This is a genomic window from Leptolyngbya sp. GB1-A1 (assembly GCF_039962475.1).
GTDB lineage: Bacteria > Cyanobacteriota > Cyanobacteriia > Elainellales > Elainellaceae > Leptolyngbya_A.
Map to the genome: position 1 here is coordinate 1 of NZ_JAMPLI010000031.1, position 53,999 is coordinate 53,999.

Here is a 53,999-nt window from a genome sequence, read left to right on the forward strand (position 1 = left end):
CGCAGCAAAAGGAGGAGAATCGAGCCTTAAGTCAATCGCGAGTGGTCTGTGAAAATGCGTTTGCTGGAGTCAAGCGTTACAACGCGGTGAGCGCTATCTATCGCAATCGAAAAGCGGAGTTTGATGATCACCTTATGCTAACCGCAGCAGGATTATGGAACTTCTACCTGACTGCGGCATAGGAAGAACTTGAAAGGTCGCATTGGCTAGCTCTGTTCTTATTTCCCGACAACTCTGCTGAATAAATAGTTAATCCTTAAATTCCGGTGGTGAGTTACCTATTTCTTTAGAAGAACGGCTTGCAGCAGTAGAAAGGGCGATCGCTGAGTTGCAGAAACAGGCTGCAACTTCTTAAGCGAATAACTTTAATCGAATAACTGGCTCTAATCTATCACCGAGTCTTTTAAGGATGAACTTGCATTTAAGGAAGTGCTTGCCTGTGGGCGATCGATTGATAAGGCAATTCAGGGCGATGATTTGCCCCTCAAAGTGAAGGACGAGACATAAAACAGTTAACCACAAGTGGTTTATAGCATTCGAGCGGACAAATAGAGCTAGCTATACTAAAGAAATCTTCCTTAAAGAGTGGAATGCCAACGACTGTACAGTTGGGATGCTTGTATCGAATTAGCTACTATTTGACCTACTCGATGCTTTAACCCATTCGTCTTGTTTGTATCGACGATTGAACCCAAAATCTGTATGTTTTAGCAGGGCAAAACGAGGAAGTTGAGTTCGAAGTGGCTCCAACTGGGGAGGTGCTGTAATGAGTTCAGTGGATTATGCGGCAATGTCATACCAGGAGTTGAGGCGTTATTTTCCTGACTCATCGAGAAGATACTGCGGCTTTTCAAGCGTATTTGGCAAGGCCTAGGGAGCGTTCATGTCCTATCGTCACAACCATCAATGCCCCAGACTTTGACAGCAAAATAGGGGCTGCGATCCAGCAGCAAATAGCAAACTATTAAAATAGCAGCACAAGCTAACGATCCAAGACAATGCTGCAAGTCTTTGTGTACGGAAGCCTGAAGCCGGGAGAACAATACTTCGATCGCTACTGTGCTGCCTATCTCACGGCAATGCAGGAAGCGATCGTCTACGCTCAGCTTTATGATTTGCCGATGGGCTATCCGGCGATCGTTCCCGGCAATCATCCAGTTCGGGGATATGTGTTTACCTTTGAAGATCCAGAAGTGCTGAACTTGCTGGATCAACTCGAAGACTATATGCCCGATCGCCCGATCGAGCAAAACGAATATCAGCGCAAAGAAATCCAGACGTTTGACCTGCATCAGCAGCCGTTGGGCTGGGCGTGGGTCTATGAGATGACCCAGGAGCAGGCTGAACGTCTGGGAGGAGTGATTTTACCTGAAGGAAGCTGGCATCGAAACTCGATCGACCACTGTTCCTAATTCACTGCCCGTTTATTGCAGCGTACTTTGCTTCATTGCCGGATTAGGGCTAGAAACGGCTGCTTTGGGGATTTCAATCACCGGGCGATCGAGCGCGATCATCAAGCCATCTTGGGGAATTGCCCGCTCAGAATTTTGAGGGGCGTTTGCCATCTGGGGTGAGCCAAACTCGCGGGGCAGTGTGCCGACCACAGAACCCACAACCAGCGCGGCGAATGCCAGTCCGCCCCAAATAAGCCGCTTCGGAGTGCGGTGCAGCTTCGCAGAAACCTGCTGAACGACTTGTTCTACGGGCTGCTCGGAAGGGGGCATCGGCAGCGCGCGTAGACCCTGGCGCAGCTTCAGCAGGCGGGCGTACAACTGCTGTGTTTTGTAGTCAGTTTTCAGCCATGCTTCGATCTGACGGCGTTCTGTAGCAGTGACTTCTCCGTCCAGATAGGCACTTAACAGCTCAAATCGATCGCGCTTTGTCAGGTTATCGCTTATAACAGACGGCAGTGGCTCAGGGTTTTGTCCCTGTTTAGGGTGGGGATTTAAGCGATCGAATTCGTCAAAGTTAGACATTTTCAGCGTCTCAAGCAGTTAGTACGAGAACCAAGCTATTCAGCCTCAAATATTGCACCCATCAGCAGGATACTACGCTAAACAGCTACCTCTATTACAGGCTAGCGATCGGGTGAGTGACATCAATAAATAGACTGTAGCGAAACAGAATGTCATGCATCGTAAAGAGCATCACAGTTTCTTTACAGTTTCTTTAGACCGCTAGCTGAGGCAACTAGTCCTCCAAATAGCCCTGAAGCTGAGACTGGAGGCGTTGTCGCGCTCTGGCAATGCGAGATTTGACGGTTCCGAGGGTAACGCCTGTGATTTCGGCGATTTCCTCATATGCCATGCCTTCAATCTCACGCAGGACGATCGTAGTCCGAAAGACTTCCGGTAGGTCAGCAATTGCTGACCGGAGCTGATCGTAAAATTCCTGCGTTGCCAGTTGCTCTGCCGGGCCCGGATCGTCTGAGGCAATCTCCCAATCCATTTCTCCGTCTTCTACGCTAAGCGGTGCATCTAATGACAAAGGCGCATTAACCCGCTTCCGCTTTCGCAGCTCGTCGTAAAATAGATTGGTCGCGATCCGGCTCAGCCAGCCCCGAAACTTTCCGGGTTCCTGAAGCCGCTTAATATTCCGGTAGACCCGAATCCACACTTCCTGAGACAAGTCTGCCCGATCAGTCCAGTCAGGGGCAAGGTGATAAAGCACCTTTTCGACATGGGAGTGATAGCGACGAATCAGTTCAGCGAAGACAGCTTTTCCAGGACGTAGACCTTCCTGGCATTGCAAAATTAGGTCGAAGTTAGACAGTTTTTCAACTGGCATAGCAGCCTGGGGGGCAATTGCCTCAACCGCTGACCAGGACACAGGAAGAGATTCGCTACTCATGGACAGAACTCGGCTCTGTGGGATTCCAGTATGATGTGACGCTGTCATTTGTGAGATGTTCCCCAATGTTAATTGAAGGTGAATAAGCAATGCGTTCGCTCTGGGCTGGAGGTTCTTAGGTTCTTAAACTGTCTGAGCCTTGGTTGGCACGATTACTGAGATCCGCTTATTCTGAAGTTTTAGAAAACTTTGAACGTTGAAAGCCAACTAATTCTAAAGATTTAGAAGGGCTTGAACGTTGCTAGCAGTATGCTGCCCTGTTAGGATGCCGCCTTAAGGGGTTGACCCTGAAGAATTCTTGAATACTTCTTATCTAACCTTCTGAAGTTTCAGAAGTTTCTGAACATTCATTATATGGAAAACTCAGTGCGGGAACAAGGTCTCTCTATAGAAATTTGTAATTGAAGCGAAAGAATTAACTTGAAGAGAAAGGACGATTTTTCCCCCGTACCAAGTTCCCGAAACAGATACCTTTGGGCGGAATGCACCAAACCCTAAGAAATCCCTTGATCCCAACGATTCCTCAATCGATCGCCTCAGCATAGCGAGAGTGCCAATCAAAAAACTGTCTCACAAAGAAAACTGTCTCACAAAGATTAAGTTTCCCCCTTCCCTCCCCTGATCCCTCATCCCCAACTCACCCCTCTCTATGCACAGCCAAAACACCACGACAACTCAAATCACCTTCCACTACCTCAACGGTCACACCGAGTCGTTTAACTTGTTCGAGTCGATCGACAATACGACTCCGCAGGGGCTACAGCTCGAAGTGCGGCACTTGCTCCAGCGCGATTGGTGGATTTTGAACTTGCCAGAGCAAACGGTCATGATCAATATTGCAAACGTGACCAAAGTTGAAGTGAAGCCCACCCTTGCTCAGCTTCAGGGAGAAGGTATTTTCTCAGACGTGGAGCGAGTGACGGCTTTAAATCGATCGCGCTAGCAGGTCTTCTACAACCCACCCTTAGGAGCAATACGATGTCTAATCAGCAGCCTCACAAAGCAACCGTTAGTCTGGTTCGGGCAGCGTCCTACGATCGATCGCCATTAGAAGCGGCTCTGCGTGCCCTGCTAGAGCCATTAGGAGGAATGAGTGCATTCGTGAAACCCGGCGATCGAGTGCTGCTTAAGCCCAACTTGCTGACCGGGGCACGTCCGGGCAAGGAATGTACGACTCGACCAGAAGTGGTTTACTGGGTGGCAAAACTGGTGCAGGAAGCGGGGGGTGAGCCTTTTTTAGGGGACAGTCCGGCATTTGGCAGCGCGAAGGGAGTTGCTGTGGCAAATGGTTATGCACCAATTTTGGAGGAGCTAAATCTATCGATTATCGACTTTCAGGGTCAACGCTACGAAACGGTGAGCAAGGAGTTTAATCACCTGTTGTTGAGCAAAGAGGCGATCGAGGCAGATGTCGTCATCAATCTGCCAAAAATTAAATCTCATGTTCAGCTCACCCTGACCATGGGCGTAAAAAATCTGTTTGGCTGCGTTCCTGGCAAGATGAAAGCTTGGTGGCATATGGAAGCCGGAAAAGACAGGGTGCGGTTTAGCAATATGCTGGCAGAAACGGCAAGGGCAATTGCTCCTGATTTGACGATCGTGGACGGCATTATTGGGCACGAAGGCAACGGACCCAGCGGTGGCGAACCTCGACCGCTTGGAGTTTTAGCGGCATCGGCGAATGTGTTTGCAGTCGATCGGGCGTTAGTGGAAGTGCTGAGTGCTGATCCTGCCATGATTCCAACGGTGGCAGCTTCGATACGGCTGGGCTTTTGTCCAGATTTAGACCAAATTGAGTTTCCTGCGCTCACCCCTGCGGAACTGCGCGTCACAGACTGGAAGCTGCCCGAAAAACTGATGCCGATCGACTTCGGACTGCCGCGTGTACTGAAGTCTACGTTTCGCCATTTCTATATTCGGTTTATTAAGGAGCCGATCGCCGCTTACGGTGGACGCTAGAACTGTAAAAAAATGGATTAAATAAGCCCCGCTTACCTTCGGTGTGAAAGTGAGCGAGGCTAGCCTTGCAGTCAATTCAGCTCTAAGAGTAACGATCGCTAGGCGCGAACGGCAAGCCGGAAAATGCTGCTCAGAATATTAAACAAAATGGAATTGACAATGGTGAGGGCGATCGCTCCCAGAATTGCACTCCAAATTCCCAAACGCAAACGGAAGCCTTCAACGAGCTTTGCAGATAAACCAAAAACAATTGTGTTGACAACTAGCCAGAGAATGCCCAGCGTCAAAACATTTAGAATTGTGGAACCTGCAATCCAACCCAGCAGCCAGTTCAGCACGCCAAACACGACACCCGCAGTCAGAGCCTTGCCCACATTATCGACCTCGACCCCGATAAAGGGAATCTTTGAAATAATCAGCAAGCTAATGGCGGTGACGGCAACGCCAATCAGAAAGGGAATGAGGAAATTCATCGAGTTCTTATCTCCTATTTTGTTGATTGTTAATCAAGCGGAATCGATAAAGAAAAACCCGAACTGATACAGATTTTGCTCAAACTTCAGATTTTACTCAAACTTCAGATTTTGCTCAAACTTTGGGCAGGGGCTGAACGAAAAAACCCTTCAGCGCGACGGCTCCTCCGAAGCTTGTGAAGCAATCAATGACAGCAACCCAACGGATTGTCATGCCTTTATGAAAGGAAAAAAGTTTCAAGTTAAGTAAAGAATAGACATTAAAAGCTGTCAAGCGATCGGATACAAACTCCTTGTTACAACTAATTTCCTCTCGATACTCTGCCCCCACGATCGGGTACACACTGCGGTAAGCTGATTTAGGCGGAAAAAGCCCTGCCTTTATTAACATTTCGCAGTCTTTCGAGATAACCCTTTACAAAAATGGTTGCAAGTCTTCCCCGTTCCATTCGCATCGGCTCCCGCAAGAGTCAGCTCGCCCTTGTTCAAACCCACTGGGTTCAAGCAGAACTCCAGAGACTATTTAGTGATCGCAATTTTGAAGTTCATACCATGAGTACCCAGGGCGATAAAATCCTGGACGTGGCACTGTCCAAAATTGGCGATAAGGGACTGTTTACGAAAGAACTCGAAGTCGGAATGTTGAACGGAGACATCGACTTTGCTGTCCACTCGCTTAAAGATTTGCCGACTCGTCTACCCGAAGGCTTAATGCTGGGCTGCGTCACTGAACGGGAAGATCCGGCAGATGCCCTTGTGGTGCATGAAAAGTTTAAAGACAAACAGCTTGATACGCTGCCCGAAGGAACCGTCGTGGGAACGTCTTCCCTCCGGCGATTGGCACAGTTGCGCCATCACTACCCCCACCTGGCGTTCAAAGACATTCGCGGCAACCTGAATACCCGCTTGCAAAAGCTGGATTCGGGCGAATTTGATGCCATTATCCTGGCGGTTGCTGGACTGCGGCGCTTGGGCATGGGCGATCGGGTTCATCAGGTCATCTCTTCAGAAGTGTCGCTTCATGCGGTTGGCCAGGGTGCGCTAGGAATTGAGTGCCGTACCAACGATCCGGAAATTCTGAATCTGCTGAAGCTTCTGCAACACCAGCCCACAGCCTATCGCTGCTATGCGGAGCGGGCATTCCTACGCGAACTCGAAGGCGGGTGTCAGGTTCCGATCGGTGTCAACACCACTCTCAATGGCGATTCGCTGACATTAACAGGTATGGTTGCTAGCGTCGATGGACAACGCCTGATCAAAGACACCGTAACGGGTGCAGCCACAGACGCGGAGGCGATCGGGATTCAGCTTGCTCATCAGCTCCGGGATCAGGGCGCGACCGAAATTCTTCAGCAGATTTTTGCTGAGGTTCGTCCAGAAGCTTAACCCTAAACGGCAGAATTGAGATTCTCCTTAATCCCCCTCCAAAAGGGGGACTTTGAGTTTTTAAAGAACCTTTTGCTGCATAAGAGCTTTCAACAGGTTCGGTTCTCCTTTTTCAATTCTCCTTTTTCCCAAGGAGGTTAGGGGGAATCAAAGGCTTTATGAGTTCTCCTGCAAGACAGCCCCATAGAATCGATCGCGGTTTTGTCCCTGGATTGTTGTAGATTGATAAGGACTGTAAAACTCTCGGTTTTTAAGCGATGTAAAGCAGTTCCCCTTAGGGGAAATCGAGAGTCACAGGTTCTTTCATTGCAGGGGACACAAGGCGAGTATGCGGATTCTGTTTGTAGCGGCGGAAGCGGCTCCGATTGCCAAAGTGGGCGGCATGGGAGATGTCGTAGGCGCACTTCCTAAGGTGCTGCAAAAAATGGGGCACGATGTGCGAGTCTTCATGCCCTATTACGGCTTTGTCTCGGACAAAATCAAAGTTCCGAAGCAGCCCCTCTGGAAGGGAACTGCGATGTTTCAAGAATTTCAGGTCTTCGAGTCAAAGCTGCCCAACTCAGAGGTGCCGCTTTACCTGTTTTCCCATCCCTCCTTCGCTCCGCGCCAAGTCTATTTTGGTGAAGATGAAGACTGGCGGTTCACGCTGTTTGCCAATGGAGCGGCTGAGTTTTGCTGGAACTATTGGAAGCCTGACATCATCCACTGCCACGACTGGCACACAGGCATGATCCCAGTGTGGATGCATGAAACACCCGATATTAAAACTATCTTTACGATTCACAACCTGGCATATCAGGGTCCGTGGCGGTGGCGGCTGGAGCAGTTTGCCTGGTGTCCGTGGTATATGCAGGGACACAACACGATGGCAGCGGCAGTTCAGTTTGCTGATTTAGTAACAACTGTCTCTCCCACCTATGCTGATCAGATTAAAACCCCTGCCTACGGAGAACAGCTTGAGGGTTTACTATCTTTTGTTAGCGGTAAGCTTGTTGGCATTCTCAACGGCATCGATCGCGACCTGTTTAACCCCGAAACCGATCGCCGCATTCAGGAAAACTATTCTGCTGAAAAACTGGACGATAAGCTCTCCAACAAGATCGCGCTGCAAGAAGAACTGGGGCTGGAAGTCAATTCCAATGCGTTTCTCGTCGGCATGGTGTCCCGACTGGTCGAGCAAAAAGGCTTGGATCTGATTATTCAGGTAATGGATCGCTTCATCTCCTACACAGACGCACAGTTTGTGGTGCTGGGAACGGGCGATCGCTATTACGAAACTCAGCTCTGGCAGTTGGCTTCACGCTTTCCCGGACGGGTTGCCGCCTATTTGCTACACAACGACACTCTGGCACGGCGCGTTTATGCCGGAAGCGATGCCTTCCTGATGCCTTCTCGGTTTGAGCCTTGCGGCATTAGCCAGCTCATTGCCCTGCGTTATGGCTCTGTGCCGATCGTGCGGCGAACCGGTGGACTGGTTGATACGGTGACGCACAATAACTCGATGGAGCATGAAGGCACAGGCTACTGCTTCGATCGCTACGAGCCGCTAGATCTGTTTACCAGTATGGTGCGGGCTTACGAGGCATATCACTTTAAAGACCAGTGGCGAGAGCTACAGCAGCGCGGTATGGCGCAAAACTTTGGCTGGGAAAAGTCAGCGGTGGAATACGATCGGGCATATCGTCGAGTACTGGGATTGCCCGAAGCTGACCCGCTCCAGCCTGAACCCTCGCTCAATGGCGGAGCCGCAGACGCACCGGAAGATATGCAGCCTGAGTTAATTTCTTGAGCTAGTTTCAGGAGCTAATTTCTGGAGCTAATTTCTTAGGTCAGTTCGCGTCTGGATTGGGGCTGGCACGGGTTTCCCCAGCAAACCATTTGCTCTGGCATAGATTTGAAGACGGTACTTCTTGCCCCAATCACCGCATTTGCCCCGATCGTCACTCCAGGCGTGATAAAGCAATCTGCCGCAATCCAAGCCCCATCTTCGATCGCGATTGGAGCCGTTTTAAGGGCAAAAGCCCGATCGCGAATATCATGGCTACCGGTGCAAAGGTAGCTTTTTTGTGAGATGACGCAGTGGGAGCCAATGTGAACGCGATCGAGGCTGTAAATCACCACATCATCGCCAATCCAGCTCCAGTCGCCGATGCTGACTTTCCACGGATAGGTAAATCGTGCGGTCGGACGAATCATGACGCCTTCCCCGATCGCTGCACCAAATAACCTCAAGAGCCAGATCCTCGGTAGATGCAGCGAATGGGGCGTGATTGGAAAAACGATCGCCTGCAAAAACCACCACAGCAAAATTATCCAGCCCGATCGGCCGCGATCGAAGTGGGACTGATCGTAGTGGCGTAGATCAACCAACGATCGAGGCTCAGCAGCACGGAATTGAGGAACCATGAAGTAGGAACTCGGAAAAAGATAGGAAAGAAAACGAGACTGAGGCTAGCTTTCCCGAATGTACCGTGTCTCTACCTGCAAGTCTCACTTTGCGGGTCTCACTTTGCAGGTCTCACTTTAATGTGAAAGAGAACCTGAAAACGGGCGACTTACCGGAGGCGACAAATGCTTTATTCTGTAACGCAACGGCTGATGGTCATTGTGATTAGCACTATACTGCTTGGCATCGTGGGCGATTGGGCAGTACAGATTCCACAGCAGGCAACGGCTCAGCCACCTTCTCCCTCCCCTTCATCGATGCAAACTTCGACGGTGGATCCAGCATTTGTCGCAGCGAATACGCGCTTTGGTTTCAAGCTGTTTGCCCAGTTGCTAGAGCAAAACCAGGGTGAGAATGTTTTGATTTCGCCGAGCAGCGTATCGATCGCCCTCAGCATGACTTACAACGGCGCAAGTGCAGCGACTCAGGAAGCCATGCAAAACGCGCTGGAAATGCAGGGCATGAGTCTAGCGGAAATTAATCAGGCAAACCGTGCCTTGCTGGAAGCCTGGACAAGTTCTGACCCGGCAGTGCAGCTAACAGTGGCAAATTCCCTCTGGGGACGATCGGGCATCAATTTCAATCCGGTGTTTCTGAAGCGCAATCAGGAATTTTATGGTGCAGAAGTTACGGATCTGAACTTTAATGATCCGGGTGCAATCGATCGCATTAATCACTGGGTGAATCAGCAGACGCAAGGCAAGATCGACAAGATTTTGAATCAAATGAATCCCAACGATATTTTGTTTTTGATTAACGCAATTTATTTCAAAGGCAAATGGACAAATCCATTTAATCCTGATGAAACGCTCGATCGCCCTTTTCACCAGGGAGACGGCACGACGATCACGCAGCCTTTAATGACAAAGCGGGGAAAGTTTCACTATCTAGAAACTGAGCAGTTTCAGGCAGTGCGGCTACCCTACGGCAACGAACGCTGGCAGATGGCAATTTTTTTGCCGAAACCGACCAGCAGCCTGAACCAATTGACCCAAAGCTTGAGCCATAGCCACTGGGAAACCTGGATGAATCAATTTTCTTCGCGTCCTGGTACAGTACAGCTTCCGCGCTTTAAGGTGGAATATGGCACGAGTTTGGTCGAGTCTCTGAAGACGATTGGTATGGAACTCGTGTTTGACGATCGGCAAGCCAATTTTGGTGAAATGAGTTCTTTGCCTGCCTATATTAGCGATGTGCAGCACAAAACCCTGCTGGAAGTGAACGAAGAAGGAACCGAAGCCGCTGCTGCTACCTCAGTTGCCGTTGCCGTTCGTGCTGCTTTACCCCAGCCGCCCTTTCAAATGACGATCGATCGTCCTTTCCTTTGTGCAATCTGGGACGAGCAAACGGGCACGATTCTATTTATCGGCACGATTCAGTCATTAACCTAAGCAAAAGTAATCAAATGGGAGAAATCAGGATGGAGAACGATCGTTACGGTGAGGCAAACCTTCAACGTCTGCAAATGTTTCTCTGCCTCGTTCCGATCGTTGGTTTTTTCCCGGCACTCTGGACGCTCTATTGCAGAAACGGCACAAGGGAACAGCGTCAGACCAGTCAGCTTGCCGTAAAACTCGCGCTGGGCTGGCTAGTAGGAAATTTGCTGTTGCAAGTGGGAGTGCAGACTCATCAGGCGGCGATCGTGCCTTTGCTGATCCTGGCAAGCCTGCTAACTTCGGGCTATTTCTTGACCAATCTTTGGCTGATGGTTCGGCTCTGGCGACGGCAGCCGCTCGATTTGCTGAGAAGGAATTGATTAAAGAATCGATTAAATTCCAGCTCTAATGCAAAGTTTTTTCATCGCAATGCAAATCTTCTTCTAGAATTGGGTCAACTTGGTGATAATGCGCCTATAGTTACACCAGGTATAGCGATTCTGTGCTGATTGAAAAGTTGCTGAGTGTGAAAAACTTCCTGTCGCTGAATAATTCTGCTGCCAACGCTGCTGGCAATTCACCTGATTCTCTGCCCGCTGATTTCCAGAATCAAAAACAGTCTCGTGGTTCGTCTGTGGCTTCAACTCCTGCTGCCTCCAATCAGATGGGTGCTAAGTCGGACAAGGCGGATCATTTAGAGGATCATTTAGATTCGATGAATACTAATCCGGTCTGTGTGAACCCGATCGCTGCAAATTCGGCAACCAGTCCGGGGGCAGAGACTTCGGAGAGAGTTGAGCCAGCTTCAGCAGAGGAATTGCCGAAGAAAAACGGCTTCGGGTCGGGCAAATGGCGTTGGCTGGGGTTGACGGTGGGGCTGACGGTGGTGGCGGCAGTTTCGGCTTCGGCGGGTGCGCTGCTGGCAGTAGCAATTTCTGGCACACCGCTGATGCAGAGTAAGCTCAGTGCGGAAGACGCAAAAGCGTTTAATCAGGATGAGCCGATCGCCAGCGGGACGAATTTGCAGTTACCGCAGTTGACCCGTCCGGTGACTGTGCTGGTGCTGGGGATTAAGGTGCTGTCTTCCGAGATCTCGGATCCGCCGCCTGAGGTGCGCGATTTGCGGTATCACGCCGTCGTGAACTCGTTGGATGGCTTATCAGACTCGATGCTGCTGGTGCGGTTTGATCCTCAGACTCATCAGCTTACAGTGCTTTCTCTGCCGCGTGACACTCGCACGTGGATCGATGGTGCAGGCTTAACCAAGCTCAATGAAGCCAATGTTTACGGCGGTCCGGCACTTGCTGCCCGATCGGTGACAGACTTGCTGGGCGGCGTCAAAATCGATCGCTATGTGCGAATCAACGTGCAGGGGGTTGAAAAACTGATCGATGCACTGGGCGGTGTAAAGATCAACGTGCCGCAGGATATGTCGTACAAAGACGATTCACAGCATCTTTATATCAATCTCAAGCAGGGTGAGCAGCGGTTAAACGGTAATCAGGCAGTTCAGTTTCTCCGGTTTCGCTACGACCAGTTTGGTGATATTGGGCGGGTGCAGCGACAGCAAATGTTTCTGCGAGCACTGGTAGAACAGGCGATTAAACCTGTCACGCTTGCCAAAATGCCGCAGGTGCTTTCCGTGATTCAATCGAATCTGGATACTAATCTAAACGTTGAAGAACTGGTTGCTCTGGCAGGATTCACAGCTCAAACAAATCGTCCAAACGTGAAAATGCTGATGCTGCCGGGTGGCTTTAGCTCCAGTGCTGAGTTTGAGGCGAGCTACTGGCTGCCCAGCCAAGCCAAGATTGCTCAAATGATGCAGCAGTATTTTGGTCTCCCTGCTGCCAGCAGCACCATTGCCCACACGCCGACCACTGCCCAGATTGTGGTACAAAACAGCACCGGAAACGATCGGGCAATCGATCAGCTCATGACCACGCTAAAAACGGGCGGCTATGCGAATGTCTACCTTGATCAGCCCTGGAACGAACCCTTGACGATAACTCAAATTGTGGCGCAGGGGGGCGATGTTGCCAGTGCTGAGGCAGTCCGGCAAAGTCTGGGCTTTGGGGAGGTGCTGGTCGAAAGTACCGGAGATCTAGATTCCGATGTGACGATTCGACTGGGAACGGATGTGTTTCAGCCTACTCCTGCCCTGGTTGCCGATCCCACGCTGGAACCGAAAACCATTCCTGATCCGGCGGTCAACCCTTCCCCCTCAAGTCTCACAGGTCCGGCAGATCCTCAAACGATGAGTTCGCCGTAGGTTTTTGGGACGGAGAAGCAACATATTTTTCATACGGCTCTAGCTTGCAGTTTCTCAGCCGGGTCATCCATGCCCGTAAGCGCGACACATCAACGCGCCAGCCTCCCTGTCCGAACCCGATGCCACCAAGCTGAAAGGCGTATGGACGCGGAATTACCCAGAACCAGTAAGCCGGAAACTGCCCCGCCGGAATATCAGGACGGCTTGCCAGATCTGCATGGAAATCGAGCCATTTGTAAAACTTGAGAAATTGCAGCCGATTATCCCACCAACCAATTCGTCGTACAAATTCCTGGATATAAAGCTGCTGTAAGCGATCGCCTTTCAGCTTGCTTTGATGCTCGTCTTGCAGGTCTTTGATCACTTTCTTATAGACCTCTTGCTGAGCGAATAAGCCGTATCTGCCTTCGCTTGCAACACTCCATAGGCGATCGATTCGCTCCAGGGCATCGTTCTGCGTTATTGTTTCGATCGCCTGCATATTGAGCCAGTTCAGGGAGGGATTGGGGGAAAGCTTGAGCAAAATCTCGAAGGTTATCTGGTCTGCTTCCCACCAGTCGCGCTGTCCTTCCTTGCCTAAATGCTTTTCTAATTCCTGAAAAGCTTGCTCCAGCTCCGATTGAACGATAATTGTAGAACCAACTGTAGAACCTTCCTGAGAGCCTGAATTTTTCTCCTGGGTATTCGGTTTAGCATTCGCATTTGCGCTGACCTTGGACCCAGGTTGAGATTGATTCAACGAACTATCAGCGAAAAGGACATCCGCTTCTTCGGTCACTCGCGTTTCGGGCTTCAGGTGAGCGGTTGAAACTAAGGGGCGAGACGTGCTATGACCGGGTTCAGAATTTGTGGGGTTAAACAATTCATCTTTAATTTTGTCTTCGAGAGCCTGAATGCCTGCCGAGGCAAAGGAATCTTCGATCGGCGGAAAAGCCTCATGATGGCTATCGCGCCTTGCGTCCTGCATGACTTCCCGTTCTAGCCTCAGCACATCTTCACTCCGAAGTTTGAGCTTGCGCTGAAGCTCCCACAGCTCATCCTGCACTGACTCGCTATATAAAAAAGCTCTCGAACCCTCAAACTCTTCTCGATATTTCTCAAGGTTTGCTTTGTACTGCTGCTGCTCTGCGTCCAGTGCCTCAAGGCTGCGAATTTCGATCGCCTCTACATGCTGATCGGTCAGATTTAGCGTTTGCTGCAACGATCGCAAGCCTAACTTCAGCACTTCGTTCAGCGGAAACTGAAACCGAATTGCCTGGGCAAAAGCAGCTTGATAACGAGAAATGGCTTCTGGATTGGACAGCTCCTCAGGCGTGACCGCTGCTGGCTCTGGTTCTGGCGCAGTGTGAGTCTCTGAAGGACTAGCGTTCGCGGGTGCTGCCAAATTTTCTAGAGTAGGTGCAACTGGGCTGTTTTGATGGGTCGCTTGATCGAGGTTGTGTTCAGCAAGCAAAACTGGACTGGGATCGGGCTGTTGGGCAGACTGTGAATCTAATAGTGAATCTGTCTGCGAATCTGTCTGCGAATCCGTCTGCGAATCCGTCTGCGAATCTAACGGTAAATCCGTTTGTGAATCTAACGGTGAACTTGTCTGCAAGTCCTTCTGAAAGCTCGTCTGGAAATCCGCCTGTGAATCCGAGTTTGAATTCGCCTGCAAATCTGTCTGTGAATCCGCCTGAAAGTCTAACTGTAAAACCGATCGCTCGATCGCCTCAGCTTCCTGGCTTAATAGCTTTAGATAACGTTGTTGTCGCTCTAGAATTTGCCGGACATCAGGCGAGATTAGCCCGTTAGGAGCATAGTGCCGAACGATTTCCCGATACTGCTCTGATGCGGAAGTCATAACAGGATCTCGATTAACGATCTGAATCCTAATCTTACTCCCACTCTTCCGTTGCTTCGACTTCCCTCTGAAGGAGAGTTTCTTTCACCTCGTGCCAGTCAAGGCGATCGATCGGGGCATCAGCGGCTAATCGACCGCGATCGAGCAAGAGCATCCGGGTGCAAAACTGCTGCGCCAGCTCAAGCTGATGATTCACCATCAAAATTGCCGTGCCTTCTGTCTGTGAAAGATCGTTCAGCACCTCCAGCAAATTTTGGGCGCGTCCAGCATCAAGGGCAGAAGTCGGCTCGTCCAGCAAAAGCACCTTTGGCTGAGTCATTAATGCTCGAGCGATCGCTACAAGCTGTCGTTGTCCCACCGAAAGCTGAATCTCCGATCGCTCCAGCCACTCTTGCGGAATGTGCAGTCGTTCCAGCCAGAGCTGCATTCGTTGTTCAATCTCGCGCTGGGGCAATTTGCGAAGCTGGAGCGGATATTTCAAAGCGGCGCGTACCGTCATTCCAAGCAATTTTGATTCTTGAAGAACCAGCACCACCTGCTGCCGAAGCTCAACCGGGGGAATTTGCCGAATTTCTTGCTGCTGAAAAAACACCTGCCCCTGAGAAACTTCGCTTAGCCGATTCAGCACCCGCAGCAGCGTCGTTTTGCCCGCGCCCGACGCGCCCACGATCGCCACCCGATCGCCCGAAAATACCTGAAATGAAACGTCTTGCAGCAGGTAATGCGCCCCAATTCCCGTTTGCAGGCTCACCTGCTCTAATTGCAAAAGCGGATTGGTTTCAGCCGATCGCATTATGCTTGCCCTAGCGCAGTGGTGATCGTCCAGGCATCGATTGCCAGCAGCATTAGGGTCAACAGCAGCAAAATCAGATACATCCAGGGCTGTGCCAGAGGCTTGACATCTCGCGTATCAATTCCCGTTTTGGCTTCCACAATCCGAACGAGCTGAGCAAAGCCGACAATTCGCATCGGCAGCAGATACGCCCGCTTACCTTGATAGGGGAACTGCTCCGTATCACTGCTCCGGCTAAGAAAGTAATAAACAATACCGCCCTGTCCGGTCGATCGCGGCTTCAACGCCTGAATCTCTGACCACTGAAGCGACCATCCCCTGCGCCATAACCAAGAAATCCAGCCCGGATAGCTCACCCGAATGCCCTGCTCGTCCACCGTCACCCGCTCGGTTAGCGCGACATACAGCAGCCCCAACCCAACGACTAAACCGATCGCCAGCAGTCGGGGTGACACCGAAGCCTCGGTCACATCTGCCAGAAACGGTAGGGGCAGCGTCAGCGCAATGTAGAGCAACAGCAGTGTCAGCCGAATCAGGGGTGACAGGCGAAACACCTGCGGCTGGTTTAAATCCAGCTTAGGAGCAGTGAGGTCAGAAGCTTGAGACACGGGCGATTGAGAATGTAAAACGGTTTCAGTTTTAGTATTACAGGTTTTTCTGCATGGGTTGCTATTCTCACGATCGCCAAAAAAAGGGCAGGCAATTAGCCCACCCTGTTATTTCATTGGAGATGTAGCAATGAAACTGCTTTAGCCCAGCAGAGCTTTTGCTTTGCTCACCACGTTATCAACGGTGAAGCCAAACTTCTCCATACACACGCTACCCGGAGCCGATGCGCCAAAGCGATCGATGCTGACCGTATCGCCTTCGCTGCCGACATAGCGACACCAGCCAAAGCTGATTCCGGCTTCCACTGCCAACCGCTTCTTCACGTTCTTTGGCAGAACGGACTCTTTGTAGGCGGCATCCTGCTCTTCAAACACTTCCCACGACGGCATGGAGACGACGCGCACCTTCTTGCCTTCGCCCCGAAGCTGATCAGCCGCTTTAACGCAGAGGGAAACTTCGCTGCCCGTGCCGATCAGGATAATATCCGGTGTGCCTTCGCTGTCGGACAACACATACGCGCCCTTCGTCGCCTGCTCGATCGACCCACCCAAGTTGGGCAAACCCTGACGCGACATTGCCATCAACGTCGGGCGGTGCTGATTCGCGTACTCCACTGCTACTTTGTAGGCCGCAGAGGTTTCGTTACCGTCAGCCGGACGGAACACCGTCAGATTCGGAATGGTTCGCAGTGAGGCGATCGTCTCCACCGGCTGGTGCGTCGGGCCATCTTCGCCCAGGGCGATCGAATCGTGGGTCATGACCCAGATCACGCCGCAGCGTGACAGCGCAGACAAACGAATTGCCGCCCGCATATAGTCGGTAAACACCAGGAAGGTTGCGCCGTAAGGAATCAAACCCGATCCGTGCAGGGCCATGCCGTTGCAGATCGCGCCCATGCCGTGTTCCCGTACCCCAAAGCGGAGGTTGCGTCCGCCGAAGCTGCCTTTCTGGAAGTCGCCAAAACCCTTTAGATAGGTGAGATTGGAGTGGGTCAGGTCTGCCGAGCCGCCAACCAGTTCCGGCAGTGCTGGAGCCAGGGCATTCAGCGTTTTTTCTGAAGTTTGACGGGTTGCCAGTGCTTTGTCTTCCGGGCTGTAGACAGGCAGAGCTTTGTCCCAGCCTTCGGGCAACTTGCCGCTGATCATGCGCTCAAACTCAGCCGCTTCGTCTGCGTACTTGGTTTTGTACTGGGCAAAGGTTTCGTTCCACTCGGCTTCCAGGCTGGCTCCGCGATCGACTGCCTGACGGAAGTGGTTCAGCGCGTCTTCGGGCACTTCAAACGAGCCATAGGTCCAGCCCAGCTTGTCGCGGGTAAGTTGAATTTCGTCGCCGCCCAGCGGAGAACCGTGAACGCCTGCCGTATTTGCCTTGTTGGGCGATCCATAGCCGATCGTCGTTGTCACCTTGATCATCGTCGGTTTGTCGGTGACTTTCTTCGCTTCTTCGATCGCCGCCGCAATCGCCTTCAGGTCGGTATTGCCGTTTTCAACGTGGATTGTGTGCCAGCCATACGCCTCAAACCGCTTGCTCACGTCTTCGGTGAACGACACATCGGTGGAGCCGTCGATCGAAATATGGTTGTCGTCGTACAGCGCGATCAGCTTGCCCAGTCCCAGGTGCCCTGCCAGCGAGCAAGCCTCACCGGAAACGCCTTCCATGTTGCAGCCGTCGCCCAGAATCACATAGGTATAGTGATCAACAATCGTGCTGTCGGGCTTATTAAAGCGAGCCGCCATGTGTGCCTCTGCCATTGCCAGACCCACCGCATTTGCAATGCCCTGCCCCAGCGGACCTGTGGTCACTTCGACTCCGAGCGTTTCAAAGTTCTCTGGGTGTCCAGGGGTTTTCGACTCCCACTGACGGAAACTCTTGAGATCGTCCAGCGTCACGCTGTCATAGCCCGTCAGATGCATCAGGGCATACTGCAACATACAGCCGTGTCCAGCAGACAGCACAAACCGATCGCGGTTGTACCACTTGGGATTCTTGGGATTAAACCGCATGAACTGATCCCACAGGACAAACGCCATCGGCGCAGCTCCCATAGGCAGTCCGGGATGACCCGATTTCGCCTTTTCAACGGCATCGACTGCTAAAAAGCGAATCGAATTAACACACAATTCCTCAATCGATTGGGTTGTTGCGACAGCCATGACTTCCTCTATTCAACAAACGGCTTGGCGAGATGGACAGGAGATCAGCAGTTCAAAATCTGCGTCCAGTACACGAAGACCGGATCACAAACAGTAAGTAACTATACTTATCGATATTGCTTATAGTTTATAACTTATGAGGCGAATGATCTATCCTTTGTCCCTTTTAAACCTAATACAAAACGGATTTCTCTTAAGCAGCAGGATATCGAAACCGGGAGAGGATGCCTGCAATAGCTTCTAACCCGCCTAAAGAATCGATCGCCCCACTCGTTGAGAGTAAAGCGATCGAGTCCTAAAGAGAGGAGAATCTGACGCGATGTTCTGAGTGGCAAGCTCAAAAGATTGGGCACCACAATCAGAGCAAATAACTGGTACTTGCTAAACTAGCCTTGTCCAGCCTGTGCCTGAATCTTGTCAAAGGCAGCTCCATCATCGAAGAACTTTTCCTGCACCTGGCTCCAGCCGCCAAAATTCTGCACAGTGCTTAGATTTTTGATTTTGGGGTATTCGCTGGCAAACTCCTGAGCAACGGAAGTATCTACAGGACGGAAGCCAACCTTCGCGAACTCACGCTGCGCCTCAGGGGTGTAAAGGAACTGCACAAACGCTTCTGCAACTTCCCTGGTGCCGTGCTTGTCTACATTGGTATCGACTACTGCAATGGGATTGTCGATCGAAATATTGGGGTCAGGAATCACATAGGGCAGCACTTCGCCTTTTTGTTTCGCCAGCAGCACTTCGTTCTCGTAGTTCAGCAGCACATCGCCCTGCTTTTGCTTAAAGAAGACATCAGTTGATTCGCGAGCATCTTTGGGTAGCACGGGCACGTTCTTGAAAACATCAGTGGCGTATTGCAGTGCCTTCGCATCTTCAGCGTTTTGTGACACCGAACCCCACAGTCCTAGGAAGTTCCAGCGCGCACCTCCAGAAGTTTTCGGATTCGCCGTGATCACTTTTACATCGCTGCGGGTTAAGTCTTGCCAGGATCTCACATTCTTGGGATTGCCTTCGCGAGTTACCAGCGCAATCACCGATTTCGTCACGATGCTGTCGTTGGGTAGTTCTTTTTCCCAACCTGACTCAATCAGTCCTGCTTTCTCGATTTTCTGTGTATCGAGTGCCAGTGCCAGCGCAACCACATCGGCTTCCAGTCCATCAATAACCGCGCGAGTTTGAGAACCGGAACCGCCGTAGCTCTGGTTAAAGGTTACGTCCTGGTTATGTTCCTGCTTCCATTTATTCGTAAACAGCGGAATGATCTTTTCGTAAGCAGCCTGAGTTACCGCAAAAGAGACAAACGTTAGCTCGGCAGGCTGACCTGCTGAATTGCCGTCTCCAGATGCAGTGGTTTGGGTTGTTCCGCTGCCTGTGCAGGCCGCAAGGCTAATGCTCAAGCTAACCCCAGCCAGCAGCAGCGCCATAAATCGCCGCAGTTTACGAATCTGAAACATCTTTGCCCTCCAAAATACGGTAAATCAATCAGGATACTCAACTATGGATTTGAGACTAACCGATCGCCAACAGAAAGTCCAGTAAGTTTATCGGATAAGTTGGGTATCTAGGTACACTCGCTCACCTACCCACCGACTCACCCCTCCCCAAAAAACGCTATAAAAACAATGAAGTTAGGAATTACCCGCAATGCAATTTGGACCTGGTGTACTGCCTACGTTTCTCTACTACTTCACAGCAACAGCAGTCATTGTCGGTTTTGTCACAATTCGAGGGTTGCATTTTGGTTCAGAAACAGGCGTACCGCAGATCCTGGGGGTGATCGCCGGACTGATTGCAGGGGGGCTGGGAACCTCTTTCAACCGTACGACCACGCTGACGGTTTCAGTTGCAAGCAGAAAGAAATTTGTAAATCAGCTTGAAAGTACGCTGAGCCAGATGGGATACGAAAAAACGGCAGAAGAAGGTGAGGTTTTGACTTTTGAGCGATCGGCAGGAACCCTATCGCCCAGTAAAATCTATGTGCAGCTTGAAGGCGAAACGGCGACGATCGCCAGTCGTGCCCGAATTTTGCGTCAGGTGAAACAAGCCCTTGAACCGTCAGGAGTTTAATGAGTTCCCTCAAAAATTCAGGTGTTCTGGATACTTCTTTTTTGCCGCCGTGGGGCTTACGCAATGGCTATGCGATGACGGTATTCATAGCCCTGCAAGCGAGTCGTCAGTGGCAACAGTGGACGATTGACCCTGAGCCTTCCTATCGATCCCAGATATTTCTGGGGCAGGGTAATGTGCCAATTTTCGGATGGGTGGCAGTTCCAGAGTCGCCTAAGGGGACAATCGTGGGAACTTACGGAATTACGGGCACGCTGGAAAATCAGTGGTTTCTGCAACTTCTCGGACGCAAGGCATTTGCTCAGGGCTATGCGGTCGTCTTATTCGACTGGCGGGCACATGGCAAAACAGCAGAGCTGTCGCCGACGCTCACTTCTGATGGAATCTATGAAGGGCAAGATTTCGTTCACATCGCGGCAAAGGCAAAAGCGTTGGGCTGTCCGCCGCCTTTCTGGTTTACAGGCTACTCATTGGGCGGTCAGCTTGCGCTCTGGGGCATTCAGGAAGCATCTCACGCTGAGAATTTTGCCGATTTGGGCATTGAGCCGTCCGATCTAAGAGGTGGAGCGGTGATTTGTCCCAGTCTGGATTCCCACCGATCGCTTGCCTACCTGATGAATGATCCATTGGGAAAATATCTGGAACGGGGAATCGCCCGTGCCCTCAAGCAGCTTGCCCTAGAAATTCGGCAATATCATCCGGGCAGTCTCGATCCAGCGGCGATCGATCGGGCAAATAGTATCTGGGGCTTTGATCACGAACTGGTGATTAAACCATTAGGCTTTCCCTCGGTTGAGGCGTACTACGATGCCAGTAGTCCTTTACCCCTGCTGCCTCACCTGACCAAGCCAACGCTGATTCTGTATGCAACAGACGATCCGTTGTTTGACCCGACGATCGTTCCTGATCTCCAGGCTGCCTGCGCGTCAAATGAAGCGATCGATCTGATGTTGACCCAATATGGGGGTCATGTGGGCTATTTCAGCAGCAAAGCCTGCCAACGTCGCTTCGGCGATCGTGACCCGTGGTGGGCATGGAATCGAATTTTAGAATGGATCGATCGGCAGTCAGCCTAGGTCTGCTCAACCTTATAAAGTCCCCCCTTTTGAGGGTGTGGGGGGCTGCAAAACCTTGAACTGAGGCTGACCGTTTACTGCACGCCCTCTATTAAAAATGACTGCTCAATTAAAATACTCAGTTAAGCAGCCGAATTTGTGTGAGCGGCGATCGCATATTCCTTAAACCGCTCCAGATCTGCCATAAGCGTCGATTCAACCACCCGTCCCAAAAACAAATTGTCCATAATTTTGCCAATCACGCCTGGAATTGCATAGGACACGCTGAGCCGCACAATACTGTACTCGCCGCGATCGTAAAACCGAATTGCGCCCCGGTTAGGCAGCCCGTCAACCGACTCCCACTGGATAATCTGATGGTGAATCTGCTTGAGAATGCGCGATTTCCAGCTAAACTCTAGTCCTCCGGTTGCTAGCTTCCAGCGCGACAGATCGGGATTGTCTTCCAGCACCTTCACAGACTCGATCCATTTCATCCAGTTCGGCATCTGCTCCAGGTCAGCCCACAACCCCCAAACCTGCTCCATTGGAACGGGAACCTCGATCTGGACACTATGCTCAAGCCAATTTGACATAAAAATTTGACATCTAAAACCGGGCGTACTCTTGCATTACTTTAGCAATCGAGCGGCAGGAAAGGAACGATTCCTCCTCTAAGGTGCTGCGAACAACCAGCTTTTTTCTCTATGAGTACAAGTTCCTGTAAAAACTGTACGGGTTCCCAGCAAGCTGCCTGGAAAGATGTGTGTAAGGATGATTCTCTGTCCATGTCTCAGGGGCATCCTAACTGCATAATTCGTATCAACCAAAAACTGTCGATCGCTCTGATCCCACTTAGCCATGTCTCTACTGATTCATGTCGAACCTCATCTGGCTCAGGCAAAGCCTGCTACCCCAGCCTCTGAACTCTCGCTCCAGCAGATCTGGATGGCAACGTCAGGTATTCTCACGCTGCTGCTAATCGGGCTAGCGATTTACAACAAAATCCGCACGACCAAGCTCGAAAAACAGCGGCGGTTTGAGGAATTCAAAAATCGAGAACTGCAAAAAAAGCTGAAGTTAGCACTGGGCACGATCAGCAAAATGGAGCGCAATCCGGACCTGATCCACTCCCGCGAGTTTAACCTTGACTATCTGCGGATGCGGATGGAGGAAGAGCAGTTTCACTTTACTATTGTTAATCAAATTAAAATTAGAGTCAAAGAAAAAATTACGATCGCCTTACGTCCCTCCCAGGCAGACAACGGCATTGTCGGCATTGCCAGTGCAACAGGACGAATGATCGACGAAATTTTTGATGTGGAATACGACCCATCCAGCTCACCTGTAGGAACGAATCGACGAGTGCTGTTTCGGATTCAGATCAAGCTTGCTAAGCTGCCGACTCAGCCCACCTCAACCACGATCGCCCAGATTATTGAGTGTATGGAAAAATACATGAGTCAGGGCGGTGAGGAGAACTGGCAGCCAACGATTCAGGGCAGAATTGCCACGATGCACTGGGATCAAAAAGCAAAGCCCACTCCTCTGCTGGTATTGGAACAATCAAATGAGGGCGTGAATGTTACATTTCGCACACAGCGAATTGTTAACAATGAACGATAGGTCTAGGCTTCGTCAATCATACTGAGGTTTCTTTGAGTAAAATTTTACAGACCTGAAAATTTCTGTATAAGTACGGAGCATTTTGATCGATCGTCGGAGGAATTAGGGCAGGCTAGAGTCTACAGTACGTTCAGGAGGAGCATGGCTCATGCCAGCCGATCGTCTCGGAAATCGCCTGCGAGCAGCAAGAAACTTAGGCTCTCTTGCAGCCCCCGTCTCTCTTCGAGATGCTTTAGATCGGCAAGACCGGAATGACGTTGCCCGGCTTCGGTTGAGCAGTCGCAGTACCCTAACGCTGCAAGTGAGCGGGATTCAACGCAAAAGTGCGATCGGGGTTGACGTATTTATCCCAAAATCCACTGCTGGTAAACCGTGGAAGCGGCTTCGCCAAACTAATCTGGGACAGCTCAAACCAAAAGATTTGCGGCGGCAGTTCACTTTTCTGTCGCGATCGAAAGCAACTTCAGGTAGCTCTAACACTGTAAACCTGACGCTGGATGCAGGGGAATACTATTTGCGGCTCTACTTCCGCAAAAATTCTACCGCTTATCGACTGGTGGCTAGTGCAACGCCGCTTCCGCTTCCAACAGATTCACCGTCCCCTTCTGCTTCACCTTCGCCTCCTCCTCCTGCTTCACCTTCGCCTCCTCCTCCTTCCCCGCCTTCGCCGCCAACGAACCCACCTGCTTCTCAGTCCTTTACCCGAAACTGGGTGCGTCAGTTTGGAAGCAGTGCCAATGACTATGCCTATGGAATTGCAGTCAACGGCGGGACGCTTTTTGTGGCAGGGTCTACCAACGGTAATTTAGGCGGAGCAAATGCAGGCGATCGAGATAGCTATGTTGCGCAGCTTAGCACTGAAGGATCTGCCCCAATCCTGAGACAGTTTGGGCGCTCGGGAACGGATGTAGCAGCCGACATCGTCGCCGATAGGGCAGGCAATTACTATGTCTCCGGCATTGATGTGATAACAGAGATCATTCCCATGCTGGGACCAGTTCCCAATCCCAATGGCTACGCTGTCAAATACGGTTCTAATGGAACACAGCTTTGGTCAGCAACGATCGCCACAACGACTGATATTCCAGTTGCGCCGGGTGCTGCTATTCCGGCTGCTGATGCTGCCTCGCGAATTGCGATCGACGTTCAGGGCAATGTTTATGTCACAGGCTTCCTGCGCGGCTTACCCCCAGTAGCGGGCTTCGGTCAGCCCAGTCGAGCCTTTGTTGCCAAATACAACAGCAGTGGAAATCAGCAATGGGTGGTAGAACTGAATGAGCTTTCAGGTTCCAGCAGCGGCACGGATATCACGCTCGACGCTCAAGGTAACATCTACCTCAGTGGAATTACCAGCGCCACGCTAACCCCTAATGCGACCGATCCGCTTACCGGTGGCGATGCCTTTGTTGCCAAATTAAACGGCAATGGAGCAAGGCTCTGGCATCAAACGATCGAGGCTCCGGGCACAAATCTGGCGGGCGGAGTCGTTGTTGACAGCGGTGGTAATGTCTACATCACGGGCGATACGATCGGCGCCCTTCCGGGACAAACGAGCGCAGGCGGCAGCGATGCCTTTCTGGCGAAGTACGATTCCAATGGCACTCGCCAATGGATCAAACAGTTTGGGACGGCTCAGCTTGACGAATCTCAGGCAATTGCGATCGACGATCGCGATCGAATTTATTTGGCAGGGGAAACGACCGGATCACTCTTTGGCAATGCCCCACTCGGCTTGTCCGATGGCTGGCTTGCCACCTTTGATTCGGCGGGAACGCTGCTCGGCAGTACGCTGGTCGGTACGCCGCAGGACGATGATGTGTACAGTTTAATCGTTGTGAACCCTGCCCCTAACGCTGCACTCAACTCGCCGTACACGGTTTACCTAGCGGGACAAACTCAAGGAACTTTCCTAAATGGCGGTATAAATAATCAGGGTAGCTTTGATGCTTGGGCTGCTCAGTACAGCTTTAGCCCTGTTTGATGACGACTGAGAAACGGCAATTCCCCTGTTGACCTTTTGCCCCAACGTTTCCTGCATTCCCTGTTGATTCCCTGGCTGCATCTCTGACTCAGGGAATCCTTGACTCAACCTTTCGCTCAAACATCGATTCAGAGCTTTGCCCCAAGCTTTGCAGGAACTCTTATTTTGTCAATTTCCCCAAATTTATTCGTCTATGCGCCTTGACTTCTGAATCTTGGCAAGACGATCGCTCACTGTAACTTGCTATCGGTGAACGCAGCTTGCGTTTGCTTTAGGAGAAATCATGCGTAGAACTCTTTCTGACCTCAGTGCTGCAAAAGGAATTCCCAGCACGGCGGCAATTCGCGATCGAGTGAACTCCAGCAACTCAAGCGATTTATTTCGGTTTGATTTAGCACAGCCCAGCGGCATTCGCATCAAGTTTAGAAGCTCTAGGCAGGGAGCAAACCTAAGGCTAGTTCAAGACCGCAATTTCAACGGACGAATTGATACGGGCGAAATTGTGCAATCGGCTCAGATAAGTTTTCAGCAAAAAGAGGTAAGCCGCTCTCAATTAGCAGCCGGAACCTATTACCTCCAGGTTTCTGCTGGAGGACAAGGAGCAAACCGCTATCAGCTTAATCTTGAAACCAGTGCGTCGTCTAACAGCAGCTCGCTGCAAACTGGCTTACCCGCACCCCAGCCTGTGAGTGTGAGTGTGATCGATCAAATTGTGTCGCTTACCAACGATTTTCGCCGTCAAAATGGCTTGCCCCCCGTGACGCTGAATCCGCTGTTAGGCACGGCTGCCCAAACCCAAAGCCAGAACATGGCATTGGAGGATTACTTCGACCACACCAGCCCCACTGGCGTTACGCCCGGTCAACGAGCAACTGCCGCAGGCTATCGCTGGTCGCGGGTGGCTGAAAATATTGGTGCAGGACATACAACAGCTGTCAGTGTGGTGCAAGGCTGGATCAATAGTCCCGGACATCGGGCTAATTTGCTTGACCCCAAACTAAGGGAAATCGGAGTTGGGTATTACTTTATGCCAAGTGATACGGGCACTGAGAACTGGAATCATTATTGGACACAAGTTTTGGCTGCGCCGATGTAGGGGATGAGGGAATAAGGGATGGGAGGTGAGAGTGGGCGTATGTTTTGTTCTTGTGCTTTCTTTCCTCGATCGCCCATAGTAAGGTTTGAGGAGAGCGTGAGCAGGTTGAGAAATTGCGAGTGAGAGAGCCTGCTACTTTCCCCTACCTTACTTTGTCTTTTTTATAGGGAGTTTTATACCGAGCAGCTGAGAGAGAACTACACCTGGCAGGAAGTGTTTCTTCAGTAAGCGGGTTATACAGCTCCTAAAGCGACTGTGTACTGATCAGTCTGACCAGCGGGTGAAATGGCTCTGAACGTCCTGACGGGTCAATGCTGGGCGGAACTGAGCTGATTGTGGGTTCGGAAATTCCCCAAGATTAGGGATTTAGAGGGCTGCAGTACCTCAAATACGAATAAACTCGCTTAGTGTGTACCCAGTAGCCATTTAGGGAGAATTAGGGGGAGACTTAACCCCCTAAACTTCAACTCGCAGCCTGCTCTGACGCTCGCTAAAGACCTTTTTTCTTTTTGTAGAAGGGCACTCCAGCAGTGGTATGAAAATCTTCTTGTACCTTCTGGGTTAGTCGTCGGGAGACTTGGCGCACAATTTGGTTCAGGAGACGATCGCCTGTGGACTGGACTAGGGACTTGGGCAAAGCCTGGATGAAGCGGGGAAAGTGGAGGAACACTTGCAAATCGAGTTCCCATTCGACGTGGGTAATTTTGTCGGGGAGCTGTGCCCGCTCTTTTGCCGCAAAAAGCGACCGATCCGGTTCAATTTCGACAAGCTGAAGGGCTGCCTGAAAATCAACATCGTATCCGGGCGGTTCGTATCCTGGCACTGAAACCGTAGCAATGCGATAAATGCCTGCCTGCTGCGGCAGTAGATCGAGTCCGACTTTGGGTTCGACATCATAGCCAAACGCGCCAAATCGACCGACGGTAAGGGCATAACCTGTTTCCCCGATCGACTCAGACTGCATTGGATGAGCACAGCGCGGAAACCATTCCCGATGCTCATCCAGGTATTGGGCAACCATTCGCGCTTCGGCATACATTTCCATGCTGCTGGCAAACGTGCCATGAAAGCGGGTTGGCTCGCTGCTGAGGCAATCTTCGGTAGGACGACCTCGTCGGGAAAGCTGCTCCGCATTAAGGGAATGCCCTTCTGTCCGGTGGGCACTGGCTTCCAAAATCGGAGAAGCATCAATGGAGTAATGTTCTGCTGGGTTTGACTGCATACGCTCCGTTCCTGCGATAGTCCTGCAATCTTGGCTGTAGGTCGGCTTCTTTCTCGGCGCCTTTCAAGGAGGACGCGCTCCAGTTTTCCTCAGGGTTGCTTTCAACAATCCTGCCGATCGCTCTGACTGTAGATCTTAAACCTCAGGCAAACAGTCTGTCAGGGGAGAGATGAGACTAAAATCTTGTCTAGCATATCCTGTCCGAGTAAGGATGCCCTCGATCGATCTACGGATAGAAAGCTGGTAAGCATAGATTTAGCAGGGGCGACAGCGGAATGCATCCGCAAAAGCAGCGACTGATAGAGATTGTTAATTGCCAGTAACTGATTTACTGAATTTTCACTAAACTGGAGCAGCCAAGCCACAAATTTACTCTTGTAAAATTCTGAGGAGCCGGAGTTCATTATTTAAGGTCGATCGCCCAAATTCAGGATTTGGCTTATTCATCAGGTTATTTAATTCATCAGGTGATTCAATAAGTTATTCAATTCACTGATTCAATTGTTTGCTTTGATCGACTCGCTCAAGCGTCTAATTTCTAGTAAAGGGGCAGCATATGAAAGTGTTTGTAGCAGGGGCTACAGGTGAAACCGGACGGCGGATTGTGCAGGAATTGGTGAGCCGTAATATTTCGGTGCGAGCATTGGTGCGAAATCTAGATAAGGCAAAGCAAATTTTGCCCCCAGAGGCAGAATGCGTGGTGGGAGATGTGCTGGAACCAGAAACTCTGCGGACAGCGATGGCAGATTGTACGGTGGTGCTATCTGCGACGGGAGCCGCCCCCAGTTTTGACCCCACAGGTCCATACAAGGTGGACTATGAGGGAACCAAGCATCTTGTTGATGTGGCAAAGGAGAAGGGAATCCAGCAGTTTGTCATGGTGTCTTCGCTCTGTACCTCTCAACTGCTGCATCCGCTCAATTTGTTCTGGCTGATTTTAGTGTGGAAAAAGCGGGCAGAAGAGTATTTGCAGCAAAGCGGCTTGAGCTACACGATCGTTCGACCGGGAGGACTCAAAAACGAAGACAATACCGATGCGATCGTCATGTCTAAAGCAGACACGCTCTTTGATGGCAGTATTCCGCGATCGAAAGTCGCGCAGGTTTGTGTGGAGGCTTTGTCCCAGCCAGAAGCAAAAAATAAAATCGTGGAAATTGTTGCCAAGCCCGACGCACCGGCTTTGTCCTATGAGGCGATGTTTGCGGGGGTGGCTTAGTGGATAGATTGGGAGATCGATCGGCAGGAACTCAAGGCAGCCCAACTAGGCTAGGATGGGAAAGATTTGTCCTGGTCAAGTTTAATTGAGCTGTGACTTCAAACCATCCTGAGTCTTCTGTTCCTAATTCTGTTGTTTCTGATTCTGTTGCTCCTGAGTCTTCTATTCCTGATGGCGTTTCAGGGCGATTGTCCCAGCGAAACAAAAAGTCTCCCTCGTCGGTTGGGTTGCTGCTGCGCCAGCTAACGGCAGGGTTAATTGCCCTGGGAACCGTCAGTATTCTCTGGAATGCTATTCCCTCAAAACCACGATCGAGCTTTGAGTTAGACGGCAGCAACTACCCGCCCCTCGTGAAGCAAAGTGGCGATCCCTACATCCGCGCTTTAATGCGAACGATCTCCGCGAGTGAATCGAACGGTCCCAAGCCCTACACGCTGCTGTTTGGTGGCGAACATTTTGAGGATTTTAACCAGCATCCCGATCGCTGTGTGCCGATTACGGTTGGTGTGAATCAGGGCGACTGCACCACGGCAGCCGGACGCTACCAGTTTATTACCACCACTTGGGAAGAGCAGGCAGAGAAATACCATCCTGACCCGTCTGGGCTCTGGTTCTGGCAGCACTACAGCTTTGAGCCACAGTATCAGGATGAGGTAGTCTATCGCTGGCTCAGCGACTCGGAAGCTTGGGGAGTAGATTTATCTGCGCTGCTGCAACAGGGACAGCTTTCAGAAGTACTGCAAATTCTTTCGCCCGTCTGGACTAGTTTGGGCTATGGAATTGAAACAAACGACATGAGCGATCGACTGCCGCAGCTTTATGAGGCGATGCTGCAAGAGGAACTGAGCGGCACATCGAGTTAAAAGTTTTTCTTTCCTGTTAAAAGGTACTTGCTAGAGTACGGTTTTTAGAATACGGGTTTCTGTCAGCATAGGCTGTCGATTCTCGATCGTGTCCCGCATTGATTGCATCCCGCATTAATTCTCACGCTTGAGCTTCATATCTTTCCGGGGAGCTGAGCCTTTCACAGGTTGATGCCATGATTTCTGGTAAAAGTTCAGCAATCTCTTCTCGCTGACGATCGCCGATTGGCAGATGCACCGTAAACGTAGTTCCCTGGTGGCAGCCGTCGCTGTGTGCTTCGATTGTGCCGTTATGTAGTTCGACGAGCTGACGGACGATCGCAAGTCCGAGGCCTAATCCACCGTGGCTGCGAGTGGAAGAACTATCGGCTTGGCGGAAGTGATCAAAGATATAAGGTAGAAATTCTGGGTCAATACCGATTCCCGTATCGCTGATGTGCAGCCTGATTACGCCGTCGGCATTCGATCGAACCTGTAAGCTAACGTTTCCGCCTTCGCAGGTGAACTTAATTGCATTGGTGAGTAAATTCAAGAGAATTTGACGCAACCGCACTGAATCTGCTCTCACGCTTGCCACAGTCGGATCAAGCTGCACGTCGAGCCGGATCGATTTCACCTCGGCTTGGGGACGAATCGATTCTACGGTTGCCTCAATAAAAGAGGGCAGGTCGATCGGGTGAATCGACAGTTCAACCTTGCCGCGCATCAGCCTAGATACGTCAAGGATGTCTTCGATCAGCCGCACCTGAGCCTGGGCATTGTGTACGATCGTTTCGAGTGCCCGTCGCATTCTAGCAGGCTCAAACTCCCGCTTCAGCAAGAGCTGCGACCAGCCCAAAATTGAGTTTAGGGGCGTTCGCAGTTCGTGAGAGACGATCGCTAAAAATTCATCTTTTATGCGGTTTGCTTCTTCGGCTTGCTGGCGAGCAACCTGGGCACGGATAAGTTCTGCGTTTTGAGCAATCAGTTGGGCTGCCTGATGCTGAACTTCGAGATTCTTTTTGAATAAATCAATAAAAACAGAGACTTTAGAAGTCAAAATGGTAGGTTCGATCGGCTTATATAAATAATCGACTGCGCCCAACGTATAGCCCTGAGAGCGCAAATCGTCGCTTTCGGCAAACGCAGTTAGAAAAATAATGGGAGTGTGCTGCGATCGACCGCGCTGACGAATGAGCCTTGCTGTTTCAAAGCCATCCATACCGGGCATCTGCACATCCAGCAGGATTACAGCGACATCATGCTGAAGTAAATATTTTAATGCGGCAGCTCCCGACTGCACTTTGACCAAGTTCTGCCCCAGGCTCTGTAATACACGCTCTAGCGTAACTAGATTTTCGATGCGATCGTCCACAAGGAGGACATTCACTTTCGATTCCGGCGTGATTAGAGAAGAAGCAGGAGTTGATAATACATGGTGGATTTGTTGAGTCATCCCTAATTTACCCTTGACAATCACGGTCGCTTGGTGATCAGGCAATTCTCCGATAGAGCTGTGCTTGAGGATCGAATAGCTCATAGCACTGCTGATACGGTGAAAACTTCAAGCTTTCCTGCTGTCCCAAGCCTAGAATCCCAAATCTCCCTAAACTGTCGTGGAATAACTGATGAATCTTTGCCTGAAGCTCAGAATTTAAGAAGGTTAAAACATTGCGACAGAGAATGACATTAAATTCATTAAAAGAAGCATCCGTCACTAGGTTGTGGGCTGCGAAGACAAGGTTCTCCTTTAGAAATGAGTGGACGATCGCACTATTGTTTCTAACTGTATAGTACTCCGAAAGCAGTTGTTCTCCCCCTGCCTGTTGATAGAGGAGTGCATACTCCTGTGTCCGTCCAAGGGTAAAAACGCCCGTTCGTGCTTGAGCGAGAGCAGATTCATTGATATCAGTTGCGTAGATGCGGCAGCGAGGATAAATGCCCTCCTCCCACAGTAGGATTGCCATTGCATACACTTCTTCCCCGGTCATGCATCCGGCATACCAGATCCGAACGGATGGATAAGTTCGCAGCAGCGGCACAACCTGAGTTCTAAATGCCAGGTAAAAGCTGGGGTCATGAAACATCCCTGTACGATTTGCAGACAGATTCAGCAAAAAACGCTCCATATAGGCACGTTCATGCAAAATCTTTTCTTGCAGTCGAGAGATGTTGGGCAGCTTGTCGGTTTGAATGAGATCTCGAATCTGACGTTTAATTAACGCGCTCGAGTAACTTCGAAAGTCGAAGCCATAGTAGCGATTCACTCCCTCTAAAAGAAGCTGAATTTCGAGATCCTCAAGTTCGGCAAGCTGCATAAGGACGGGCATAAAGGTTCCTGACAAAGCAGTTGGATTATTGGTGGAGCCAAACCCGAAGTACAGACAAGAGCTGATCGGTTTCAACAGGTTTAGTGATGTAGTCCGAAGCTCCCGATTCGATGCATTTTTCCCGATCGCCGCGCATGGCTTTTGCCGTTAACGCAATGATGGGCAGATGAGCGAATTGGGGAATTTCCCGAATGGCTTGCGTCGTTTCATACCCATCCATTTCGGGCATCATCACATCCATCAACACCAAATCAAGATCCGGGTGATTTTGTAATACGCTAATGCCTTCTCGACCGTTTTCTGCGTACAGAATCTCCATTTGATAGCGTTCTAATACACTGGTAAGGGCAAAAATATTCCGCACGTCATCATCGACAATGAGAATTTTTTTGCCTGCCAGCGTTGGATCTTGCTGCTGCGATCGTTCCAGCATTTGTCGCTGAAGGTCTGGTAAGTCTGCCTGAACCCGATGCAGGAAGAGGGCAGTTTCATCCAGCAGACGTTCGGGCGATCGGACATCCTTAAGAATGATCGTGTCAGAAATGCCTCGGAGTTCCCGTTCTTCTTGAGCCGATAGATCTTTTCCGGTGTAGATAATGATCGGCAAGTGGGCCAGGCTGGAGTCATGTTTAATCTGCTCAAGGAAGGCAAACCCATCCATGTCGGGTAGTCCCAGATCGAGCACGAGGCAGTCAAAGTGACCTGATCGCAATGTCTCAAGCGCTTCTGCACCTGTGCCGATCGCGGTAATTGCTACGTCGCTATTGCCAATCAGTTCAACCAGGCTTTGGCGTTGAACGTCATCATCTTCGACGATCAGCAAATTTTTCATCGGACGCTCGACAAACTCCTTAATGCTTGCCAGGGCGTTGAGCAATGACTCGCTGTTAACAGGCTTTTGCAGATACGCGATTGCTCCCTGCCGCAAACTGCGCTGCAATCCCTCTTCTACCGACATCATGTGGACTGGAATATGGCGGGTGTCAGCGTGATGCTTCAGCCGATCCAGCACCATCCAGCCATCGAGAACGGGAAGGCGAACATCGAGCATAATTGCGGTGGGTTTGAGCTGCTGTGCCATTTCCAGCCCGACGTTACCGCGCGTGGCGACCAGTCCCTTAAAGCCTTGCTGTCGTGCCAGATCTAGCAGAATGCCGGCAAAGTTGAGGTCATCTTCGACGATCAACAAGGTCAGGTCACCTGGTTGAATAGAGTCTCGATCGTCTTCGATCGCCCGCTCACGCATCAGTGCCATTGGTTCGGGCTGATTGCCTGCTGTCGCTGGTTGCCCTGCTGCTAGCACCGTGGAAGGTCGGACGATCGTGGATTGCAAGGATGAGGTAGCGAGGGTAGGAATCGGTAAACTCCAGCGTTCTCCCTCGCTTTGGGGCAGATAAAGCGTGAACGTGCTGCCGCAACCCAGCTCACTCTTAAGGCGAATTTCACCGCCTAGTAGACGGGTAATCTCTCGGCTAATCGACAAGCCTAAGCCCGTTCCCCCATACTTCCGGGAGGTTGTGCCATCTGCCTGCTGAAACGCTTCGAAGATGACCTGCTGTTTATCTGGCGCAATGCCGATTCCCGTATCAGTAACCGCAAAGGCAATTACGCGATCGGCACGATTCAGCGTTTCTTTATCAAAACTCCAGCCCCCCGTTGCAAGGCTTACGTTGAGGCTGACCTGACCCTGCTCGGTGAACTTAAAGGCGTTCGAGAGCAGGTTTTTTAGAACTTGCTGAAGCCGCTTGGCATCGGTGTACAAAGTGCGCGGCAACTGCGGATCAAAGTTCATCTGAAATTCGAGATTACGATCCTGGGCGACCTGGCGGAATGTGCGATCGAGGTGATTGCGGAAGTCATTAATCGACATTGGCTCTGTTTCGATTGACATCGTTCCCGACTCAATTTTTGCCAAATCCAGAATGTCGTTGATGAGTCCAAGTAAATCGTTTCCGGCAGAATAAATCGTACGGGCATATTCGATTTGCTTATCGCTTAAGTTGCCGTCGCTGTTTTCGGCAAAAAGTCGTGCCAGAATCAGTAAACTGTTGAGCGGCGTTCGCAGTTCATGCGACATATTTGCCAAGAATTCCGATTTGTATCTGGAACTGAGGGCAAGCTGTTCGGCTTTTTCTTCCAGCGATCGACGCGCCTGTTCAATTTCTTGATTTTTGCGTTCCACCTCCCGGTTTTGAACGGCTAATAGTTCGGCTTTCTCCTGTAATTCCTCGTTGGTTTGCTGAAGCTGTTCCTGCTGATTCTTGAGCAGTTCCTCCGAGGCTTTGAGTGACTGCGCCTGCTGTTCTAATCGCTGGTTGGTTCCCGTTAGCTCTTTCTGCTGGGTTTGCAGTTCTTCTGCCAGTGACTGCGACTGTTTCAGCAGTTCTTCAGTTCGCATACTGGCGGCAATCGTGTTGAGGACGATCGCAATACTCTCGGTCAACTGATCGAAGAACGTTAAGTGAATGTCGCTGAACCGCGAGAACGAAGCAAGCTCGATCACCGCAGTCACCTGTCCTTCAAATAAAACAGGCAGCGCAACCGCATTCAGCGGGGTTGCTTCACCCAGTCCAGAACTAATTCTGATGTAGTCTGCTGGAACTTCAGTCAGGAGAATGCGCTCCTTTTCTAAAGCGCACTGCCCGATTAGTCCCTGTCCTAGCTCGAAGCGGTTGCCTAAGTGCTTGCGCTCTTTGTAGGCGTAGGTGCTGATCAGCTTGAGATAGGACGTGTGGGTTTCGTTGGCTTCCATCAGGTAAAAGACCCCGTGTTGCGCCGAAACCAGCGGAGCCAATTCGGACAGAATCAGCTTGGACACTGTTTCAAGGTCGCGCTGCCCCTGCAACATACGGGTGAATTTCGCCAAGTTGGTCTTGAGCCAGTCTTGCTCGGTGTTCTTCTGCGTTGTTTCGCGCAGGTTGGCAATCATCTGGTTGATGTTGTCTTTGAGGACTGCCACTTCCCCTTTTGCTTCGACGGAAATCGATCGCGTCAAATCGCCCTTAGTCACCGCTGTTGCTACTTCGGCGATCGCTCGCACCTGCGTCGTTAGATTCGCTGCCAGCTCGTTCACGTTATCGGTCAAATCGCGCCAAGTTCCCGATGCTCCCGGCACTTTTGCCTGTCCACCGAGTTTTCCTTCGCTTCCTACTTCTCGGGCAACGGTCGTAACCTGTTCGGCAAACGTTGCCAGCGTGTCAATCATTTCGTTGATAGTGTCGGCTAACGTTTCGATTTCGCCTTTGGCATCTAGCATCAGCTTGAGCTTCAGGTTTCCGTTCGCCACCGCTGTCACCACTCGCGCAATGCCTCGCACCTGGGCTGTAAGGTTGCTTGCCATCGAGTTCACATTGTCAGTGAGATCCTTCCAGGTTCCTGCAACGCCAATCACCTGCGCCTGACCGCCCAGCTTGCCTTCGGTTCCTACTTCCCGCGCCACCCGTGTTACTTCCGAGGCAAAGGAACTGAGCTGATCCACCATCGTGTTAATGGTGTTTTTCAGATCGAGAATTTCACCTTTCACATCCACGGTGATTTTCTTGGAGAGGTCCCCGTTCGCGATCGCCGTTGCCACTTCGGCGATGTTTCGTACCTGTGCGGTCAGGTTGCCTGCCATTGAGTTCACGTTATCAGTCAAATCCTTCCAGGTTCCACCCACGCCGCGGACGTATGCCTGCACCCCGAGTTTTCCTTCGGTTCCCACTTCCCGTGCCACCCGTGTTACTTCCGAGGCAAACGAGTTGAGCTGATCCACCATGGTGTTAATGGTGTTTTTCAGCTCCAAGATTTCGCCTTTCACATCCACGGTGATTTTCTTGGAGAGGTCTCCGTTTGCCACCGCCGTTGTCACTTCGGCGATGTTTCGTACCTGTGCGGTTAAGCTGCCTGCCATGAAGTTCACGCTGTCGGTCAGGTCTTTCCAGGTTCCGGCTACGCCTTTTACTTCCGCCTGCACGCCGAGTTTTCCTTCAGAACCCACTTCCCGTGCCACCCGTGTTACTTCTGAAGCAAACGAGTTGAGCTGATCCACCATCGTGTTGACCGTATTTTTCAGCTCCAGGATTTCGCCTTTCACATCCACGGTAATTTTCTTCGACAAATCCCCATTTGCCACCGCCGTTGTTACCGCCGCAATATTTCGTACCTGTGCTGTTAAGCTGCCTGCCATGAAGTTCACGCTGTCGGTCAGGTCTTTCCAGGTTCCGGCTACTCCGCGTACATCTGCCTGTACCCCGAGTTTTCCTTCAGAACCCACTTCCCGCGCCACCCGTGTTACTTCCGAGGCAAAGGAACTAAGCTGATCCACCATGGTGTTAATGGTGTTTTTCAGCTCCAGGATTTCGCCTTTCACATCCACGGTGATTTTCTTCGACAAATCCCCATTTGCCACCGCCGTTGTCACTTCAGCAATATTTCGTACCTGTGCGGTCAGGTTGCCTGCCATGAAGTTCACGCTGTCGGTCAGGTCTTTCCAGGTTCCGGCTACTCCGCGAACTTGCGCCTGCACGCCAAGCTTTCCTTCGGTTCCCACTTCCCGCGCCACTCGCGTCACTTCAGACACAAACGAGTTGAGCTGATCCACCATGATGTTAATGGTGTTTTTCAGCTCCAAGATTTCACCTTTCACGTTCACGGTGATTTTCTTGGAGAGGTCTCCGTTTGCCACCGCCGTTGTTACTTCGGCGATGTTTCGTACCTGTGCGGTTAAGCTGCCTGCCATGAAGTTCACGCTGTCGGTCAGGTCTTTCCAGGTTCCGGCTACTCCGCGAACTTGCGCCTGTCCGCCCAGTTTTCCTTCTGCTCCGACTTCCCGCGCCACCCGTGTTACTTCTGAAGCAAACGAGTTGAGCTGATCCACCATCGTGTTGACCGTATTTTTCAGCTCCAGGATTTCGCCTTTCACATCCACGGTAATTTTCTTCGACAAATCCCCATTTGCCACCGCCGTTGTCACTTCAGCAATGTTTCGTACCTGTGCGGTCAGGTTACCTGCCATCGAGTTTACGCTGTCGGTCAAATCCTTCCAGGTTCCCGCTACTCCGCGTACATCTGCCTGTACCCCGAGTTTTCCTTCAGTTCCGACTTCCCGCGCTACCCGTGTTACTTCCGAGGCAAACGAGTTGAGCTGATCCACCATGGTGTTAATGGTGTTTTTCAGCTCCAGGATTTCGCCTTTCACATCCACGGTGATTTTCTTAGAGAGGTCTCCGTTTGCCACCGCCGTTGTTACTTCAGCAATGTTTCGTACCTGTGCGGTCAGGTTGCCTGCCATCGAGTTTACACTGTCGGTCAAATCCTTCCAGGTTCCCGCTACTCCAGGCACATCTGCCTGCACGCCGAGTTTTCCTTCAGTTCCTACTTCCCGCGCCACCCGTGTTACTTCTGAAGCAAAGGAGTTGAGCTGATCCACCATCGTGTTGACGATTTGAGCCGTTTGCAGAAACTCGCCTTGCAGCCGTTTGCCGTCAATTTCGGTGGCGATCGTCTGCGTCAAGTTTCCAGTGGCAACCGCCCGAATTACCCGCGTGGTTTCAGTCATCGGCTGCACCAGATCGGTGATCAGCGCATTGACCGAGCCGATCGATGCCTTCCATGCTCCCTTCGCATTCTGGAGCGAGGCGCGTTCGCTAATTTTGCCTTCCTTACCAACCACCTGGCTAATGTGTTCCAGTTCAGTTGCCATGTGCTCATTCATCTCAATGATGTCGTTGAGCGTATCGGCAATCTTGCCTGCAATGCCGGTCTGGTCGAGTGGCATTCGAGCAGAGAAATTACCCTTTTTTATTTCAACCAGCGTTTTGAGGAGCTGCTGGAGATCGAGGGTATCGGAATTGGGGGTGCGAGAAGCGGTGGTCATAGCGGGTGTAACTTTCGCGGTAGGTCAGGATGAGTACGTCACTGGCTAGAAGTCCTGCCACAGGCATACATCGATTCATTATCCCTGCTTCGTTCAGGTCGATCGCTTCTACCTATGGGCGTAACTTGTCTTTACTCTACCTTAGGCTAGAGGACGCTGATTGAGGCGCGGGTATTATTTGTGGTAGCCCAAATTTTAATTTCAACTCTGCTCTCGATTCTGCTCTCAAAAGTTTGCTCTTTCACTGCTGAATCAAAAGCTTAATCTTCGTTAGCGTTTAATTCATAGTGAAAAAAATTGATGGCATGGATTAAGAGGAGGGTTGAAAAGCGATTGCTGTTACCCGAACCATCCCCGATACGGAATTAAACTTTGAGGGGAACTGAGCCATCTCTCCTCACGCTCAAAGTCCCTCAGCATTTGGGGGTATGGGGACAACCCAGCACTTTTGATACTTTTTAAACATTCTCTTAGATTAAGCTAAGGACATAAAGCTGAGGAAAGTGCTCCCGATCGGTCAGCACTCGATTTGAATCATTAAGCGAATCAAGGAATTGTTGCTTGTCAAATCAGCCTTTTAACGAAACCCTTAACACTGAAGATTTCAATCATCTGATTGAGGCTGTGGTCAAAGCGGTTTTAAAAGTCGGACAAACCCATGATTTAGAAGAGGCGATCGTGATTCGGGATGAATTGCATCGGCTTCCCGACACGCTGCTGACGGAAGTCTTAAATCAAGTCATCCTGCATTTGGTTCCGATCGATCCGCTGCTTTGTCGCTGGTTTATTATCGATGTTTTTCTGCGCGACGCTCCGCCAGAAGGGAGAGCAGATGTCGCAGAACGAATTAATCTGCTGCTGGCGGATCTCCAGTCTCCTCAGTCGGAATAAGCTCGGTAGAGTAGCGTCTTTAAGGATGAAAGAAAAACGCTGCCCCGATCACCACGTAAGTCGCTAACAGCAGCGTTCCTTCCAGCCAGTTCGATCGCCCATCGGAACTGACCGAATTAGCAATAAACACCGCTACTGCAACGGAAACCAGTTCAAACGGATTAAAGTCGAGATCCATCGGCTGTCCCCAGAAATAGCCTGCGATCACCAGCACGGGGGCAACAAATAGCGCGATTTGCAGACTCGATCCCATGGCGACCGAAACTGCCAGATCCATTTTGTTTTTCACGGCAACGACCACCGCTGTTGCATGTTCCGCCGCATTGCCAATAATTGGCAGCAGCACAATTCCGGTAAACAGTTCAGTCAGCCCTAACTGTTTTGTGGCTTCCTCTAGGGAACCAACCAGCATTTCCGACTCAATCGCCACCAGAACGGTTACAACCAGCAGCACCCCCACCCATAGCAGCAGATTGGGTTTTTTGCCTTCGGGGACGAGTCCTTCTCCTTCTTCTTCGGCAATCCCCACATCATATAGATAGCTGTGCGTTTTCATTGAGAACAGCAGCGTGAGCAGATACACCGTGATCAGCGCAATAGCAACCACGATCGACAGCTTTTGCAGCGTCAGTTGATCAATGCCCGGAGAGGTATAGTCCACTGCCGTCGGCAAAAGCATTGCCACCACTGCCAAATTCATCGTTGAAGCATTGATGCGGGCGATCGTTGGCTCAAAGCTTTGTTCTTTGTGGCGCAGTCCACCTAGCAGCATCGAGAAGCCCATCACCAGCAGCAAATTGCCGATAATCGACCCCGTGAGGCTGGCTTTGACCACGTTTACAACACCGCTTTTCAGGGCAACCAGGGCGATGATTAGCTCTGTAGCATTGCCAAAGGTCGCGTTTAGCAAACCGCCGATCGAGGGCCCAGTGACGATCGCGATTTCTTCGGTTGCAGTTCCCATCCAGGCGGCCAGGGGCAGGATCGCCAGACAGGCACTAATAAAAATCACCAGTGCTCCCCAGTGCAGCGCGTCGGCAAGAACCGAAATGGGCACAAAGACAAGCAAGACAGTAAAGATGAGATTCTTAAGGTTCATCGGTTTCTCAAGAGGTTCCTGAGGGTTTGCGTGCAGTATTCCCAAGAATCATGGCACGCTTCAGCTTCACTCAGCCACCCACTCGCCCCCGATCCACCGCTCTGCTAGGCTGCCACCGTCTCCGCCTCAAACCACGATCGATCGAACTCACAGCCCAGGTGCTCTTGAATTCGCAAAATGTCGTGCTCGGCGTTGCCCAAACAGGTAGTTGCACCCGGAGAAGGCGTGATGTTGAACCGAATACCATTGCCCGGATCGATTTCTGCCTGTCCCAAAATCAGCTTGCGCTGGGTGCGATCGATTAACTGCGGACGAATGCCGCCCACGCCGCGAGCAAACTCCAGATCCTCAAGCTGCAACGAAGGCACAATCTTTCGCACATCCTGGAGGAACAGGCGGCGATCGACCACGGGCATCTCAAACGCTATGTTTTTGAAGATGTAATTGCGAATGTCCCTCACTTTGAACAAATCCCACAGCACTGCCATCACGGTTGAATCGAGCCGCAGCACTTGCAGGTAATCGAAGGCAGTTTTCCAGTCATATCGCTCCAGCAGGGGCATGGGCAGCGCAGTCGGACCAAAGCGCGTTTTGCCGGGAACCGTGACATCAGGATCGCCGTGAATCGCGGCAAAGGGCAGCTTGTCGTTCTGCACCGTGTAGACCTTACCGTTCAGCACTTGCGGCGTGAAGTAGAAATTACCCGCGATCGGCAGACAGGAATATTCCAGCCCAATGCCCATTTTGTGAGCAAACAGCAGGCTGTGTCCCCCTGCAGAAACCACAACAAAGCGAGCGGTCAGCGTTTCATTGGGCGTGACAATGCGGTAATTCGCTCCTGCCGTTTCGATCGCCTGCACCAGTGTACCCAGCTTCAGGTCGATCGTTTTGCCTTCGACGGTTTGCGCCAGCTCGACAAACGACTGTGATAGTGCCCCGTAGTTCACCGCGGTATATTCATCCTGAATCCCGATCGCCACCAGTTCTTCTGGTCGAGCTTGTCCGTTGACCTGCACCACATGGGGTTCGACTTCGGCAATCTGGGATTTTTCGAGCAGACTCATTCCAGTGAAGTGGGGCTTGAACTGCTCGTATCGCTGCCGCAAAAATTCACACTCCTGGGAACCAACACCCAGCACCATCTTGGGAAACTTGTAAATCACCCGATCGCGCATCTCATCAGACAATTCTGCGCCGTAGCGCACTACCATCTGCGCCGATCGCCGCACTTTCAACGCCTTTTCCAGGCTGTAGTTGGTTTCAATATCTCCGCAGTGAATAGTCTGGCTATTGTTCGTCGCCTTGGAGTTTACTGCTGCCACGCCACTATATTTTTCAACCAGCGCAACTCGCTTCAGGTCGGTAAACTTTGCCAGCGAATATAGCAGGGCAGTTCCCGCAACGCCTCCCCCAATTACAACAACGTCATACAGTTGGCTGGTCATTCCGCTCTCGTTGGTTTCTACTCGGTTGATTTTTACTCTTTTTATTATTGTAGAGATTTTCCGATCGCCGCTCATCCGCAAACGGTCGGAGGTTCATAACATTTCAGCCTAGCATTCGAATCTGCCTAGCAAGCGAGCCATTCGATCGGCTCTTTGTCGTAATGTGCTGATTGCGGCTGTCAGAATTTGTAATCTTTCACGCTACCGTCCGTGGGGGGAATCGGCTACTTTTCAGATAGAGCGATGCGAAGCAGTTCCCCCTGAGCGGTAATCGTCGTTTCACTGTAAACGGTTTGGAGTGAATGCTAATGGATGCCCCAAAGCCCGAAACCGGAGCTGGCCCATTGTCTGCTTCATCGATCGACTCGGATGTGCCTGAGGCAGGCGGCGGATTTCCCGTCATTCAATACTGGGCAGAAAAAACGCTGTCTCCAGAGGGTGTGAAACTGTGGCAGACCTTGACCCACAAAAGTGCCTGCCTCTCTTGCGCCTGGGGTACGGGCGGACAAAAAGGCGGCTTCACGAACGAACTGGGCGAAAAAGTGCAGCGATGTATGAAAAGCGTCGAGGCGATCGTTGCCGAACTTCAGCCCGGACTTACGCCCCATTTCTTTGATCAGTACAGTGTTGCCGAACTTCAGCGGCTCACTTCGCTGGAAGCCGATCGCCTGGGACGTTTAAGTTTTCCGGTGATTTTGCGGGCGGGACAGTCGCACTACGAGCGCATTTCCTGGGATGAAGTGTTTAATATTGCAGAAACGGCATTTCGGCAGCCGTCAGAGCGGGTTGCGTCCTACAGTTCCGGGCGATCGTCGAATGAGGCAGCGTTTTTGTTGCAGTTAATGCTGCGGGCAATGGGGTCGAACAATCTGGCGGACTGCTCGGATTTGTGTCATGCGCCTTCCACGGTGGGACTGAAGCAGATGTTTGGTTCCGGTACGTCGATGGTGAGTCTGGAAAGCCTGAAGCAGAGCGATTGTGTGGTGCTGATTGGCTCGAATGCTCCGGCAAACCATCCGCGATTGATGAATGAGCTGATTCAGATCCGCGATCGGGGTGGCAAGGTGATTGTGATCAATCCCGTGATTGAAGTCGGCTTGGTGAAATTCGCTTCGCCTGCTTACCCAATAAAGTCGCTTTTAAGCGGTGGATCAGAAATTTCTTCGCTTTACCTTCAGCCTGTTCCCGGCAGCGATACGGCTCTGTTGGTAGGTATACAAAAAGCCCTGATTGAGCAAAACCTTGTGCAGTGGGATTACCTCAAGGCACACACCGAAGGGTGGGAAGCGGTCGTAGATCAGGCGCGATCGACTTCCTGGGAAACCATTACCTCTATCTGCGGAATCGATCGGGCAGAAATCCAGGTTGCCGCGCAGATGATTGGTACTTCAAAAGCGGTCGTTTTTGCCTGGGCAATGGGCATCACCCACCATAGCAACGGCACGGATAACGTATTCAGCATCGCCAATACTGCCTTAATAAGCGGCAATGCCGGAAAACCGGGTGCAGGCACAATGCCAATCCGGGGACATTCTAATGTGCAGGGTTTTGGCTCGATGGGCGTCACAGTGCGCCTGCGGCAGGAAATTCAGCAGGCCTTAGAAAAACTGCTTGGACGATCGCTCAGTCGCGTTCAGGGCTACGATGCTCGTGCGCTGATGGAAGCCGCTGACCACAATCGAGTCGATATGCTGCTTTGTCTCGGCGGCAATTTTTACGCGGCAAATCCCGATCTGCATCAGGCAAAACGTGCCCTCGGCAACATCGACACCATTTTCTATGTCGCAACCAAGCCCAACCTGGGGCACTTCCACGGATTAGCGCGGCAAAACACCCTGATCCTGCCTGTCTTCAACCGCTTTGAGAATCCCCACCAAACAACCACCGAATCTGGCAACAGTTTCGTGCGGCTTAACGACGAAGGCAAAAGCCATTTGCACGACGCAGACCTGATCTCCGAAGTGGAACTGTTGACCGAAATTGCCCACCGTATTCACGGTACAAATCCCATCAACTGGCGCAAACTGCAGGACACTCGCTACGTGCGCCAACTCATCGCCCAAACCATTCCCGGCTATGAAGCGATCGCCTTGATGGACGACACCCAAACCGAATTTACGATCGCCAACCGGGTCTTCGATCAGCCCACGTTTGCCACTGCTTCCGGCAAAGCTGCAATGTTTACTACACCCCTTCCCCAACTCATGCTGCCCACGCTGCAAGACTTTGGAATTCTTCAGACGAAACAGGCAATGATCTTAATTTTGGGCACGGGCAGAAGCTACTCGCAGCACAACACCGTCGTTTATAAACCAGGAGACAAATATCGCGGAATGCCTCACCGCAACTGTATCTTGATGAATCGATCGGACGCAGCCAAAGCAGGGTTCGAGGAACACCAGCGCGTCACAGTCCAGGGCGATGCCGGAAAACTGGAAAATGTCGAAATTATCTTCGGCGGCATTCGAGCAGGCGCAGCAATGATGTTTTACCCGGAAGTGAATGTCATTTTTAAGGCAAAAATTGATCCTAAGTCAGGTACTCCTGCTTATAAGCGCGTTCCCGTGGCTGTTTACGCTGATGTTTCCTGAGTAACTTCCGTTACTTCTCCCAGAGCAATGATGTCTAGCACGTCACGAACATTTGCTATGAGAGGAACGAGATTAGGGAGTCTATTGCTGGGTGCTACGAGAACAATGACTGCTATTCCAGCTTGCTGCAAGTTCTGTTGATAACGTAAGTTCTGATCTGTCGTAAGCAGACTGGGAGTGAGACTAACCCTCCGCCTGGCTCTGCTCTGGCTTAACCTGCATCACAATGAGCGTCATATCATCATCATTGGTTCGATCGGCTCCCACAAAACGCTGTACCTGATCGAAGAGATATTCCAGGATTGCCTGGGGGGTTTCGCAGTGACGGCACGCCCACTGGAAATGGCGCATCAGATTTCCCTCGTCGAAGCGTTCGCCCTGCTGGTTTGACGCGTCGGTGAAGCCATCGGTGTAATAGATGATGGTGTCTCCGGGCTGAAGCTGAACCTTGTTTTCGTGGTATTTGCTGTCCATATCGAGTCCGATCAGCATTCCGATCGTGTCAAGGCGGACGATCGCTCCGGTGGATGCCTGCCAGAGCAGGGGCGGGTGATGGGCAGCATTGCTAAAAGACAGGGTGCGGGTCTGCTTGTCGTACTCTGAGTAAAACAGCGTCACGAAGCGGTTAGAGTTCTCCAGATCCGCATACATCACATGATTCAGGTGCTGCAAAATCTTTGACGGCGAGTGGGCGTTGAGCACTTCTGCCCGCAGCATTCCCCGCAGCATGGTCATAATCAGTCCGGCGGGAACCCCCTTGCCCATCACATCGCCGATCGCCACACTCCACTTATCTGACTCGATTTGTCCCGATTTTGTTTTGCGAATCTGGTCATACTTCGCCGGGATGAAATCGTAATAGTCACCGCCTACCCGGTTTGCGGTTTTGCACCGGGCCGCCAGCGATAGACCGTCGATCATCGGACACTGGCGCGGCAAAAGCTGATACTGAATTTCTGCGCCGATTTCGAGTTCGCGATCGAGCCTTTCTTTTTTCCGCAGTTCGACCGTGAGTTCGTCGTTTTCGATCGCTACGGCGGTTTGGTCAGCGACCAGGCGCACCAGCTTTTGGCGGGTTTCTGTCCAGGTGTAGTCGGGGTCGCGGCTGAAAACATAGAGCCTGCCTCGCTCCACGTTTTTCGTCAGAATTGCCGTGCCAAAAAGCTGAACCGAGGTTCCTAAGAAATGATTAACGTGATAATCCAGCGTCGCGGTGCGGTTCGGAATTGCAGTGATTTTGCCGTTGTAGTGGGCATTAGCGACCGCCGTGAGCTGACGGGTTGCAGTCTCGATCGCCACCTTTACATCCTGGCACTGATTGTCTTGACAGTGAAGCCGCTCCAGCCGCATTTGACCGTTAGGCTTAAACAGCACCAGTGCACCCCCATCGGCATCGGTAACTCTTGCCGCAATCAGGGGCGTCAGTTCGAGAAACTGGTTCAGGTTTTTGAAACTGCGAAGCGCAAACCCTAGCGAACTCAGCAAGTCCTGGATTTTGTTTTGCTCCCGGTGCAGCCGCGAAACCAGCTCCTTCAGCGCAAAGACAGGCGTAATGTCTGCTGGCGACGAGGAGCCACCAGGGAAGTCAGACGATTGGGAGGGCTGGCGAGGAGCAGGCACAGCAGTCATGAACTTGGGGAATCTGTGAAAGGAGTAATGACCGGAAAGAAGAGAATTGAAGCGGTAAATTTAGCGGAGCAGGTTTAGTTGGAGGAGGCAAGAAATCAAGGGAGTTCCAAGATAAGGGGAATTGGGGGGTAGCGACAGCATTGGGATAAATTCTAACGAATGCTTGCTCAATTACTATACGGATTTCCCGATTTTCATGGGATTTATCGTTTTGGTGAGTTTAAGCGGGAGAAAACTCTATCAGTAGTGATGTTTCATCCCATTCTTGCTACCGTTGGAGTAGCCGTGCCCCAGCCTGGAACTAGAATCGATCGCCAGATTCAGATTGATTTGCTAAAAGCGATCGCCGTAAGAGGATGGAGCGCTAGTTAAAACCTGGGTGGAAGTGCCTCAAATCAGCAAGCAGCAACCCTTCTGCATCAATTGAGCTGGAACGACCCTAAAGTGCCCATTCTCACTTCCCTTCAATCAAAGAATTATCAAGAATCGTCAAGATATTTTGTGAGCAGTAAAAAGCTCTCCAGAGTAAGGAGCAGATAATGCGATGACTCAAGACCCTCCTGCAAACGATTTGATGTTTCATGATACAGGCGATCTGCTCGATCGGCACACGATGCAGCGATGTCTTGAGCTAGCGCGACAAGCCAGGGGACAAACTGCGCCGAATCCGATGGTGGGTTCGGTCGTCGTGCAAGACGGGGAAATTGTGGGGGAAGGGTTTCATCCAGGAGCCGGACAGCCCCATGCGGAAGTATTTGCCCTGAGAGCGGCAGGCGATCGAGCCGAGGGAGCAACAGTGTATGTCAACCTGGAGCCGTGCAGCCACTTTGGACGCACTCCGCCTTGTGCTGATGCTCTGATTGCCGCCAAAGTGAGCCGAGTCGTGGTGGGGATGATTGACCCCAATCCTAAAGTGTCGGGGGCGGGAGTCGATCGCCTGCGAAATGCCGGAATCGAAGTGGTGGTAGGCGTGGAAGAAGCTGCCTGTCGCCAACTCAATGAGGCATTTATCTATCGCATTCTGCATCAGCGTCCGCTGGGAACTTTAAAGTATGCGATGACGCTAGACGGCAAGATCGCCACTACCACCGGACACAGTGCCTGGATCACCAGACCCGAATCGCGGCAGCGGGTGCATTTTCTGCGGGCAGGCTGTGATGCGGTGATTATTGGCGGCAACACAGTTCGGCAGGATAATCCTTTGTTGACCAGCCACGGACAGGGACACAATCCGCTGCGGGTGGTGATGAGCCGATCGCTCGACCTCCCCAGAGTTGCCCAACTCTGGAAGATGACAGAAGCCCCCACCGTTGTTTTTACCGAAGCCGGAGCAAAGCCAGATTTTCAGCAGTTCCTGAGCGATCGCGGCGTAGAGGTGGTCGAAGTGCCCAATCTTTCTCCGGCTGCGGTAATGGCAAATTTATTCGATCGCGGCTTCCTCTCGGTGCTGTGGGAATGCGGCGGTACGCTGGCGGCGGCTGCCATTCGAGACGGGTCAGTGCAAAAAATCCTTGCCTTTATTGCCCCCAAGCTGATTGGCGGTGCGGCGGCTCCTTCTCCGGTCGGCGATCTGGGCTTCGAGCGAATGACCGAGGCGATCGAGCTAGAAGACGTGAAGTGGCAGGCGATACAGAGCAGTTCCTTCGATGGGGTAATCGGGTCTGATCTGCTGGTAGAGGGCAGGATTAAAAGATCGCTTACGTCCTAGGCTGGGGGAGAGGCAGGCGATTCAAAAGGTTCCTATTCGTCGTTGTTGTTTTCGCCGTCTTCGTTGTCTTCGTTTTCATCTTCGTCCTGGTCAGTCACCTTACCCGGTACGTTATTGTCTTCTTCATCGTCCGTGATCTGGGTTGGAGCTGCTCCGGGCTGCTGCAGTCCGCCTTCTTGTTCGGCAGAGCCGCCGCAGCTTGCTAGGGTCAGGCTTAGTCCAGCCACGATCGGCAGTCCCAGTATGAATAGATTCCGTTTCATTAGTCCCAATCTCCCATGCGCTTCATCAGCTTAACTTTGACAGAAGATTGCTGATTAAGACTTGTACTTCTGGATAGAAAGAGTAAAAGAGTATAAGTATTTTTAATGAACTGCATCGAATTTGCTCAGTGCTGTCTGATTCGCTTCACGTAAACTCGATCGCATCTTGCCGTTTCAACGCCTGTCGTAGGCTGATAACCGCTGTTTTCGTAAAGCTGAACTGCCTCCTTCAGCACGGTTGCCGTTTCGATCCAGATTTCCTCATAGCCCTGGGTGACGATCGTGGCTTCTAACGCTTGCAGCAAAAACCGTCCGAGCCCCTGTCCCCGCACTTCGGGAAGCAAATACATTTTGCGAATTTCAACCGCCTGGTTCCCCCTGGCGATCGGGTAAAAGGCAGCAGTCCCCACGAGGCGATCCGCTTGCTCGACCACCCAAAATTCGCCCCCGGTTTTCCAGTAGGCTTGCTCCACGTTCAGCACATCCTGATCTGCCCCACAGGGTTCACATCCCAGCCCGTACTCGGTGAGAACAGAAGCAATCAGATCGGCGGCAGTTTGGCGATCGGCAGGTTGCCAGTTGCGGATGCAAAAAGTGCGATAAAAGCGATCCATAAAAGCAGTGAACCGACTGTGCGACTTATGTATCTGTGAGACTCATGTATCTGTGTGACTTGTGCATCACTCCTAGAAGATGAGCGGACGTGATCGGCTGATTTATTGGATTAGACCCGATGCCTATCCCACGGGAAATCTAGAGGTTCAGCCTTAAGCAACACAGCGCGTTATGGGTTCGCTAGCATTTGCTCGATCGCTTCAATTTGAGTCGGCAAAGCAGCCGTCAGCACCTCAGAGCCGTTTTCGGTTACTAGCACATCATCCTCAATCCGAATTCCCCGCACGTCGGCAAACTGATTGAGCCGCTCCCAGTTCACCACATTCCGGTAGGTTTCACGCCGCTCTGGGTCATTGAGAATTGCCGGAACTTGATAGAAGCCGGGTTCGATCGTCACTGCCATGCCGGCCTGCAAGGTTCGATCGAGCCGTAAATAGCCCAAGCCAAACCGATCGCTGCGAGTTCTTCCAGGCGCATAACCTGCCAGATCGCCGAGGTCTTCCATGTCATGCACATCCAGTCCAAGCAGATGCCCAATCCCGTGCGGAAAGAACAGCGCGTGGGCATCCTGTTCCACCAGATCTTCGGGTTGACCTTTGAAAATGCCCAGTTCGACCAGTCCTTCTGCCAGCACCTTTGCGCCTAGCAGATGAATCGATCGATATTCCACCCCCGGACGAACTGCCTCAATACAGCGATCGTGCGCTGCCAGTACCACCTGATACAGATCGCGCTGTGTCGGTGAGAATTTGCCCGAAACTGGCCAGGTGCGTGTAACATCCGATGCCCAGCCGGACTCCGCCTCTGCGCCCACGTCTGCCAGCAACAAATCGCCGGGTTTCAAAGGATGGTGATAGCGATCGTTGTGCAGCACTTCGCCCTGAACCGTGACAATACTGCCGTAAGCCGGGGTCATATTGTGCGATAGAATCACGCTTTCCATCACAGCGCGAACCTGTGCCTCATTTTTTGCCTGACGCGTGGCGATTATGCCTGCCCAATGTGCCTCAACGCTGACGGCTGCGGCTTTACGCAGTTCGGCAATTGCCCCCGCATCGTGGATCAGCCGGATCTGGACGATCGCTTCTGCCAGCAATCGATCGCGCTCTTGAAGCTGGTTTGTCGAAGCTATCATGCGATCGAGGATCTGGGACTGCTGAAGCTGAGTGGCAGCATCTTGCACGGGAATCGTCGCCGCATCGTGAACTCTGGATTGAAGCTTCGCGAACGGATAGGCAGCATCTGCGCCAATTTGGGCCGCTAGCTCATCCCGGCGCACCGTTTCTCCATGCCAGAGGATGCTTGCCGGGGTAGGGTCATCGACAAACAGTTCCAGTCTGCCGCCCTCCAGCCGAATCGCCGCATTCTCGATCGGCATCCCTGCAAAGTAAAGAAAATGGCTGCTGGCGCGAAACGGAAAGTGATTTGCCGGAAAATTGCGCGAACTCTGCCGCCCAGACCATAGGACAACCGGAAAATTAACCTGCTGAGCAAGCTGCTGTCTCCGCTGACGCAGAATTTTTGGGAGCGAGGGAAGGAGCGTTTGCATGAATTAAGGCAGTGTTGAAGAAAAATCTAAATTCCATAGGATAATCTTATCCCTTTAGACTATTGCCAACTGCTACCGACAGTTAGACACTGTAGTTGAGGAAAAATGGTGTGTTAATCAGCGGTTAAGAGGTTGTCGTGAAAAAAGTTTTAGCAATCATTCTGGGTGGGGGTGCTGGTACCCGTCTCTACCCGCTCACCAAACTTCGGGCAAAGCCTGCTGTTCCCCTTGCTGGGAAATATCGGCTGATTGATATTCCAGTCAGTAATTGCATTAACTCGGAAATTTACAAGATCTACGTTCTGACGCAGTTTAACTCTGCTTCGCTGAACCGACACATTTCCCGAACCTACAACGGCACGAGTTTCCAGGAAAGCTTTGTCGAAGTTCTGGCAGCGCAGCAAACGCCAGAAAACCCCAATTGGTTCCAGGGAACGGCAGATGCCGTGCGGCAGTATATCTGGCTGTTTGAGGAATGGGATGTCGATGAATACCTGATTTTGTCAGGCGACCATCTTTATCGGATGGACTACTCCGACTTTGTTCGCCGCCATCGGGAAACCAACGCTGATATCACGATCTCAGTGCTGCCGATGGACGAGAAGCGAGCATCGGATTTTGGACTGATCAAAATCAACGAGCAGGGGCGCATTCTCTCCTTTAGCGAAAAGCCCAAAGGTGATGCCTTGAAGCAGGCAATGGTAGATACCACTATTCTGGGACTCACCCCCGAAGAAGCAAAAGAGCAGCCCTTTATTGCGTCGATGGGGATTTATGTCTTCAGGCGGCAGGTGCTGATCGATCTGCTGAAGCAGTTCCCGTCCCAGACTGACTTTGGCAAAGAAATCATTCCCGCCGCTGCCCAAACCCACAATATTCAGGCGTACCTGTTCAAGGGCTACTGGGAAGACATCGGAACGATCGAAGCCTTCTACGAAGCAAACCTGGCACTGACTCGGCAACCGCAGCCGCCCTTTAGCTTCTATGACGAAAAAGCCCCGATTTACACCAGGGGTCGATCGCTTCCTCCGACCAAAATGCTCGACTGCCAGATCACTGAATCGATGATTGGTGAAGGCTGCATTCTGAAAAGATGCCAGATTCATCACTCTGTTTTGGGCATTCGCAGCCGCGTTGAAGCAGGCGCAGTCATTCAAGATTCGCTAATCATGGGATCTGACTTTTATCAGCCCTTTGCAGAACGGCAGACCGACTGCGAACAGCACGAAATTCCTCTGGGAATTGGTGCAAACTCGACGATTCGACGGGCAATTGTCGATAAGAATGCCCATATTGGCTGCGATGTGCAGATTATTAACAAAGACCGCGTTGAAGAAGCCATGCGCGAAGAAGAGGGATTCTACATTCGCAACGGCATTGTGGTTGTGTTTAAGAACGCCGTCATTCCGGATGGGACGATTATTTAGGGGATGATTGAGCGATCAGTTTCCCGGCGATAATTTTTCAGGACGAAAGGCGGTTTGGAACCGTCATGGTTATCATCCGAATTGTCCCCCTGTCTCTCTCAATTCGGCTGCGGTGTCCATAGCGGTGTACTGTCCACAACAGCTACATAGAGGAACAAAGGGGGCAGCCATCTGTGTCATTCCAGCCGCCTCACCCGTCCCAGAATTCGATCGCCTCGCCGTTTTCTCGGGGGACAATCGCTTCGCTCTCCGGTACAGAAGAAATTCTCTCTGTTTCTCAGATCCCGCTGACGCTGATGATCGGCTTGCCGGGAAGCGGAAAATCTACCCTGGCTGCTCAACTTGCCCAGGAAAGTAAGCAGTGGGTCATCTCGACCGATCAAATTCGGGAACAGCTTTTCGGCAACGCAGCGATTCAGGGCGACTGGAATCTTGTTCAGCGAGAAGTGCAGCGACAGTTCCGGCAGGCGATCGGCGCAATTCGGCAGGGCAGACTTCAGGGCGCAATTTATGATGCCACGAATGTCCGTCGTCGCGATCGTCGACGATTCCTACAGCAAGTTCGATCGATCGGCTTCAACTCAATCACGGGATTTTGGGTTGATACGCCCTTTGCCCTTTGTCTAGAACGCAACCAGAATCGATGGCGCCAGGTTCCTCCAGAAGTGATTTTGCGAATGCACCGTCAGCTTGCAGGTGCGCCGCCCAGCTTAGAGGAGGGATTCGATCGGCTGATTCAGCGCATTGCTCTGATGAATCAAGTCAAAAATCAGGAAATTGAGTCCTTTTTAATTAACCAAAATTAATCGCGCTGCATAATGAGAAGATGCACTGACGCCTTGATGAATTGAATGTCGATTCGATTTGTTTTCTGTGCCATTCTCTATATCGTTTAAACCATCTTTACTGGCATGAAAAGAGGCGGAGTCAACGCGAATGCGATGCGTGTGATCTTTCGCCGTCAGTTTCTTGTCTTAAGTTTTAGTTTTGCCTCCCTTGTCTTGGGCTACCGCAAAGTTGAACGCCTGATCGGGGGCAGTGGTATCGCAAGCGATCGAACTTCTTCTTTGTTTTCAGATATTCAAAATCACTGGGCAGAAGCCTCAATTCAGGCGATCGCGAAACGGGGTATCCTCAACGGCTATCCAGACCAGACCTTTCGCCCGGACAGTTTCCTGACCAGAGCGGAATTTGCAGTCATTTTGTCGCTCATTTTTCTTGACGCCGAGCCTGTGCGTGAGCCGATGCAAAGCAGTTCCCTTAATGGGGCACTCAATGGGGCGATCAATGGAGCGATCGCGTTTTCTGATGTTCCTGCGGCTTACTGGGCATATTCTGGCATTCAGCAAGCCTCCCTGAACGGCTGGTTTTCGGGCTATCACAATGGGACGTTTCTACCCAATCAACCGATTTCACGTACTCAGGTTATGGCGGTTTTGGGGACGGCACTGGGCTTTGAGTCGCCTGCTCATCCACTGCAAATTTTGAAGCTTTACTTTAAAGATGCCGATCGCATTCCCGACTGGACGCGCTGGCCCACTGCGGCAGCAATTCTGCAAGATATTGTGGTGAGCTATCCGGATGTGCGGCAGTTCTATCCCGATCAGAACGCTACACGAGGCGAGGTTGCCGCGATTTTGTGTCGTGTTCTCAAGCTAAATCATGCAGTACCGCTTGCGTATTCCATTCGTGGTTTAGGAATTAATGACCTGAAGGGGAATGTCACGGTTGCCTTTCCGCAATGGCGCGGCAGTGCCCGGCTGATGCAGGACATTCAAACGGTGCTTGCCAATTTTCAGTTTTATCCAGCCGATCGCATTAACGGGGAATACAATTTTGAGACCGAGCAGGGTTTAACCACGTTTTGTGATTTCTACAGTCTAAACACGATGAAAACAGGCGTGCTGGATGAAAAGCTGGGCTGGACGCTCACCCACGCTGACCCGATCGACTATTTTCTGGCATCGGCGCAAGATCGAAACGCAGTCTACAAAGAATTTTTGGCGCAGGAAGTCGCTTATCCCGGCAATCGGCTGGCATTTCTCGATCGCGGGGCTGCCAGTTCACGCTACTTTGCTGATATCTCGCAGTTTCCAGCCCGTTTAGCCGCAAAACTAGACGAAGAGGTAATTACCCCCTCGGCGGAACGGCTTCGTATCGCCTCGCTGGGCGACAGCACTGTTTTAACGGGAACGAATCAGCGGGTTTTCTTTACTCCGTTTCCTGAATACGGCACACTGCCCGCGATCGATAGCACTGGCTTAGACTTTCTTCATCCCGATATTCAAGAGGCTTGCCTCTGCGTTGGCAGCCTTGTCAACGGCACAATGCAAACCCACTGGTCAGGCAGAAACGCACTGGATAACGTTGAAATGTGGAGTACGACAAAAATCATTCCCCTGCTCAATGTGGTTTGTCAGGCAAATGCAGTCCAGCCCGACGCGAACGTGCGAGATTGTTTGGTGCGTCCGGTGGGCAGCCCAGAAGGGTATGGATTTTATAATCTGGCAGTGGATCTGGTGAGCTATCAACGCGCGATCGCGTCATCAAATGCAGCGGCGGCAACCTTTAAGCAATTTTTTACCCCGCAAGAACTGGAAAACTGGGTGAGAAACCTGACAGGCAATCGCTATCTCGACTTTACCGGACGCTACGATGAACCGCCCTTTATCCAAAACCCCGACCTCTGGAGCCAAACCACAAAAGCCGTGCTGCTTAAATCTGCCTACAGCGATCATCTGGGCACAAATGCCATTTCAACCTGCGATCTGGCACGATTCGCCGCGATGTTAGGCTGGCATAATTATTTACCGACGGCTGCCCGTTTGCCAGCGGCGCAGTGGAGCAGTTTAGAAACGGTGGTGCGGGCAATGGCAATGGATAACGCTCGCTATCTAGATGGGGCGATCGAGCGGCTGCACCTGAGCAGCAGCATTCAGGCTCCGGTAATTGTCTCTAAAGTGGGGTTTGGGCGCAGTCAAATCCGCGATCGCACTGAGCTTTGCTATGTAGGGCTGGTTTGGTTTATTGATACGAAGCACCTCCCTTTAGGAGATCATCGTCCGGTTCAAGCAGGGAAACCTGCCGTCCTGCGTACCTTTAGCCTTGCGCTGCGAGCTGCCAAAGCTCTTAATAATGCAGCCGAAGAAGCCAGACAGCTCGATGCCAGAGTTGCGGCAGAAGTCACAGAAATCCTGCGGCGAATTATGACTCATACCGATTCAATTTTTATATGCTACAGATGGGAGGAGGAGAATTGAGGGCTAACGAGTATGGTTGGCGTTTGCAAAATCAACATTCAAGAGAGCAAAGACGACTTGAGATTACTTC

General features: G+C 51.4%; 43 protein-coding genes and 1 pseudogene. 23 read left to right on the forward strand and 21 right to left on the reverse strand.

The annotated features are described in order from the left end of the window. Together NDI45_RS21925 and NDI45_RS21930 are read left to right on the forward strand one after the other, a co-directional pair. The coding region (locus NDI45_RS21925; RefSeq protein ID WP_348248716.1) for a transposase family protein at positions 1-182 on the forward strand (182 nt) is incomplete at its 5' end. An 816-nt stretch (positions 183-998) separates the two neighbouring features. Next, positions 999-1,412, forward strand: coding sequence for a gamma-glutamylcyclotransferase (locus NDI45_RS21930; protein ID WP_348248718.1), 414 nt, complete (start codon positions 999-1,001; stop codon positions 1,410-1,412). Between the two features lie 12 nt (positions 1,413-1,424). On the opposite strand, the gene NDI45_RS21935 is transcribed toward NDI45_RS21930, so the two are convergent. After that, positions 1,425-1,976, reverse strand: coding sequence for a zf-HC2 domain-containing protein (locus tag NDI45_RS21935; RefSeq protein ID WP_190789597.1), 552 nt, complete (start codon positions 1,974-1,976; stop codon positions 1,425-1,427). A 214-nt stretch (positions 1,977-2,190) separates the two neighbouring features. Then, positions 2,191-2,850: a sigma-70 family RNA polymerase sigma factor gene (locus tag NDI45_RS21940; RefSeq protein WP_348248720.1), complete on the reverse strand. Its 660-nt coding sequence runs from the start codon at positions 2,848-2,850 to the stop codon at positions 2,191-2,193. 649 nt (positions 2,851-3,499) lie between these two features. Between NDI45_RS21940 and NDI45_RS21945 the strand changes: the two genes are divergently transcribed. Both NDI45_RS21945 and NDI45_RS21950 read left to right on the forward strand, forming a co-directional pair. After that, complete coding sequence (locus NDI45_RS21945; protein ID WP_190791052.1) at positions 3,500-3,793, forward strand: hypothetical protein; 294 nt, start codon at positions 3,500-3,502, stop codon at positions 3,791-3,793. 35 nt (positions 3,794-3,828) lie between these two features. Continuing rightward, the gene (locus NDI45_RS21950) at positions 3,829-4,809 is read left to right on the forward strand and encodes a DUF362 domain-containing protein (protein ID WP_190791051.1); all 981 of its coding nucleotides are present in this window, start codon (positions 3,829-3,831) and stop codon (positions 4,807-4,809) included. A 98-nt stretch (positions 4,810-4,907) separates the two neighbouring features. On the opposite strand, the gene NDI45_RS21955 is transcribed toward NDI45_RS21950, so the two are convergent. After that, entirely contained in the window at positions 4,908-5,282 is a 375-nt protein-coding gene (locus NDI45_RS21955) for a phage holin family protein (RefSeq protein WP_190791050.1), read from the reverse strand. 423 nt (positions 5,283-5,705) lie between these two features. On the opposite strand from NDI45_RS21955, the gene hemC reads away from it, so the two are divergent. Next, a complete protein-coding gene (gene hemC / locus NDI45_RS21960) occupies positions 5,706-6,668 on the forward strand; it encodes a hydroxymethylbilane synthase (RefSeq protein ID WP_190791971.1) in 963 nt (320 codons plus the stop codon). Between the two features lie 328 nt (positions 6,669-6,996). Beyond that, a complete protein-coding gene (gene glgA, locus NDI45_RS21965) occupies positions 6,997-8,457 on the forward strand; it encodes a glycogen synthase GlgA (RefSeq protein WP_190791970.1) in 1,461 nt (486 codons plus the stop codon). A gap of 35 nt (positions 8,458-8,492) precedes the next feature. Here the strand turns inward: glgA and hpsU are convergent, their stop codons facing one another. Continuing rightward, positions 8,493-9,074 (reverse strand): hormogonium polysaccharide biosynthesis acetyltransferase HpsU, encoded by a 582-nt coding sequence (hpsU, locus tag NDI45_RS21970; protein ID WP_348248724.1) that lies wholly within the window; start codon positions 9,072-9,074, stop codon positions 8,493-8,495. A gap of 165 nt (positions 9,075-9,239) precedes the next feature. Between hpsU and NDI45_RS21975 the strand changes: the two genes are divergently transcribed. The 3 genes from NDI45_RS21975 (at position 9,240) to NDI45_RS21985 (ending at position 12,762) form a co-directional block, all read left to right on the forward strand. After that, positions 9,240-10,505 (forward strand): serpin family protein, encoded by a 1,266-nt coding sequence (locus NDI45_RS21975; RefSeq protein ID WP_348248726.1) that lies wholly within the window; start codon positions 9,240-9,242, stop codon positions 10,503-10,505. 29 nt (positions 10,506-10,534) lie between these two features. Further along, positions 10,535-10,870 (forward strand): hypothetical protein, encoded by a 336-nt coding sequence (locus tag NDI45_RS21980; protein ID WP_190791967.1) that lies wholly within the window; start codon positions 10,535-10,537, stop codon positions 10,868-10,870. A 122-nt stretch (positions 10,871-10,992) separates the two neighbouring features. After that, positions 10,993-12,762 carry an LCP family protein gene (locus NDI45_RS21985; protein WP_347277873.1) on the forward strand — a complete coding sequence of 590 codons (1,770 nt, stop codon included), beginning with the start codon at positions 10,993-10,995 and terminating at the stop codon, positions 12,760-12,762. On the opposite strand, the gene NDI45_RS21990 is transcribed toward NDI45_RS21985, so the two are convergent. From NDI45_RS21990 to NDI45_RS22010, 5 genes are all read right to left on the reverse strand, one after another. Beyond that, entirely contained in the window at positions 12,722-14,605 is a 1,884-nt protein-coding gene (locus NDI45_RS21990) for a GUN4 domain-containing protein (RefSeq protein WP_348248728.1), read from the reverse strand. The genes NDI45_RS21985 and NDI45_RS21990 overlap by 41 nt on opposite strands. Positions 14,606-14,639: 34 nt before the next feature. Then, on the reverse strand, positions 14,640-15,398 hold the full coding sequence (locus NDI45_RS21995; protein ID WP_348248730.1) for an ATP-binding cassette domain-containing protein: 759 nt from the start codon (positions 15,396-15,398) through the stop codon (positions 14,640-14,642). Further along, positions 15,398-16,006, reverse strand: a complete 609-nt coding sequence (locus tag NDI45_RS22000) for a hypothetical protein (RefSeq protein WP_348248732.1) — start codon at positions 16,004-16,006, stop codon at positions 15,398-15,400. The genes NDI45_RS21995 and NDI45_RS22000 overlap by 1 nt, the downstream gene beginning before the upstream one ends. A gap of 141 nt (positions 16,007-16,147) precedes the next feature. Next, positions 16,148-18,160, reverse strand: a complete 2,013-nt coding sequence (gene tkt / locus NDI45_RS22005) for a transketolase (protein WP_348248734.1) — start codon at positions 18,158-18,160, stop codon at positions 16,148-16,150. Between the two features lie 386 nt (positions 18,161-18,546). Further along, a complete protein-coding gene (locus NDI45_RS22010) occupies positions 18,547-19,614 on the reverse strand; it encodes a sulfate ABC transporter substrate-binding protein (RefSeq protein ID WP_348248736.1) in 1,068 nt (355 codons plus the stop codon). A gap of 190 nt (positions 19,615-19,804) precedes the next feature. Here NDI45_RS22010 and NDI45_RS22015 point away from each other — a divergent pair, with 190 nt between their 5' ends. Further along, entirely contained in the window at positions 19,805-20,227 is a 423-nt protein-coding gene (locus tag NDI45_RS22015) for a hypothetical protein (protein ID WP_190792484.1), read from the forward strand. Beyond that, positions 20,227-21,303 carry an alpha/beta fold hydrolase gene (locus tag NDI45_RS22020; RefSeq protein WP_348248738.1) on the forward strand — a complete coding sequence of 359 codons (1,077 nt, stop codon included), beginning with the start codon at positions 20,227-20,229 and terminating at the stop codon, positions 21,301-21,303. The genes NDI45_RS22015 and NDI45_RS22020 overlap by 1 nt, the downstream gene beginning before the upstream one ends. Before the next feature lie 122 nt (positions 21,304-21,425). On the opposite strand, the gene NDI45_RS22025 is transcribed toward NDI45_RS22020, so the two are convergent. Continuing rightward, positions 21,426-21,878: an SRPBCC family protein gene (locus NDI45_RS22025; protein ID WP_190792482.1), complete on the reverse strand. Its 453-nt coding sequence runs from the start codon at positions 21,876-21,878 to the stop codon at positions 21,426-21,428. A gap of 265 nt (positions 21,879-22,143) precedes the next feature. Here NDI45_RS22025 and NDI45_RS22030 point away from each other — a divergent pair, with 265 nt between their 5' ends. The 3 genes from NDI45_RS22030 to NDI45_RS22040 all read left to right on the forward strand — a co-directional run bounded on the left by NDI45_RS22030 (position 22,144) and on the right by NDI45_RS22040 (position 25,985). Continuing rightward, positions 22,144-22,908, forward strand: coding sequence for a hypothetical protein (locus NDI45_RS22030; RefSeq protein ID WP_348248740.1), 765 nt, complete (start codon positions 22,144-22,146; stop codon positions 22,906-22,908). A gap of 148 nt (positions 22,909-23,056) precedes the next feature. Beyond that, positions 23,057-24,889, forward strand: coding sequence for an SBBP repeat-containing protein (locus tag NDI45_RS22035; protein WP_348248742.1), 1,833 nt, complete (start codon positions 23,057-23,059; stop codon positions 24,887-24,889). 283 nt (positions 24,890-25,172) lie between these two features. Beyond that, complete coding sequence (locus NDI45_RS22040) at positions 25,173-25,985, forward strand: CAP domain-containing protein (RefSeq protein ID WP_199296719.1); 813 nt, start codon at positions 25,173-25,175, stop codon at positions 25,983-25,985. A 490-nt stretch (positions 25,986-26,475) separates the two neighbouring features. Here NDI45_RS22040 and NDI45_RS22045 read toward each other — a convergent pair whose 3' ends face one another. Then, positions 26,476-27,207, reverse strand: a complete 732-nt coding sequence (locus NDI45_RS22045) for a DUF1997 domain-containing protein (RefSeq protein WP_190793429.1) — start codon at positions 27,205-27,207, stop codon at positions 26,476-26,478. Between the two features lie 556 nt (positions 27,208-27,763). Between NDI45_RS22045 and NDI45_RS22050 the strand changes: the two genes are divergently transcribed. After that, complete coding sequence (locus tag NDI45_RS22050) at positions 27,764-28,423, forward strand: SDR family oxidoreductase (RefSeq protein WP_190793428.1); 660 nt, start codon at positions 27,764-27,766, stop codon at positions 28,421-28,423. 92 nt (positions 28,424-28,515) lie between these two features. Further along, positions 28,516-29,286 (forward strand): glycoside hydrolase family protein, encoded by a 771-nt coding sequence (locus tag NDI45_RS22055; RefSeq protein ID WP_348248745.1) that lies wholly within the window; start codon positions 28,516-28,518, stop codon positions 29,284-29,286. 121 nt (positions 29,287-29,407) lie between these two features. Here NDI45_RS22055 and NDI45_RS22060 read toward each other — a convergent pair whose 3' ends face one another. Genes NDI45_RS22060 through NDI45_RS22070 form a run of 3 tightly spaced genes read right to left on the reverse strand, consistent with a single transcriptional unit; the run spans position 29,408 to position 37,452 of the window. After that, positions 29,408-30,805, reverse strand: coding sequence for an ATP-binding protein (locus NDI45_RS22060; protein WP_348248747.1), 1,398 nt, complete (start codon positions 30,803-30,805; stop codon positions 29,408-29,410). Further along, complete coding sequence (locus tag NDI45_RS22065; protein WP_348248749.1) at positions 30,759-31,595, reverse strand: CheR family methyltransferase; 837 nt, start codon at positions 31,593-31,595, stop codon at positions 30,759-30,761. Before NDI45_RS22065 ends, NDI45_RS22060 begins: the two co-directional genes overlap by 47 nt. Before the next feature lie 25 nt (positions 31,596-31,620). After that, positions 31,621-37,452, reverse strand: a complete 5,832-nt coding sequence (locus tag NDI45_RS22070) for a HAMP domain-containing protein (protein WP_348248751.1) — start codon at positions 37,450-37,452, stop codon at positions 31,621-31,623. Between the two features lie 561 nt (positions 37,453-38,013). Between NDI45_RS22070 and NDI45_RS22075 the strand changes: the two genes are divergently transcribed. Continuing rightward, complete coding sequence (locus tag NDI45_RS22075; protein ID WP_190793426.1) at positions 38,014-38,343, forward strand: hypothetical protein; 330 nt, start codon at positions 38,014-38,016, stop codon at positions 38,341-38,343. A gap of 19 nt (positions 38,344-38,362) precedes the next feature. Here NDI45_RS22075 and cax read toward each other — a convergent pair whose 3' ends face one another. Beyond that, positions 38,363-39,442, reverse strand: coding sequence for a calcium/proton exchanger (gene cax, locus NDI45_RS22080; protein WP_348248753.1), 1,080 nt, complete (start codon positions 39,440-39,442; stop codon positions 38,363-38,365). A 104-nt stretch (positions 39,443-39,546) separates the two neighbouring features. Continuing rightward, positions 39,547-40,887 carry an FAD-dependent oxidoreductase gene (locus tag NDI45_RS22085; protein WP_348248755.1) on the reverse strand — a complete coding sequence of 447 codons (1,341 nt, stop codon included), beginning with the start codon at positions 40,885-40,887 and terminating at the stop codon, positions 39,547-39,549. Between the two features lie 308 nt (positions 40,888-41,195). Between NDI45_RS22085 and NDI45_RS22090 the strand changes: the two genes are divergently transcribed. Continuing rightward, the gene (locus tag NDI45_RS22090; RefSeq protein WP_348248757.1) at positions 41,196-43,478 is read left to right on the forward strand and encodes an FdhF/YdeP family oxidoreductase; all 2,283 of its coding nucleotides are present in this window, start codon (positions 41,196-41,198) and stop codon (positions 43,476-43,478) included. On the opposite strand, the pseudogene NDI45_RS22095 reads toward NDI45_RS22090, so the two are convergent. Both NDI45_RS22095 and NDI45_RS22100 read right to left on the reverse strand, forming a co-directional pair. Then, positions 43,460-43,648: pseudogene (locus NDI45_RS22095) on the reverse strand (hypothetical protein); the annotation flags it as partial. The gene NDI45_RS22090 and the pseudogene NDI45_RS22095 sit on opposite strands and share 19 nt — an antisense overlap. Positions 43,649-43,661: 13 nt before the next feature. Next, a complete protein-coding gene (locus tag NDI45_RS22100; protein ID WP_348248759.1) occupies positions 43,662-45,107 on the reverse strand; it encodes a PP2C family protein-serine/threonine phosphatase in 1,446 nt (481 codons plus the stop codon). Positions 45,108-45,266: 159 nt separating this feature from the next. Between NDI45_RS22100 and NDI45_RS22105 the strand changes: the two genes are divergently transcribed. Both NDI45_RS22105 and ribD read left to right on the forward strand, forming a co-directional pair. Further along, positions 45,267-45,479, forward strand: a complete 213-nt coding sequence (locus NDI45_RS22105; protein ID WP_348248761.1) for a hypothetical protein — start codon at positions 45,267-45,269, stop codon at positions 45,477-45,479. Positions 45,480-45,681: 202 nt separating this feature from the next. Then, on the forward strand, positions 45,682-46,815 hold the full coding sequence (gene ribD / locus NDI45_RS22110) for a bifunctional diaminohydroxyphosphoribosylaminopyrimidine deaminase/5-amino-6-(5-phosphoribosylamino)uracil reductase RibD (RefSeq protein ID WP_348248771.1): 1,134 nt from the start codon (positions 45,682-45,684) through the stop codon (positions 46,813-46,815). A gap of 32 nt (positions 46,816-46,847) precedes the next feature. On the opposite strand, the gene NDI45_RS22115 is transcribed toward ribD, so the two are convergent. From NDI45_RS22115 to NDI45_RS22125, 3 genes are all read right to left on the reverse strand, one after another. Then, a complete protein-coding gene (locus NDI45_RS22115; RefSeq protein ID WP_190792172.1) occupies positions 46,848-47,078 on the reverse strand; it encodes a hypothetical protein in 231 nt (76 codons plus the stop codon). 125 nt (positions 47,079-47,203) lie between these two features. Continuing rightward, the gene (locus NDI45_RS22120) at positions 47,204-47,692 is read right to left on the reverse strand and encodes a GNAT family N-acetyltransferase (RefSeq protein WP_348248763.1); all 489 of its coding nucleotides are present in this window, start codon (positions 47,690-47,692) and stop codon (positions 47,204-47,206) included. A 170-nt stretch (positions 47,693-47,862) separates the two neighbouring features. After that, entirely contained in the window at positions 47,863-49,242 is a 1,380-nt protein-coding gene (locus NDI45_RS22125; protein ID WP_190792174.1) for an aminopeptidase P family protein, read from the reverse strand. A 137-nt stretch (positions 49,243-49,379) separates the two neighbouring features. On the opposite strand from NDI45_RS22125, the gene NDI45_RS22130 reads away from it, so the two are divergent. The 3 genes from NDI45_RS22130 (at position 49,380) to NDI45_RS22140 (ending at position 53,929) form a co-directional block, all read left to right on the forward strand. Beyond that, positions 49,380-50,669, forward strand: coding sequence for a glucose-1-phosphate adenylyltransferase (locus NDI45_RS22130; protein ID WP_348248765.1), 1,290 nt, complete (start codon positions 49,380-49,382; stop codon positions 50,667-50,669). 173 nt (positions 50,670-50,842) lie between these two features. Next, a complete protein-coding gene (locus NDI45_RS22135) occupies positions 50,843-51,475 on the forward strand; it encodes an AAA family ATPase (RefSeq protein ID WP_348248767.1) in 633 nt (210 codons plus the stop codon). A gap of 105 nt (positions 51,476-51,580) precedes the next feature. Next, complete coding sequence (locus NDI45_RS22140; RefSeq protein WP_348248769.1) at positions 51,581-53,929, forward strand: S-layer homology domain-containing protein; 2,349 nt, start codon at positions 51,581-51,583, stop codon at positions 53,927-53,929. Positions 53,930-53,999 lie beyond the last annotated feature (70 nt).

Excerpts from the sequence above, each read along its gene's own strand:
- NDI45_RS22045 (WP_190793429.1), bottom strand. The coding sequence starts at position 27,207 with ATGCAGTCAAACCCAGCAGAACATTACTCCATTGATGCTTCTCCGATT.
- NDI45_RS21975 (WP_348248726.1), top strand. The coding sequence starts at position 9,240 with ATGCTTTATTCTGTAACGCAACGGCTGATGGTCATTGTGATTAGCACT.
- NDI45_RS21990 (WP_348248728.1), bottom strand. The coding sequence starts at position 14,605 with ATGACTTCCGCATCAGAGCAGTATCGGGAAATCGTTCGGCACTATGCT.
- NDI45_RS21940 (WP_348248720.1), bottom strand. The coding sequence starts at position 2,850 with ATGAGTAGCGAATCTCTTCCTGTGTCCTGGTCAGCGGTTGAGGCAATT.
- NDI45_RS22065 (WP_348248749.1), bottom strand. The coding sequence starts at position 31,595 with ATGCCCGTCCTTATGCAGCTTGCCGAACTTGAGGATCTCGAAATTCAG.
- NDI45_RS21935 (WP_190789597.1), bottom strand. The coding sequence starts at position 1,976 with ATGTCTAACTTTGACGAATTCGATCGCTTAAATCCCCACCCTAAACAG.
- NDI45_RS22015 (WP_190792484.1), top strand. The coding sequence starts at position 19,805 with ATGCAATTTGGACCTGGTGTACTGCCTACGTTTCTCTACTACTTCACA.
- NDI45_RS22115 (WP_190792172.1), bottom strand. The coding sequence starts at position 47,078 with ATGAAACGGAATCTATTCATACTGGGACTGCCGATCGTGGCTGGACTA.
- NDI45_RS21945 (WP_190791052.1), top strand. The coding sequence starts at position 3,500 with ATGCACAGCCAAAACACCACGACAACTCAAATCACCTTCCACTACCTC.
- NDI45_RS22125 (WP_190792174.1), bottom strand. The coding sequence starts at position 49,242 with ATGCAAACGCTCCTTCCCTCGCTCCCAAAAATTCTGCGTCAGCGGAGA.
- NDI45_RS22120 (WP_348248763.1), bottom strand. The coding sequence starts at position 47,692 with ATGGATCGCTTTTATCGCACTTTTTGCATCCGCAACTGGCAACCTGCC.
- NDI45_RS21995 (WP_348248730.1), bottom strand. The coding sequence starts at position 15,398 with ATGCGATCGGCTGAAACCAATCCGCTTTTGCAATTAGAGCAGGTGAGC.
- NDI45_RS21930 (WP_348248718.1), top strand. The coding sequence starts at position 999 with ATGCTGCAAGTCTTTGTGTACGGAAGCCTGAAGCCGGGAGAACAATAC.
- NDI45_RS21955 (WP_190791050.1), bottom strand. The coding sequence starts at position 5,282 with ATGAATTTCCTCATTCCCTTTCTGATTGGCGTTGCCGTCACCGCCATT.
- NDI45_RS22085 (WP_348248755.1), bottom strand. The coding sequence starts at position 40,887 with ATGACCAGCCAACTGTATGACGTTGTTGTAATTGGGGGAGGCGTTGCG.
- NDI45_RS22030 (WP_348248740.1), top strand. The coding sequence starts at position 22,144 with ATGTCTCTACTGATTCATGTCGAACCTCATCTGGCTCAGGCAAAGCCT.
- NDI45_RS22035 (WP_348248742.1), top strand. The coding sequence starts at position 23,057 with ATGCCAGCCGATCGTCTCGGAAATCGCCTGCGAGCAGCAAGAAACTTA.
- NDI45_RS22070 (WP_348248751.1), bottom strand. The coding sequence starts at position 37,452 with ATGACCACCGCTTCTCGCACCCCCAATTCCGATACCCTCGATCTCCAG.
- glgA (WP_190791970.1), top strand. The coding sequence starts at position 6,997 with ATGCGGATTCTGTTTGTAGCGGCGGAAGCGGCTCCGATTGCCAAAGTG.
- hpsU (WP_348248724.1), bottom strand. The coding sequence starts at position 9,074 with ATGGTTCCTCAATTCCGTGCTGCTGAGCCTCGATCGTTGGTTGATCTA.
- NDI45_RS22100 (WP_348248759.1), bottom strand. The coding sequence starts at position 45,107 with ATGACTGCTGTGCCTGCTCCTCGCCAGCCCTCCCAATCGTCTGACTTC.
- NDI45_RS22060 (WP_348248747.1), bottom strand. The coding sequence starts at position 30,805 with ATGAGCTATTCGATCCTCAAGCACAGCTCTATCGGAGAATTGCCTGAT.
- NDI45_RS22025 (WP_190792482.1), bottom strand. The coding sequence starts at position 21,878 with ATGTCAAATTGGCTTGAGCATAGTGTCCAGATCGAGGTTCCCGTTCCA.
- cax (WP_348248753.1), bottom strand. The coding sequence starts at position 39,442 with ATGAACCTTAAGAATCTCATCTTTACTGTCTTGCTTGTCTTTGTGCCC.
- NDI45_RS22010 (WP_348248736.1), bottom strand. The coding sequence starts at position 19,614 with ATGTTTCAGATTCGTAAACTGCGGCGATTTATGGCGCTGCTGCTGGCT.
- hemC (WP_190791971.1), top strand. The coding sequence starts at position 5,706 with ATGGTTGCAAGTCTTCCCCGTTCCATTCGCATCGGCTCCCGCAAGAGT.
- ribD (WP_348248771.1), top strand. The coding sequence starts at position 45,682 with ATGTTTCATGATACAGGCGATCTGCTCGATCGGCACACGATGCAGCGA.
- tkt (WP_348248734.1), bottom strand. The coding sequence starts at position 18,160 with ATGGCTGTCGCAACAACCCAATCGATTGAGGAATTGTGTGTTAATTCG.
- NDI45_RS22140 (WP_348248769.1), top strand. The coding sequence starts at position 51,581 with ATGAAAAGAGGCGGAGTCAACGCGAATGCGATGCGTGTGATCTTTCGC.
- NDI45_RS22020 (WP_348248738.1), top strand. The coding sequence starts at position 20,227 with ATGAGTTCCCTCAAAAATTCAGGTGTTCTGGATACTTCTTTTTTGCCG.
- NDI45_RS21980 (WP_190791967.1), top strand. The coding sequence starts at position 10,535 with ATGGAGAACGATCGTTACGGTGAGGCAAACCTTCAACGTCTGCAAATG.
- NDI45_RS22050 (WP_190793428.1), top strand. The coding sequence starts at position 27,764 with ATGAAAGTGTTTGTAGCAGGGGCTACAGGTGAAACCGGACGGCGGATT.
- NDI45_RS22105 (WP_348248761.1), top strand. The coding sequence starts at position 45,267 with ATGCTTGCTCAATTACTATACGGATTTCCCGATTTTCATGGGATTTAT.
- NDI45_RS21950 (WP_190791051.1), top strand. The coding sequence starts at position 3,829 with ATGTCTAATCAGCAGCCTCACAAAGCAACCGTTAGTCTGGTTCGGGCA.
- NDI45_RS22090 (WP_348248757.1), top strand. The coding sequence starts at position 41,196 with ATGGATGCCCCAAAGCCCGAAACCGGAGCTGGCCCATTGTCTGCTTCA.
- NDI45_RS22040 (WP_199296719.1), top strand. The coding sequence starts at position 25,173 with ATGCGTAGAACTCTTTCTGACCTCAGTGCTGCAAAAGGAATTCCCAGC.